Annotated in this window: 66 protein-coding genes and 1 riboswitch (1 of these 67 cut by a window edge); of the genes, 36 read left to right on the forward strand and 30 right to left on the reverse strand. The window is 36.9% G+C overall.

Translation table 11 applies throughout. The annotated features are described in order from the left end of the window. Positions 1-69 precede the first annotated feature (69 nt). Positions 70-507: a hypothetical protein gene (locus M3183_RS12375; RefSeq protein WP_251470053.1), complete on the forward strand. Its 438-nt coding sequence runs from the start codon at positions 70-72 to the stop codon at positions 505-507. Positions 508-535: 28 nt separating this feature from the next. Here M3183_RS12375 and M3183_RS12380 read toward each other — a convergent pair whose 3' ends face one another. After that, positions 536-778: a YkuS family protein gene (locus M3183_RS12380; protein WP_251470055.1), complete on the reverse strand. Its 243-nt coding sequence runs from the start codon at positions 776-778 to the stop codon at positions 536-538. Positions 779-880: 102 nt separating this feature from the next. On the opposite strand from M3183_RS12380, the gene M3183_RS12385 reads away from it, so the two are divergent. Beyond that, a complete protein-coding gene (locus M3183_RS12385) occupies positions 881-1,021 on the forward strand; it encodes a YuzL family protein (protein WP_251470057.1) in 141 nt (46 codons plus the stop codon). A gap of 43 nt (positions 1,022-1,064) precedes the next feature. Here M3183_RS12385 and M3183_RS12390 read toward each other — a convergent pair whose 3' ends face one another. Then, a complete protein-coding gene (locus tag M3183_RS12390) occupies positions 1,065-2,684 on the reverse strand; it encodes an ABC-F family ATP-binding cassette domain-containing protein (protein ID WP_251470058.1) in 1,620 nt (539 codons plus the stop codon). 311 nt (positions 2,685-2,995) lie between these two features. Between M3183_RS12390 and M3183_RS27105 the strand changes: the two genes are divergently transcribed. Continuing rightward, entirely contained in the window at positions 2,996-3,130 is a 135-nt protein-coding gene (locus tag M3183_RS27105; RefSeq protein ID WP_285879564.1) for a hypothetical protein, read from the forward strand. Positions 3,131-3,265: 135 nt separating this feature from the next. On the opposite strand, the gene M3183_RS12395 is transcribed toward M3183_RS27105, so the two are convergent. Further along, positions 3,266-3,871: an SCO family protein gene (locus M3183_RS12395; RefSeq protein ID WP_311315370.1), complete on the reverse strand. Its 606-nt coding sequence runs from the start codon at positions 3,869-3,871 to the stop codon at positions 3,266-3,268. A gap of 499 nt (positions 3,872-4,370) precedes the next feature. On the opposite strand from M3183_RS12395, the gene M3183_RS12400 reads away from it, so the two are divergent. The 7 genes from M3183_RS12400 (at position 4,371) to narI (ending at position 12,040) form a co-directional block, all read left to right on the forward strand. Next, the gene (locus tag M3183_RS12400; protein ID WP_251470061.1) at positions 4,371-4,796 is read left to right on the forward strand and encodes a hemerythrin domain-containing protein; all 426 of its coding nucleotides are present in this window, start codon (positions 4,371-4,373) and stop codon (positions 4,794-4,796) included. Between the two features lie 38 nt (positions 4,797-4,834). Next, on the forward strand, positions 4,835-5,146 hold the full coding sequence (locus M3183_RS12405) for a hypothetical protein (RefSeq protein WP_251470064.1): 312 nt from the start codon (positions 4,835-4,837) through the stop codon (positions 5,144-5,146). 35 nt (positions 5,147-5,181) lie between these two features. Beyond that, on the forward strand, positions 5,182-5,478 hold the full coding sequence (locus tag M3183_RS12410; protein WP_251470065.1) for a hypothetical protein: 297 nt from the start codon (positions 5,182-5,184) through the stop codon (positions 5,476-5,478). Continuing rightward, positions 5,459-9,139, forward strand: a complete 3,681-nt coding sequence (locus M3183_RS12415; RefSeq protein WP_251470067.1) for a nitrate reductase subunit alpha — start codon at positions 5,459-5,461, stop codon at positions 9,137-9,139. Before M3183_RS12410 ends, M3183_RS12415 begins: the two co-directional genes overlap by 20 nt. Then, positions 9,129-10,631, forward strand: a complete 1,503-nt coding sequence (gene narH / locus M3183_RS12420; RefSeq protein WP_251470069.1) for a nitrate reductase subunit beta — start codon at positions 9,129-9,131, stop codon at positions 10,629-10,631. The genes M3183_RS12415 and narH overlap by 11 nt, the downstream gene beginning before the upstream one ends. Next, positions 10,628-11,230 carry a nitrate reductase molybdenum cofactor assembly chaperone gene (gene narJ / locus M3183_RS12425; protein ID WP_251470071.1) on the forward strand — a complete coding sequence of 201 codons (603 nt, stop codon included), beginning with the start codon at positions 10,628-10,630 and terminating at the stop codon, positions 11,228-11,230. The genes narH and narJ overlap by 4 nt, the downstream gene beginning before the upstream one ends. Positions 11,231-11,335: 105 nt before the next feature. Next, a complete protein-coding gene (gene narI / locus M3183_RS12430; protein WP_251470073.1) occupies positions 11,336-12,040 on the forward strand; it encodes a respiratory nitrate reductase subunit gamma in 705 nt (234 codons plus the stop codon). A gap of 84 nt (positions 12,041-12,124) precedes the next feature. On the opposite strand, the gene M3183_RS12435 is transcribed toward narI, so the two are convergent. Then, on the reverse strand, positions 12,125-12,262 hold the full coding sequence (locus M3183_RS12435; RefSeq protein WP_251470075.1) for a hypothetical protein: 138 nt from the start codon (positions 12,260-12,262) through the stop codon (positions 12,125-12,127). A gap of 36 nt (positions 12,263-12,298) precedes the next feature. Here M3183_RS12435 and M3183_RS12440 point away from each other — a divergent pair, with 36 nt between their 5' ends. After that, positions 12,299-12,520, forward strand: a complete 222-nt coding sequence (locus tag M3183_RS12440; RefSeq protein WP_464513950.1) for a cold-inducible protein YdjO-related protein — start codon at positions 12,299-12,301, stop codon at positions 12,518-12,520. Between the two features lie 81 nt (positions 12,521-12,601). On the opposite strand, the gene M3183_RS12445 is transcribed toward M3183_RS12440, so the two are convergent. From M3183_RS12445 to yhfH (M3183_RS12470), 6 genes are all read right to left on the reverse strand, one after another. Further along, positions 12,602-12,772 carry a hypothetical protein gene (locus M3183_RS12445; protein WP_251470081.1) on the reverse strand — a complete coding sequence of 57 codons (171 nt, stop codon included), beginning with the start codon at positions 12,770-12,772 and terminating at the stop codon, positions 12,602-12,604. A 104-nt stretch (positions 12,773-12,876) separates the two neighbouring features. Then, a complete protein-coding gene (gene yhfH, locus M3183_RS12450) occupies positions 12,877-13,011 on the reverse strand; it encodes a protein YhfH (RefSeq protein ID WP_251470082.1) in 135 nt (44 codons plus the stop codon). A 78-nt stretch (positions 13,012-13,089) separates the two neighbouring features. Then, positions 13,090-13,224, reverse strand: a complete 135-nt coding sequence (gene yhfH, locus M3183_RS12455; protein ID WP_251470084.1) for a protein YhfH — start codon at positions 13,222-13,224, stop codon at positions 13,090-13,092. 78 nt (positions 13,225-13,302) lie between these two features. Next, on the reverse strand, positions 13,303-13,437 hold the full coding sequence (gene yhfH, locus M3183_RS12460; RefSeq protein ID WP_251470086.1) for a protein YhfH: 135 nt from the start codon (positions 13,435-13,437) through the stop codon (positions 13,303-13,305). Between the two features lie 78 nt (positions 13,438-13,515). Continuing rightward, on the reverse strand, positions 13,516-13,650 hold the full coding sequence (gene yhfH / locus M3183_RS12465) for a protein YhfH (RefSeq protein ID WP_251470088.1): 135 nt from the start codon (positions 13,648-13,650) through the stop codon (positions 13,516-13,518). Positions 13,651-13,726: 76 nt separating this feature from the next. After that, a complete protein-coding gene (yhfH, locus tag M3183_RS12470; protein ID WP_251470090.1) occupies positions 13,727-13,861 on the reverse strand; it encodes a protein YhfH in 135 nt (44 codons plus the stop codon). A 271-nt stretch (positions 13,862-14,132) separates the two neighbouring features. Here yhfH (M3183_RS12470) and M3183_RS12475 point away from each other — a divergent pair, with 271 nt between their 5' ends. Beyond that, positions 14,133-16,289: a PAS domain S-box protein gene (locus M3183_RS12475; protein ID WP_251470093.1), complete on the forward strand. Its 2,157-nt coding sequence runs from the start codon at positions 14,133-14,135 to the stop codon at positions 16,287-16,289. A 20-nt stretch (positions 16,290-16,309) separates the two neighbouring features. Further along, a complete protein-coding gene (locus M3183_RS12480; protein WP_251470095.1) occupies positions 16,310-16,555 on the forward strand; it encodes a molybdopterin dinucleotide binding domain-containing protein in 246 nt (81 codons plus the stop codon). Between the two features lie 57 nt (positions 16,556-16,612). Here the strand turns inward: M3183_RS12480 and M3183_RS12485 are convergent, their stop codons facing one another. The 3 genes from M3183_RS12485 to M3183_RS12495 form a co-directional block, all read right to left on the reverse strand. Further along, positions 16,613-17,914 carry an MFS transporter gene (locus M3183_RS12485; RefSeq protein WP_251470097.1) on the reverse strand — a complete coding sequence of 434 codons (1,302 nt, stop codon included), beginning with the start codon at positions 17,912-17,914 and terminating at the stop codon, positions 16,613-16,615. 197 nt (positions 17,915-18,111) lie between these two features. Next, positions 18,112-19,614: a nitrate/nitrite transporter gene (locus tag M3183_RS12490; protein ID WP_251470099.1), complete on the reverse strand. Its 1,503-nt coding sequence runs from the start codon at positions 19,612-19,614 to the stop codon at positions 18,112-18,114. A gap of 321 nt (positions 19,615-19,935) precedes the next feature. Further along, entirely contained in the window at positions 19,936-20,100 is a 165-nt protein-coding gene (locus tag M3183_RS12495; protein ID WP_251470101.1) for a hypothetical protein, read from the reverse strand. 801 nt (positions 20,101-20,901) lie between these two features. Between M3183_RS12495 and M3183_RS12500 the strand changes: the two genes are divergently transcribed. Both M3183_RS12500 and M3183_RS12505 read left to right on the forward strand, forming a co-directional pair. Then, positions 20,902-21,555: a potassium channel family protein gene (locus tag M3183_RS12500; RefSeq protein ID WP_251470104.1), complete on the forward strand. Its 654-nt coding sequence runs from the start codon at positions 20,902-20,904 to the stop codon at positions 21,553-21,555. 48 nt (positions 21,556-21,603) lie between these two features. After that, complete coding sequence (locus M3183_RS12505; protein WP_251470106.1) at positions 21,604-21,765, forward strand: hypothetical protein; 162 nt, start codon at positions 21,604-21,606, stop codon at positions 21,763-21,765. A 26-nt stretch (positions 21,766-21,791) separates the two neighbouring features. On the opposite strand, the gene M3183_RS12510 is transcribed toward M3183_RS12505, so the two are convergent. Both M3183_RS12510 and M3183_RS12515 read right to left on the reverse strand, forming a co-directional pair. After that, positions 21,792-21,971 carry an H-type small acid-soluble spore protein gene (locus tag M3183_RS12510; protein ID WP_251470107.1) on the reverse strand — a complete coding sequence of 60 codons (180 nt, stop codon included), beginning with the start codon at positions 21,969-21,971 and terminating at the stop codon, positions 21,792-21,794. Positions 21,972-22,076: 105 nt separating this feature from the next. Next, positions 22,077-22,256: a hypothetical protein gene (locus M3183_RS12515; RefSeq protein WP_251470109.1), complete on the reverse strand. Its 180-nt coding sequence runs from the start codon at positions 22,254-22,256 to the stop codon at positions 22,077-22,079. Positions 22,257-22,745: 489 nt separating this feature from the next. Here M3183_RS12515 and ltaS point away from each other — a divergent pair, with 489 nt between their 5' ends. After that, a complete protein-coding gene (ltaS, locus tag M3183_RS12520; protein WP_251470111.1) occupies positions 22,746-24,707 on the forward strand; it encodes a lipoteichoic acid synthase in 1,962 nt (653 codons plus the stop codon). 106 nt (positions 24,708-24,813) lie between these two features. Next, complete coding sequence (locus tag M3183_RS12525) at positions 24,814-25,710, forward strand: thermonuclease family protein (RefSeq protein WP_251470113.1); 897 nt, start codon at positions 24,814-24,816, stop codon at positions 25,708-25,710. A 118-nt stretch (positions 25,711-25,828) separates the two neighbouring features. Here M3183_RS12525 and M3183_RS12530 read toward each other — a convergent pair whose 3' ends face one another. The 3 genes from M3183_RS12530 to M3183_RS12540 all read right to left on the reverse strand — a co-directional run bounded on the left by M3183_RS12530 (position 25,829) and on the right by M3183_RS12540 (position 28,106). Then, a complete protein-coding gene (locus tag M3183_RS12530) occupies positions 25,829-25,924 on the reverse strand; it encodes a YjcZ family sporulation protein (protein ID WP_251470115.1) in 96 nt (31 codons plus the stop codon). A 177-nt stretch (positions 25,925-26,101) separates the two neighbouring features. Beyond that, entirely contained in the window at positions 26,102-27,568 is a 1,467-nt protein-coding gene (locus M3183_RS12535) for a cbb3-type cytochrome c oxidase subunit I (protein ID WP_251470117.1), read from the reverse strand. A 1-nt stretch (position 27,569) separates the two neighbouring features. Beyond that, on the reverse strand, positions 27,570-28,106 hold the full coding sequence (locus M3183_RS12540; RefSeq protein WP_251470119.1) for a cupredoxin domain-containing protein: 537 nt from the start codon (positions 28,104-28,106) through the stop codon (positions 27,570-27,572). Between the two features lie 241 nt (positions 28,107-28,347). Between M3183_RS12540 and M3183_RS27110 the strand changes: the two genes are divergently transcribed. The 6 genes from M3183_RS27110 (at position 28,348) to M3183_RS12565 (ending at position 33,854) form a co-directional block, all read left to right on the forward strand. Continuing rightward, a complete protein-coding gene (locus tag M3183_RS27110; RefSeq protein ID WP_285879621.1) occupies positions 28,348-28,476 on the forward strand; it encodes a hypothetical protein in 129 nt (42 codons plus the stop codon). Between the two features lie 213 nt (positions 28,477-28,689). Beyond that, positions 28,690-29,694, forward strand: coding sequence for an ABC transporter substrate-binding protein (locus M3183_RS12545; RefSeq protein ID WP_251470121.1), 1,005 nt, complete (start codon positions 28,690-28,692; stop codon positions 29,692-29,694). A 129-nt stretch (positions 29,695-29,823) separates the two neighbouring features. Continuing rightward, the gene (locus M3183_RS12550) at positions 29,824-30,852 is read left to right on the forward strand and encodes an ABC transporter permease (RefSeq protein WP_251470123.1); all 1,029 of its coding nucleotides are present in this window, start codon (positions 29,824-29,826) and stop codon (positions 30,850-30,852) included. Beyond that, positions 30,827-31,621 carry an ABC transporter ATP-binding protein gene (locus tag M3183_RS12555; RefSeq protein WP_251470125.1) on the forward strand — a complete coding sequence of 265 codons (795 nt, stop codon included), beginning with the start codon at positions 30,827-30,829 and terminating at the stop codon, positions 31,619-31,621. Before M3183_RS12550 ends, M3183_RS12555 begins: the two co-directional genes overlap by 26 nt. Before the next feature lie 105 nt (positions 31,622-31,726). Then, positions 31,727-32,341, forward strand: coding sequence for an NUDIX hydrolase (locus M3183_RS12560; RefSeq protein ID WP_251470127.1), 615 nt, complete (start codon positions 31,727-31,729; stop codon positions 32,339-32,341). A gap of 151 nt (positions 32,342-32,492) precedes the next feature. Then, positions 32,493-33,854, forward strand: a complete 1,362-nt coding sequence (locus M3183_RS12565) for an aspartate kinase (protein WP_251470129.1) — start codon at positions 32,493-32,495, stop codon at positions 33,852-33,854. A gap of 49 nt (positions 33,855-33,903) precedes the next feature. Here the strand turns inward: M3183_RS12565 and M3183_RS12570 are convergent, their stop codons facing one another. Next, positions 33,904-34,491 (reverse strand): DUF2238 domain-containing protein, encoded by a 588-nt coding sequence (locus M3183_RS12570; RefSeq protein WP_251470130.1) that lies wholly within the window; start codon positions 34,489-34,491, stop codon positions 33,904-33,906. 13 nt (positions 34,492-34,504) lie between these two features. Beyond that, the gene (locus tag M3183_RS12575; RefSeq protein ID WP_251470131.1) at positions 34,505-35,071 is read right to left on the reverse strand and encodes a DUF2238 domain-containing protein; all 567 of its coding nucleotides are present in this window, start codon (positions 35,069-35,071) and stop codon (positions 34,505-34,507) included. Between the two features lie 131 nt (positions 35,072-35,202). On the opposite strand from M3183_RS12575, the gene M3183_RS12580 reads away from it, so the two are divergent. From M3183_RS12580 to M3183_RS12590, 3 genes are all read left to right on the forward strand, one after another. Then, positions 35,203-36,453 (forward strand): DHH family phosphoesterase, encoded by a 1,251-nt coding sequence (locus M3183_RS12580; protein ID WP_251470133.1) that lies wholly within the window; start codon positions 35,203-35,205, stop codon positions 36,451-36,453. A 301-nt stretch (positions 36,454-36,754) separates the two neighbouring features. Next, entirely contained in the window at positions 36,755-37,762 is a 1,008-nt protein-coding gene (locus M3183_RS12585; RefSeq protein WP_251470136.1) for an acyltransferase family protein, read from the forward strand. A 284-nt stretch (positions 37,763-38,046) separates the two neighbouring features. Continuing rightward, positions 38,047-38,502 (forward strand): GreA/GreB family elongation factor, encoded by a 456-nt coding sequence (locus tag M3183_RS12590; protein ID WP_251470138.1) that lies wholly within the window; start codon positions 38,047-38,049, stop codon positions 38,500-38,502. Between the two features lie 91 nt (positions 38,503-38,593). Here M3183_RS12590 and M3183_RS12595 read toward each other — a convergent pair whose 3' ends face one another. Further along, positions 38,594-39,118: a MerR family transcriptional regulator gene (locus tag M3183_RS12595; RefSeq protein ID WP_251470141.1), complete on the reverse strand. Its 525-nt coding sequence runs from the start codon at positions 39,116-39,118 to the stop codon at positions 38,594-38,596. 99 nt (positions 39,119-39,217) lie between these two features. Then, positions 39,218-40,183 carry a MerR family transcriptional regulator gene (locus tag M3183_RS12600; RefSeq protein ID WP_251470143.1) on the reverse strand — a complete coding sequence of 322 codons (966 nt, stop codon included), beginning with the start codon at positions 40,181-40,183 and terminating at the stop codon, positions 39,218-39,220. A gap of 237 nt (positions 40,184-40,420) precedes the next feature. On the opposite strand from M3183_RS12600, the gene M3183_RS12605 reads away from it, so the two are divergent. The 4 genes from M3183_RS12605 to M3183_RS12620 all read left to right on the forward strand — a co-directional run bounded on the left by M3183_RS12605 (position 40,421) and on the right by M3183_RS12620 (position 44,141). Beyond that, the gene (locus M3183_RS12605) at positions 40,421-41,254 is read left to right on the forward strand and encodes a GRP family sugar transporter (RefSeq protein WP_251470146.1); all 834 of its coding nucleotides are present in this window, start codon (positions 40,421-40,423) and stop codon (positions 41,252-41,254) included. 93 nt (positions 41,255-41,347) lie between these two features. Then, positions 41,348-41,704: a hypothetical protein gene (locus M3183_RS12610; RefSeq protein WP_251470148.1), complete on the forward strand. Its 357-nt coding sequence runs from the start codon at positions 41,348-41,350 to the stop codon at positions 41,702-41,704. A gap of 319 nt (positions 41,705-42,023) precedes the next feature. Beyond that, positions 42,024-43,529 (forward strand): aminotransferase class V-fold PLP-dependent enzyme, encoded by a 1,506-nt coding sequence (locus M3183_RS12615; protein WP_251470150.1) that lies wholly within the window; start codon positions 42,024-42,026, stop codon positions 43,527-43,529. 123 nt (positions 43,530-43,652) lie between these two features. Continuing rightward, entirely contained in the window at positions 43,653-44,141 is a 489-nt protein-coding gene (locus M3183_RS12620) for a L,D-transpeptidase family protein (protein ID WP_251470152.1), read from the forward strand. Between the two features lie 56 nt (positions 44,142-44,197). Here M3183_RS12620 and M3183_RS12625 read toward each other — a convergent pair whose 3' ends face one another. After that, positions 44,198-44,731, reverse strand: coding sequence for a YceI family protein (locus tag M3183_RS12625; RefSeq protein WP_251470154.1), 534 nt, complete (start codon positions 44,729-44,731; stop codon positions 44,198-44,200). Positions 44,732-45,112: 381 nt separating this feature from the next. Here M3183_RS12625 and helD point away from each other — a divergent pair, with 381 nt between their 5' ends. Continuing rightward, positions 45,113-47,446: an RNA polymerase recycling motor HelD gene (gene helD, locus M3183_RS12630; protein WP_251470155.1), complete on the forward strand. Its 2,334-nt coding sequence runs from the start codon at positions 45,113-45,115 to the stop codon at positions 47,444-47,446. Positions 47,447-47,508: 62 nt separating this feature from the next. On the opposite strand, the gene M3183_RS12635 is transcribed toward helD, so the two are convergent. Both M3183_RS12635 and M3183_RS12640 read right to left on the reverse strand, forming a co-directional pair. Next, positions 47,509-47,643 carry a BA3454 family stress response protein gene (locus M3183_RS12635; RefSeq protein WP_251470157.1) on the reverse strand — a complete coding sequence of 45 codons (135 nt, stop codon included), beginning with the start codon at positions 47,641-47,643 and terminating at the stop codon, positions 47,509-47,511. 218 nt (positions 47,644-47,861) lie between these two features. Continuing rightward, positions 47,862-48,092, reverse strand: a complete 231-nt coding sequence (locus M3183_RS12640) for a hypothetical protein (protein ID WP_251470160.1) — start codon at positions 48,090-48,092, stop codon at positions 47,862-47,864. A 269-nt stretch (positions 48,093-48,361) separates the two neighbouring features. Here M3183_RS12640 and asnS point away from each other — a divergent pair, with 269 nt between their 5' ends. Next, positions 48,362-49,753: an asparagine--tRNA ligase gene (asnS, locus tag M3183_RS12645; protein WP_251470196.1), complete on the forward strand. Its 1,392-nt coding sequence runs from the start codon at positions 48,362-48,364 to the stop codon at positions 49,751-49,753. Positions 49,754-49,801: 48 nt separating this feature from the next. Here the strand turns inward: asnS and M3183_RS12650 are convergent, their stop codons facing one another. Continuing rightward, positions 49,802-51,280 carry an amino acid permease gene (locus tag M3183_RS12650; protein ID WP_251470162.1) on the reverse strand — a complete coding sequence of 493 codons (1,479 nt, stop codon included), beginning with the start codon at positions 51,278-51,280 and terminating at the stop codon, positions 49,802-49,804. 100 nt (positions 51,281-51,380) lie between these two features. Next, positions 51,381-51,570: riboswitch (Lysine riboswitch) on the reverse strand. Between the two features lie 133 nt (positions 51,571-51,703). After that, positions 51,704-52,318: a PH domain-containing protein gene (locus tag M3183_RS12655; RefSeq protein ID WP_251470164.1), complete on the reverse strand. Its 615-nt coding sequence runs from the start codon at positions 52,316-52,318 to the stop codon at positions 51,704-51,706. A 187-nt stretch (positions 52,319-52,505) separates the two neighbouring features. Here M3183_RS12655 and M3183_RS12660 point away from each other — a divergent pair, with 187 nt between their 5' ends. Beyond that, complete coding sequence (locus M3183_RS12660; protein WP_251470166.1) at positions 52,506-53,474, forward strand: DMT family transporter; 969 nt, start codon at positions 52,506-52,508, stop codon at positions 53,472-53,474. Between the two features lie 36 nt (positions 53,475-53,510). Here the strand turns inward: M3183_RS12660 and M3183_RS12665 are convergent, their stop codons facing one another. The 3 genes from M3183_RS12665 to M3183_RS12675 all read right to left on the reverse strand — a co-directional run bounded on the left by M3183_RS12665 (position 53,511) and on the right by M3183_RS12675 (position 54,862). After that, positions 53,511-54,371 (reverse strand): DUF421 domain-containing protein, encoded by an 861-nt coding sequence (locus M3183_RS12665; RefSeq protein ID WP_251470168.1) that lies wholly within the window; start codon positions 54,369-54,371, stop codon positions 53,511-53,513. Positions 54,372-54,384: 13 nt separating this feature from the next. Then, positions 54,385-54,591 carry a DUF1657 domain-containing protein gene (locus M3183_RS12670; RefSeq protein WP_251470170.1) on the reverse strand — a complete coding sequence of 69 codons (207 nt, stop codon included), beginning with the start codon at positions 54,589-54,591 and terminating at the stop codon, positions 54,385-54,387. Between the two features lie 67 nt (positions 54,592-54,658). Then, positions 54,659-54,862 (reverse strand): DUF1657 domain-containing protein, encoded by a 204-nt coding sequence (locus M3183_RS12675; protein WP_251470173.1) that lies wholly within the window; start codon positions 54,860-54,862, stop codon positions 54,659-54,661. A 166-nt stretch (positions 54,863-55,028) separates the two neighbouring features. On the opposite strand from M3183_RS12675, the gene M3183_RS12680 reads away from it, so the two are divergent. The 3 genes from M3183_RS12680 to M3183_RS12690 all read left to right on the forward strand — a co-directional run. Next, positions 55,029-55,634, forward strand: a complete 606-nt coding sequence (locus M3183_RS12680; RefSeq protein ID WP_251470174.1) for a cation diffusion facilitator family transporter — start codon at positions 55,029-55,031, stop codon at positions 55,632-55,634. Positions 55,635-55,748: 114 nt separating this feature from the next. Further along, positions 55,749-55,904 (forward strand): hypothetical protein, encoded by a 156-nt coding sequence (locus tag M3183_RS12685; RefSeq protein WP_251470177.1) that lies wholly within the window; start codon positions 55,749-55,751, stop codon positions 55,902-55,904. A 176-nt stretch (positions 55,905-56,080) separates the two neighbouring features. Further along, positions 56,081-56,892, forward strand: the 5' portion of a protein-coding gene (locus M3183_RS12690; protein WP_251470198.1) for a YitT family protein. The gene runs 58 nt beyond the window's last position; the window shows 812 of its 870 coding nt (coding positions 1-812); the start codon lies at positions 56,081-56,083; its stop codon lies off the right edge, out of view.

Consider the following 56,892-nt stretch of genomic DNA (forward strand, 5'->3'; position numbering starts at 1 on the left):
TTGTACATGTTCATAACAATTCACCATATACATGTAAGTAAGGGTTGATTAAAGGAGCGTCAAAATGCTATGTCATTAAAAAACTTTTTCATTTTATTCCGTAAAAATGAAACTGAAAATGAAATAAGAAAAAAATTGTCCATATTAGAATTGAATATAAAGGAACTGGAGGAGGCCCTCCATGGACTTAAAAATCAAAATCAAAATCAAAATGAACCTGAACAGGACGCAAAAACAAAGGATGCTCCTATAATTATCGAAAAAATCAATATTGAAAAGATTATATTAGATAAATACGAATTAAATAATAATTTTGGTCAGCTCGGTATCAAAGAACTTAAAGGTAAATTAAATATTGGAGCAACATATGGAAGTGAATTCACACCAAAGATGGATGAAGAAGACATAGAGAAACAAGAAAAGGAAAAAAGGGAAAAAAAGGAAGAGAGTCCAGCTGAAGATAGACAAGGACCAAAAATTAATTTTAAGTCTAATAAAAAAGACTAAAGAAATCCTTTAGTCTTTAAAAGAATATTTATTGAAGTCTGCTTTCAACTTCACGGCAAACTTCATCAGCGGACATTCCATTTGCATCAATAACCGATGCTTTCGTAACGGTATCTTGCATTCCCATCACATTGGAATCTAGTCCTGTGACAACGCAGCAATCACAATTTTTCGCGTCATTTTCCTGTTTTAGTTCCACCACATCATAACCCTTTTCACGTAAAGCCTGCTGAACATTTGTAAGAGATTGTTCTACTCCAATCTTTGCCATACAAAACACCTCCTCTAAAAATTATGATGCCTAAGTACAATGAAAATATTCAGGAATATTGTTTTTAATATTATCAAAAGATATAGTGGGAGGTGTTTGTGAATGGGTAAACGAAGTAAACGAAAGGCCGATCCATCTACTATTGGCCTTGGTTCCCAGCAGGTTGAAGGCCAGGGGACCACAAATATGGAAACAGGTGCAAGAGAAGCATCGTCCTCCAGAAGAAAACAGAAGAGATATTAAGGTTAAAATGAAAAGGGCACCATTCGAAAAGGTGCCCGTAAGATTATTTATACATATCTGCAACTTGTTTTTGTAGTTCGGTATTTTCCAGGTATTCATCATAGCTCATTTGTTTGTCGATGAAACCATTTGGTGTAATCTCAAAAATGCGGTTTGCAATCGTTTGGATAAATTGATGGTCGTGCGATGCAAACAGCATGGATCCTTTAAAATTAATCAAACCATTATTGAGGGCAGTAATGGACTCCAGATCTAAATGGTTTGTCGGTTCGTCAAGCAGCAGGACATTAGCCCCGCTCAACATCATTTTTGAGAGCATACAGCGAACTTTTTCTCCGCCGGATAAGACACTTGCTTTCTTTAATACCTCTTCTCCGGAGAAAAGCATTCTTCCTAAGAACCCGCGTAAAAAGCTTTCGCTTTGGTCATTAGGGGAAAATTGGCGGAGCCAGTCTACAAGATTTAACTCACTATTTTCAAAATACTCGGAGTTATCCTTTGGAAAATAGGCCTGTGAAGTGGTAATTCCCCATTTAAAGCTGCCGCTATCAGGCTCCAGCTCACCCATTAAAATTTTGAAAAGGGTAGTCTTGGCAATTTCATTTGTCCCAACCAAGGCAATCTTGTCTCCCTTGTTCATAAAAAAGCTGATATTGTCAAGTATTTTTACACCGTCAATCGTTTTACTTAACCCTTCTACCCGCAATAAATCATTTCCAATTTCACGTTCAGGTGTAAAACCTACATATGGGTAGCGGCGGGAAGACGGTTTAATGTCATCAAGTGAAATTTTATCCAATAGTTTCTTTCTTGAAGTTGCCTGTTTTGATTTTGATGCGTTTGCGCTGAATCTGGCAATGAAGTTTTGAAGCTCTTTCATTTTTTCTTCTTTCTTTTTATTTGCGTCTTGTGCCATTTTAAGCGCTAACTGGCTGGACTCATACCAAAAATCATAGTTGCCGACATAGATTTGAATTTTACCAAAATCCAGATCAGCAATATGTGTACAAACCTTATTGAGAAAATGACGGTCGTGGGATACAACAATTACCGTATTTTCAAAGTTAATTAAAAACTCCTCCAGCCATTGAATGGCTTTAATGTCCAAATGGTTAGTCGGTTCATCGAGAAGCAGTACATCAGGTCTTCCAAATAAAGCCTGTGCGAGCAGCACTTTTACCTTTTCTGAGCCAGTTAATTCGGCCATTGCTTTATCATGAAGCTCCTCTTCAATCCCAAGTCCTTTTAATAGAATGGCAGCTTCTGATTCTGCTTCCCAGCCGTTCAGCTCTGCAAACTCACCTTCCAGTTCCGCAGCTCTCATTCCATCTTCATCAGTGAAATTTTCTTTCATATAAATCGCATCTTTTTCCTGCATGACCTGATACAATCTTGCATGACCCATTATAACAGTCTTCAATACTGGAAATTCTTCATATTCAAAATGGTTCTGTTTTAAAACAGCCATCCGTTCATTGGGGTCAAGCTGTATTGTACCTGTTTGGGGCTCAATTTCACCAGATAAAATTTTGATAAAGGTTGATTTACCAGCACCATTTGCCCCAATTAGACCATAGCAATTTCCTGGTGTAAATTTAATATTCACATCTTCAAAAAGCTTACGATCTCCATATCTTAAACTAACATTACTTACGGTAATCATGTTAAATATCCTCCAAAAGACATATTGTTGTTCATTATACCATTAAAAAGGGGGAAGGGCGAATATTTCAAAATAGGCACAGTCAGATAATGTGAAACTTAAATCAGAGGTTTCTTTCAACCCCTGCAGATTGTTGTCCCATTGTGCTGAACCTAATATGTTGCTGCATGCATCGATAAAGAGTCAGTCCAAACCTGATTGGGGTAGGCTTAAAACGGGATAAATTTTCAAAAAAATTTTCAGGTTTTCACACTTTATTCATATTTTTGTTGTAGAATGAATGATAGCAGGATTTGAAGAAGGTGAAGAGTGTGGCTAAAAAGCAGCTTACTGAACTTGTTAACAAATTAAAAGAAGCAGGAATAAAAGCAAGTTTAACGAAACCAAAATCTAATTACCATTTATCTTTACAACAGCTTAAAAATTATCCTTCATCTGTGAATTAATAAGAGAATAGGTATAAAAAGCGATTAATCCTAGTGACTAACCGCTTTTTTTATATTGTCCAGCTTCAGTACCTGGCCATTTTCAGCCTCGAATAAGTTGTGCTTGTTCTGAAGACGTTTACGCTTTCTTATTACTTAATCAATCTTATTTATTATTTTCTGGTAGACATCCTCTTGATTAAAATCTTTCCCCATTGGAAACTTGGCAACGAATTTATTGTCTTTATCTACTAAATAGGTAAAAGTTGTATGGATGAACTGTCCGTTGCCAGGGTCTTTATATTGAAATTGCAAGGCATTTGCAATTTTTTCGATGTTTTTCTGATCGTTTTTTATATCTTCCTTTTTACCTGTTAAAAACACCCAATGATCCTCATTTTCTATTCCAAACCCATCCATGTAGTTATTTAAAACCTTAGGTGTGTCACGATAGGGATCAATTGTGATGGTGATAAATTCTATGTCTTTTCCAAAAACTCCTTTTTGTTCAAGTTTTTGCTTTAAGCCAGCCATTTTTTGTGTAGTTGTCGGACATACGTTTGGGCAATGGGTATAAATAAATTCTACAAGTTTTAACTTGGTTTTATCTTTTCCAAACGTATATTGTTTACCATTTTGATTGATTAACGTTACATTAGACGGAATAGCGGCATTTGCATCACGAATTAGGAAGAATGAGATTCCAGCTGCGATTCCAATGAATATCGTTAAACCGCATATTAAATAGATCTTTTTCATCATGATACCTCCTCGTATATTAAGATAAAGAAGTTTATTGGAAAATGATATGGATAAATTGTGAACAAGGTTAACAATAGGTATTTTAATTTTTTAAATATCAGAATGGTTTAAATCCCGGAGTAACTATATTGCCGCCCAAACTAATTTTGAGCGGTTTAGAAAGAAATGAGCAAAATAGTGTAATTATTTGCTCTATTTCGATAACCTATTATTGGGAATGAATTCGAATGGGGGTAGATAATAAAGGCAGCTGGCGATTTAAATTTAATTGACGAGCAGGAGTCAATTGAGGTAGTGATAGAAAGAATTCAGCATCGAAAATTAACAAAGAAAAAAATTATCCAGCGGTTTTTTAGTTATATGGAGGATAGCCCATATTTTAAAGATAATTATCACTAAATTACGTTATTTGGTTTATGGAAACTGTTTGAGGGTAAGTCTTATGATAAAGCATACAAATATTACAACTACTTTAGTTGTAATAGAAAGGAGAATTAAAATGTCTGGACCAAGTTTAAAGAAAGTCGACGCTCATTCATCCATTCATGAGGCTGCATTAAATGAGGCAAAGGAATTAAGAAGTCTACTGCAAAGATGCCTTGAAGATGGAGAAAAAAATAAGGCAGTACAGGTTGCAGAAGTAATAATTGAACATTGGGAATCCAGGACCCTAAAACATGCAGAGGCTGAAGAAGAAGGGTTATATAAAGAATTGGCCGAAGAAAACCCAGGATTAGAAACTCTCGTTACCCAATTGACCCGTGACCATGATTTAATGCGTCGTATAGTAAAGAAAATAAAGATGGACTTAGAAATACAGAAAGTCAATAAGCAGATGATTACGTTATTGGATTGTCTTGTGATTATAGATGAAATACATAATGAAGATGAGATGAATAAACTTCTAGGAAATAACGAAACATAAAAAAGGCAAAAATAGGGAGTAATGGCAGGTGAAATAAAATGAGTGATAATCGTGAAATCGAGGGGAAATTATTAAGGTTTGCAGCACCGAAACTTTATAAAACAATGGTTGATACATTTTCAGCCCTCAACCTTCATCCACATGATGTTCAGGGAACTGTTTTAACGGACGAATCCGGCCTTGAAGTTCATTTGAAGTTTACTTCTGATTTCTCACAGTCTATTTCTACATATGTAAGTTTGGAACAGGCTGAAAACCCTGATGAAGAAGTAACTCGTTTTTTCGAGGAAGCAGCAGAGAAATGCAAAGCCCAATTAATATCAGACTATTATAAAATGATGAAACTATGACAATGGTAATAGGGTTATAAAGGAGTTGAGAAAGTTTGTTTTCATTCGAATCAGATACCATGCTGGTTGAAGACAGGGAAGACTTAATTGCCGTATTAAGGATGAGATTTGGAGATGTTTCTGGGGAGTTAATTGAGCAAATTTACCAGATCGATGATATGAATACCCTGCAGCGTCTAATATTAGCGGCGGCTAATTCGGCAAATTGGAATATTTTTATGAATGAATTTCAGTCGGCAGAAGATTCATTTCGTCTATTGGGGGAGGATTTTAACCCATTAGGAGATTTCCTGAAAGGAAGGGATACGATAAATGGAGAAGAAAAAGAATAATCTGCTTCATTCACTTCGGCACCTTGTCCGTGGTGAGAGGATTAACGATGGATGGACAGAGGAAAATCCCCGGCCGAGAGATTGGGAATCGGTATACCGAAACAGATGGGCTCATGATAAAGTAGTCCGTTCGACACACGGCGTAAATTGTACAGGATCTTGCAGCTGGAAGATTCATGTAAAGGACGGCATTATTACGTGGGAGACCCAGCAGACCGATTATCCATCAACAGGTGATAATTTCCCAGATTATGAGCCGCGCGGGTGTCCACGTGGTGCCAGCTTTTCCTGGTATACATACAGTCCTACAAGGGTAAAGCATCCATATGTTCGTGGTGATCTTTACGCATTATGGCAAGAAGAGCTTCAGAATGCAGGGAACCCGATTCAAGCATGGGAAAATATTGTTTCCGATCCTCAAAAACGAGAAAAGTATGTTTCCTCTAGAGGGAAAGGGGGCTTTGTCCGTGGAACATGGAAAGATATTTGTCAAATGATCGCGGCAGCTTCTATTTATACAATCAAAAAGTATGGACCTGACCGAATTGCCGGATTTAGTCCAATCCCGGCAATGTCGATGGTCAGTTATGCGGGAGGAACAAGATTTTTATCCTTAATCGGGGGAACCATTTTAAGTTTTTATGATTGGTATGCAGATCTACCGCCGGCCTCGCCGCAGGTTTGGGGGGATCAAACGGATGTGCCCGAGAGCGGAGATTGGTATAACTCCAAATATTTTATTATTTGGGGTACCAATATTCCACAGACTCGAACACCGGATGCACACTTTATGGTGGAATCCAGGTACAACGGTACAAAGGTCGTGGGCGTAAGTCCGGACTATGCTGAATATGATAAGTTTGCGGATATGTGGCTTCCTGCAAAAGCAGGAACAGACGGAGCGCTTGCAATGGCCATGACTCATGTCATCTTAAAGGAATTTTATGTTGATAAAAAGACACCCTACTTTGTTGAGTATGTTAAACAATATACAGATTTACCTTATCTTGTCATCCTGGATAAGAAAAAGGGGGCTTTCCGCTCTGACCGTTTCCTGAGGGCATCTGATTTTTCAGATGAACAAAAGCAAGGTGAATGGAAAACAGTTGTTTGGGATGAGAACTCAAAAGGTCTGGCAATCCCGAATGGGAGTCAAGGGTTCAGGTGGGACGGAAGCGGCCAATGGAATTTGGACTTGACTGCCGAAGATGGCTCTGAGATCAACCCTATGTTAAGTTTTCTGAATGAAAAAGATGATGTGGCAATGGTGGAATTTCCTTATTTTGCAGAAAAAGCCGGCGGGAAAATTTTCCGGGCCGTACCTGTAAAATACTTAAAAGATAAAGCGGGAAATGAATTAACGGTTACAACTGTATTCGATTTACTGTTAGCCCATACAGGGGTAGGCAGAGGATTAAACGGAGAATACCCAGCTGATTTTAATGATTCTGAAAAACCTTATACACCTGCATGGCAGGAAAGTATTACAGGTGTGAAAAAAGAACATGTTATTCAAGTTGCAAGGGAATTTGCTGAAAATGCTGCTTTGACCAAAGGAAAGTCCATGATTGCAATGGGCGGCGGCACAAACCACTGGTTCCATAGTGACCAAATTTATCGCGCAATTTTGAACCTTGTGTTATTGACAGGATCACAAGGAGTGAATGGCGGAGGCTGGGCACATTATGTTGGACAGGAAAAAGTCCGGCCGTTAGAAGGGTTTTCGCAAATTGCCTTTGCAAATGACTGGGTCAAAGCACCTCGGTTTATGAACGGGACCTCGTTTTTCTATTTTGTAACCGAGCAATTTCGGTATGAATATGATTTTGACGATTCACAAACCGATTGGGGAAGTCAATATGCGAAAATGCATCCTGCTGATTTTAATGCCTTATCAGCTCGACTCGGCTGGCTGCCCAGCTTTCCGCAAATGTCTCAGAATTCCCTGGATGTCTTGAAAGAAGCTCGTTCGAGGAATAATGACGATCAATCTGTTGTCGCAGATATTGCTAAACAATTGACAGAAGGAAAGCTGGATTTTGCGATTGAAAATCCAAATGATCCGAGAAATTTCCCGCGTGTATTTTTCAATTGGCGTTCGAATCTGCTCGGAGACAGCGGGAAGGGGCATGAGTATTTTGTAAAGCACTTAATCGGTGGAACCGACTCGGTGCTATCAGAGGCTGAAACCTCATGGCAGCCGGAGACGGTGAAGATTTCTGAAAAACCGCCTGAGGGTAAGACTGACTTATTTGTTAGTATGGATTTCCGAATGACAAGTTCTGGCCTATTCTCTGATATAATTTTGCCGGCAGCGACATGGTATGAAAAATATGATATCTCCAGCACGGATCTTCATCCATTTGTCCATCCGTTTAATGCAGCCATCAGTCCTCCATGGGAAACAAGAAGTGACTGGGATGCATTTAGGGAAATAGCGAAGACTTTTTCTGAACTGGCCAAGGATCATCTGCCTGCACAGGAGGATCTTGTAATGTCCCCGCTGGCGCATGACACGGTAAATGAGATTGCCCAGCCATTTGGGAAAGTTAAGGATTGGCGAAAAGGCGAAGTAGAAGGAATTCCAGGTAAAACAATGCCGAACTTCAATATCGTTCATCGTGATTATCCACATGTATATGATATGTGGATTACGGTCGGACCCAATATTAAAAAAGGCTACGGGACAAAAGGTGTACAAATTCCTGGAGATAAAGTGTATCAGCAATTACAAGACCGATTAGGACCTTCAAAGCATGAGGGAATTGGTAAAGGACAGCCTGATTTATATTCTGATAAAAAGGCAATCAATGCCATTCTCCTTATGTCAGGTGCAACAAATGGAAAACGGGCTGTTGAAGGCTGGAAGTCCATGGAAGAGAAGACAGGTAAAAAATTAGGACATATTTCAGAAGGAAGGGAAGAAGAGGATTATACATTAGATGCTTTAACAGTGCAGCCGCGGCAGGCAATTTCAACTCCAGTCTGGAGCGGGCTTGAAAATGATAACCGCCGATACTCGCCTTTTACAGTAAATAAGGAATTTCATATTCCATGGCATACACTTACTGGAAGGCAAAGTTTTTATCTGGATCATGAGGTAATGCTTGATTTTGGAGAGGGGCTCCCGATCTATATTCCGCCAATCAACAAAGGACCGTTTATTAAGTCTGAAAAAGAAGTAGAAAATGGTGGGAAATCAATTACCTTAAGGTACATGACGCCTCATCAGAAATGGGGGATTCATACGATGTTTACCGATACAACCAATATGGTTCAGCTGTTCCGCGGATGGCAGGTTGTATGGATGAACGAGAAAGATGCTGCTTCAATTGGAATTAAGGATAATGATTGGATTGAGGTTTATAACCGGAATGGAGTTGTTACAGCCAGGGCTGTACTTACGTACCGTATGCCGCCTGGTGCCGTTTATATGCATCATGCACAAGACCGGACAATGGGGGTTCCGGGAAATACGATAAATAAAGTCCGCGGAGGAACACATAACAGTGTAACGAGAATATATCCTAAAGCCACTCATATGATAGGCGGTTATTCTCAATTAAGCTATGGATTTAATTATTATGGGCCGACAGGCAGCCAACGTGACACATTAGCAATTATCCGGCCGATGAAGGAGGTTGATTGGCTTGAGAATTAAAGCACAAGTTGCCATGGTCATGCATCTTGATAAATGTATTGGCTGTCATACTTGCTCAGTAACCTGTAAGAATGTATGGACCAACCGGCCTGGTACGGAATACGTTTGGTTTAATAACGTTGAGACCCGCCCTGGTCCAGGATACCCGAAAGAATGGGAAAATACCGACCGTTATAAAGGCGGGTGGGTCCTGCGGAATGGACAGCTTCATTTAAGAGCAGGCGGTCCGCTGTCAAAGCTTGCCAATATATTTTATAATCCGAACATGGCCGATCTGGACGATTTTTATGAACCTTGGACATATGATTTTCAAAATCTCCATAAAAGGGGAAAAGGTGACAGCTTGCCTGTTGCCCGCCCTAAGTCGATGATTACAGGACAGTACATGGACAAACCAGAATGGGGACCTAACTGGGATGATGATCTTGCAGGCGGTAGTGAAACAGTGCCGATGGACCCGAATGTCCGTAAGCTGCAGGAGCACATTGCAATGGAATATGAAAAAACGTTCATGATGTATTTACCAAGAATATGTGAACATTGCTTGAATCCCTCTTGTGTTGCATCTTGCCCTTCCGGTGCTTTATACAAACGGGAAGAAGATGGGATTGTTCTTGTAGACCAGGATGCCTGCCGCGGCTGGCGTTTCTGTATGAATGGCTGTCCTTACCATAAGGTGTACTACAATTGGAATACCCATAAAGCGGAAAAATGCAATTTTTGCTATCCGCGCACGGAGGCGGGCCTGCCAACCATTTGTTCCGAAACCTGTGTTGGGCGAATCCGTTATATCGGAGTCGTTTTGTATGATGCTGACCGTGTAAAGGATGCAGCTTCAGTTAAAGACCCAAAAGAATTGTATGAGGCTCAGCTTTCCGTCTTTTTAGATCCCTTTGATCCTGAGGTTATTGAGAAAGCTGAAGAACAGGGAATAAATCATAGCTGGATCCAAAGCGCTCAAGAATCTCCAATTTATAAGATGGCGCTGAAATGGAAAATTGCACTGCCGCTTCACCCTGAATATCGGACATTACCGATGGTATGGTATGTACCGCCGCTTAGTCCGATTATGAATCATATTACAAATGAACATGAATTAAGTGCAGACGGTTATATTCCTGCTGTCGATCAAATGAGGATTCCAATGGAGTATTTAGCTTCCATTTTAGCAGCAGATGATACAAAAGTCATTCGCAGGGTCTTATTAAAAATGGCAGCAATGCGCGTTCATATGCGATCAAAAACCGTGGGTGGTTTTGACGAAATGAAATTAAATAAATTGATTAAGGAAGCAGAGACCTCAGCAGAGGAACTCGAGGATATGGCACGGCTTCTCGGTGTAGCGAAATATAATGAACGTTTTGTGATCCCAACCGGCCGTCGTGAAATGAAGGAAGATTTACATTATAAGCAGGGTGCTTGCAGCATTGAAGATTTGGCACCACCAGAGGGAATGGCGACTTATCCGTTTGAAAGAAGTGATGCACAATGAGTGATGAGGAAAAAATTATTTTGATTGTGCTGTCCCGGATTTTGGATTATCCAGACAATCGAATGAATGAGGAACGTTCATTAGTAGAACAAAGTATCCGTGAATCAATTTCATCTGAAGAGAAAAAAGAGCACATTTTAAAAAGTATTAATCCTCTTTACGAACTAAAAATCGAAGAGCTGCAAGAAATTTATGTGGCGGCTTTTGACTATAAGGATACGGCTAATTTATATTTAACCGCACATGAGCTGGGGGACAGTAAAAAGCGCGGAGCAGCCCTGATTAAACTGCAAAAGCTGATTGTCGAGAGTGGTTTTGAATATGAAGGGAAGGAATTGGCCGATTATATTCCGATGTTACTGGAGCTATTGGCATTCGCGCCGGAACTGGAAAGTATAGCCCTTCTTTCAAGGAGGCTTGCTTATGCCATTCATCGGATTCATAATGGGCTTCCAGAAAACAGCCCATACTATCATGCCGTTGGGCTCTTAACCACTTATGTCTTCGAGGCACCGTGCAAGGAAGAAATCACTTTACTGGAATATCAGCGGGAGCAGGCAGACCAAGATGAGCTTCCATATCCATTGATGTATCAGTAAAGATGATTGGCAGCTGCCGATTTATAGATTAAGAAAGAAATGCAGGAATAGGGGAAGTTGAAGCTAGGCTGGCAGATCATTTCATGAAGGAGGCTGGAGTTAGATTTGGAGGAACTTTTTTGGTGGATTATTTTCCCTTATATTTGTGGTACGGTTTTAATTGTGGCGACCTTTTACCGCTTTGTTTTTCGTGGTAAAAGCTGGACAGCTCCATCGACAGAGATATTTAGCAGGAAGTGGCTGCGTATAGCTTCTGTTGTGTTCCATTATGGGATTATCTTTGCCTTTATTGGACATGTGATGGGGATGCTTATTCCAAAGGGATTTTATGATTCAATAGGAGTTGATGAGCATACTTATCATGTCTTTGCGATTGCAGGCGGCGGTGTTGCTGGATTGATGGTTGTATTTGGATTGGTTGTCATGTTAATTCGGAAATTCTCATTGCCAAGGGTCCGCACCCATACCTCATTTGGGGATTATTTTACAATTGTCCTATTGCTATTAGTTGCAGGGATGGGAACCTATATGACACTCATTTATAATACAACAGTGGTTTCTTATGAATATCGGGTTTCAATTGGGCCTTGGTTTAGAAGTTTATTTACTTTTAATCCGCTATCTGAGCTGATGCTGGGGGTGCCAACCCTATTTAAAGTTCATGTCATTCTTGCCTTTTTATTGTTTGCGGCAATCCCGTTTACAAGACTTGTTCACATGTTTAGTTTTCCGCTTAGATATCCAACCAGGGCACCGCAGCAGTACCGCTCAAGGGACAGATATAACAAGAATCGAGATAATACTCAATAAATTGTAACTTCGATAGTATTTGTATTTGCTTAAACTCAGCTATATGGTTAATATACGGTATTATAATAGGGAGGAATTTCCTCCCTATTTCTTCTTTTGCTCATAATATTGTGCTAAAACCTGCTTGATTTCATTGTAGCTGAGCCCGGACTCACTATTTAATCTCTTAACTTCATCAATATTAGTCCCGACAATTGCATATTGGATTTTATTTGAAGACATAGCTTTTACCTCCTAATTTGAAAAATAAAACATATATTGGTTGGACATACTAAGAAAAAGGAGGCGGTACCCATTTTTTACGGTAGAAAAGCAAAAGAAGAAGAAATGGAAACAGTTCTGGAAGATACCGAAGTTTTCGCTTGTATTGTTGATTCTTGTATAGGCTGGATGAGAAAGGATTTTGCAGCAGATGACTTACTTTGCCCAATGTGCGGCAGTGAAATGATGCCAGAAATTCGTGTTCTGCCAAAAATTTAATGGAAGTCAAAAGACTGTCGTAACGATTGACCAGACAGTCTTTTATGTTTTTCAAAATGTTTTAATTCCTTATAAAATTCCTTATAAATTTTCATTTTGCTGGCGAATTTCATCACCTGTAATAATGATATTAGCCTCTTCAAGGTATTTATGTTCATCCACTGAATCGCCAGGGATATTCTTGGAACCTGTATTAATTGACATTTGCTGCTTTTCAGGAGCAGTTGTAAGATAATCCTCCTTGTTTGCCACATAAATCATCTCCTTATGTAAAGGTTTTACCGGCAAGGAATCGTTTATGCCTGCCTATTCCTTCCCTAATGAAAAAAAATCTCCAGTTTTTCTGGAGATTTTGGTTACTCGTCTTTTTTGGATAAACAATGATCACATTCCAAAATGTAGCATTCAGCCTGCTCTTCCATTTGCTGACCACATTCAGGGCATTGTTTCTTTGGAAGGCTACGGAAAAATTCAACAGGACTCATTAACATAATTAAAAACCTCTCCTTTAATAATACAGTTCAAGTATTATGGTTTTGTTATAAAACAGGTAATGCGAAAAAATATCTTTAATCTACTTTTTTGGAAAGACAATGATCACATTCCATGATGTAACATTCAGCTTGCTCTTCAATGGGCTGACCGCATTCAGGGCACTCTTTCTTTGGAAGGCTACGGAAAAATTCAACAGGACTCATTAACATAATTAAAAACCTCCCCTTTAATAATACAGTTCAAGTATTTTAGTTTTGTTATAAAACAGATAATGCAAAAAAATATCTTTAATCTACTTTTTTGGAAAGACAATGATCACATTCCATGATGTAACATTCAGCTTGCTCTTCGATGGGCTGACCGCATTCAGGGCACTCTTTCTTTGGAAGATTGCGGAAAAATTCAACAGGACTTATTAACATTTTTAATCCCCTCCACTTTAATAGTACAATTTATGATTTGCACTCTTGTTATAATACAGTTTTTGTAAAAAAATCTAATTATTCATCTCTTTTGGATAAACAATGATCACACTCCATGATGTAGCACTCAGCTTGCTCTTCGATGGGCTGACCGCATTCAGGGCACTCCTTCTTTGGAAGATTGCGAAAAAATTCAACAGGACTCATTAACATTGTAATCCCCTCACTTTATCGGTACAATTTATGATTTGCACTCTTGTTATAATACAGTTTTTGTAAAAAAATCTAATTATTCTTCTTTTTTTGATAAACAACGATCACATTCCATGATGTAGCACTCAGCTTGTTCTTCCATGTGCTGACCACATTCAGGACATTCCTTTTTAGGAAGATTGCGAAAAAATTCAACAGGACTCATTAACATTTCGAACCGCTCCTTTATTAATACAGATATTTTATATAACCTTTGTTATAGTACAGTATAAACTAAAAAAAATAAAATGTGTAGGACTTTTTTAAAAAATTTTCAGTTTTTTTGAAAATAATGCAATTGTCCTAAATACCTATTTTTTAGTTAAAGTACGGCAAAGATAATAGTGCGAATAAACATTTATACAATTCAACACTTCCATAAAAGAATTCTTTCCATTAAAATCGTAGTAGAAAAGGAATATGTCTGGGGGAGATACAGGTTAATGGATACCATTTTTGATTCATTTCATCCATTTTTCTTCATTATCGCAATTGGTTTGACGATAATGGCTTCATATACAGCGTTAGATATGTATATATTAATTAGAACTTCTGAACAAAACAAAAGACTATTATTTTTGAGTGCAGCTTTATCTATGGGGATTGGTATTTGGGTTACGAATTTTATGGGTTTCATTGCGACAGATGCAGTACTGTTTGCCAATTATCATATTTCCTTAATGTTCTTGTCTATTTTAATAGGCATTGCTTTTTCAGGAATGGCCTTTATACCTTTTTATGGAAGGGTTGTTCACTTTTATCATTTAGTTATTGGCAGTCTGTTTTTAACCATGGCCGTGATTTCTATCCATATAATTGGAATCTATGCAATGAATGTAACGGTTCACTATAATGTTCCATTATTTTTGTTTTCAAGTGTATTGATTTTTGCTTCATTTTTGTTTTCTTTGTGGATTCTATATTCATCAAGCCTTTCAAAAGAAAATCAAGCCTGGCTAAAGCCGGCCAGTGCTTTGATCATGTCCGGTGCAATTGCCGAAGGACATATTTTGTTAAAAAAAGCAATGGTAATGGTTACTACGAATCAAGGAGCAGGCGGGACGTTATCGGAAAGCCCTTTTTTTATTTATTTAGTATTAATAGTGTCAGTTTTAATTATGGGCGGACTTTTAGTATCAAGTACATTAATAAGTAAGCAATTGGCGGCATCAGATACAAACTTAAAAGATATCAAAGCTGCTCTTGATGCATCGAGTATTGTTGCTATTACGGACCGGCATGGGATTATTCAATATGTTAATGATAAATTTGAAGAAATCTCAAAATATAAAAAGGAAGAAATTATTGGTAAGACACACCGGATATTAAATTCAGGTCATCACCCTAAAGAATTTTTTGAAAACCTCTGGCAGACAATACAAGCAGGAAAGATTTGGCGGGGGGAAATTCGAAATAAGGCAAAGGACGGAGTAATGTATTGGGTGGATACGACTATTGTTCCATTTTTAAATAAAAAGGGAAAACCCGTTCAATATATTGCGATTCGTTCAGATATAACGCAGCGGAAAAATGCAGAAAAAAATTTGATTGAGTCCACAAAGGAAATAAAGGATATTACCTTTGCACTCAATCAGGCTTCAATTGTAGCCATTACTGATGAGAAGGGCAGGATTACTTCCGTTAATGAGAAGTTCTGTGAAATCTCTAAGTACACTGAAGAAGAACTTTTAGGGAAAGACCATCGAATTTTGAATTCAGGCTATCATTCAAAGGAGTTTTTTAAGGATCTTTGGCGGACGATTGGGCAGGGAAATGTGTGGCATGGTGAAATTTGTAACCGGGCGAAAGATCATTCCATCTATTGGGTGGATACAACGATTGTTCCGTTTTTTAATTCGAAGGGAAAACCTTATCAATATCTCTCTATTCGTACAGATATAACCGAAAGGAAGAAAACCGAAGAGGTTCTTCACCGCCAGGATAAACTCGCAGCAGTAGGACAATTAGCTGCAGGAGTGGCACACGAAATCCGTAACCCTCTGACATCGATGAAGGGGTATACAGAATTTCTGCGATTAGATGAAAAGGACCCTGAACGCTTGGAATTTTTAAATATTATTCTAGATGAGATTGAACGCGTGAATAATATTGTCGAAGATTTTATGGTGCTGGCAAAACCAAAAGCAGTGGAGCTCGAAGAAAAGAATATTGTTCCAGTCATTAAAAATGTTGTCTCCCTGCTCGGTTTTGAAGCAAGGAAAAAGAATGTCAGACTGCACTTTGACTGCAGCCAGGAAGTCATCCAAATTGAATGTGATGAAAATCGTTTAAAACAAGTTTTTTTGAATTTTATTAAAAATGGAATGGAAGCAATGCCAAATGGCGGAGACCTCTATGTTAAAACGATGTTCCATGACAATAACGTACAAATTTCGATTCAGGATTCCGGCATCGGTATCCCTAAGGAGAAATTAAAGAAATTAGGAGAACCGTTTTTTACAACAAAAAAACAAGGGAACGGATTAGGTTTAATGATGAGCTTTAAAATAATTGAAAGCCATAATGGCAAGGTATTTGTTGAAAGTGAATTAAATAAAGGAACAACCTTTAATATCCTATTACCAGCAAAAACCGCTTAAAAACGAGACAAATATTCGGGATGAGGCATACCAATTTAGATGCGCATAAGTTAGGGATTGTGGATGGGGAAGTTGTTCAGGTCCGATCCCGCAGGGGAGATCTAAAGGTCAAAGCCAAGTTAACGGAACAGGTTTTGCCAGGTCTAGTGTTTATGAGCTTCCATTGGCATGAAACTCCGACCAATGTATTAACCTTAAATGAATATGACCCGATTTCCGGAACGGCAGAATATAAAGCATGTGCTGTTGCTATCGAACGGGTTTGAATAAAAATGAAAAGACGCAGTTTCGACGGCTGCGTCTTTTTCTAGCTAACCCCCGGATTAGCCGGCTTGTTTGGCAATGACTTTGGCCGCAGTTGATTTTCTTTGATAATAGTACCAGTTTAAAGTAAAGGAAATGATATAAAAACCAATAAAGAAGTAGAATGCTGTAACATAAGATCCGGTAGCCTTAATAGACCAGCCAAAAAGCTTCGGAATTAAGAATGAGCCGTAAGCAGCAAATGCCGCGGTAAAGCCGATAACCGGCGCCGCTTCTTTTGGGACAAAAATGTTCGGAATCATTTGGAATGTCGAACCAGATCCAATTCCTGATGCCAAGAATAAAATTAAGAATGAAACTAAGAAGCCGGCAAATTGTTTTGCATTTAAGGAATAGATAACCCCTAGAGTACCAATAGACATGATCACAAATACATACGCTGTTACCCTCGCACCGCCAAACTTATCAGAAATCCACCCGCCGACTGGCCTAGCTCCTGCAGCAACTAATGCTCCCAAGAAGGCAAGCTGAATATATTCAGGGAATTGTGATTTTAAAAGCAGCGGGAATGCTGCTGAATAACCGATAAATGAGCCGAATGTACCGATATAAAGAATGGTCATAATCCAAGTATGTTTTCGTTTCACAATAACAAATTGATCTGCAGCCGACTGTTTTGCACCTGGTACATTATCCATTTTGAATAAGGCCAGAAGGGAAACAATAACAATTGGAATCACCCAAACAAAAGCAGCGTTTTGAATCCAGATTTCTTTTCCGTTTGATAAAGTTTGACTTCCACCGACAAAAGCAAATGTACCTGAAGTGATAACCAATGGTGTTATAAATTGAACAACTGAAACCCCCATATTACCTAATCCGCCATTAATTCCAAGTGCAGTACCTTTTTCTTTCTTTGGAAAGAAAAAACTGATATTGGCACTGGAGGAAGAGAAATTTCCTCCGCCCAAGCCGCAAAGCGCTGCTAATATAAGCATTACCGTAAACGGAGTTTCAGGTTTTTGGACGGCAAAGCCAATTCCAATAGCGGGTATTGCTAAAACTGCAGTTGAGATGACAGTCCAGGTTTTCCCGCCCATTGTGCCGGCAGCAAAAGTATATACAAACCGAAGTGTTGCCCCAACAAGCCCTGGAATAGCAGCAAGTGTAAATAGCTGTTCTTCGGTATAGTGAAAGCCAATATCATTAAGTCTAATGGCGACCACCGACCAAATTTGCCAAACAATAAAGGCAAGCATTAATGATGGGACGGAGATCCATAAATTTCTTGCAGCATGTTTTTTTCCTTCAGCCTTCCAGAACCTTTCATCCTCTGGATTCCAATACGTAATCCGCGCCATTTTTTCTCCTCCAATATTTAAGGTTTAAATTTTATTATAATTAAAGTTAACGATGCTAATATAAACCAGATGGTCAACTTAAAATTGTGATGAACGTCACAAAATTGGTGAAGGATATGTGAACAAACGCCGTTTGACGTAAAGTTGTCAAAATTAAAAGAGATCCTCACGAATGAAGATCTCTTTGACAAATTAGATTACAATTTTGGTTTATCATTTTCTGCTTTAAACATTCCAACGTAACTCTTTGTTTCCCCTGCATCATCTTTAATGGCAGTTATAGTCAGCCATTCTTTATAAATTTCATTATTTTTTTGTTTGTTCCAAATGGTGCCTTCCCAAAATCCTTCTTTCTTTAAGCGGGCCCACATTTCTTCGTAAAATTTGTTATCATGTTCTCCAGATTGAAGAACACTAGGGGTTTTGCCAATCACATCCTCTTCTGAATAACCAGTGATTTTTGTGAATGCTGGGTTTATTTTTTGAATAATGCCATTCGGGTCTGTGAGCATGATACCTTCTGGTGCATGATTTACGATTTTGGATGAAATTTCAAGCTTATCGAGATAGTAAAGCCAAACAACCAAAACTAAAGTGGCTAATGAAAACTCAGAAAGAGACATAAATCCAATGGCATAATGTCCGGTCCAATTAAATAGGATTGTTAAGATAATCGGAGGGAAGAAACCTCCCAATCCGCCCATTGCAGAAACAACCCCGTTGACAATACCGGCTTGGTGTGAAAAATATAATGGCACAAGCTTGAAAACAGCACCATTGCCAATTCCAGCAAAGAAAGCTACTAACAAACAGCCAAATGAGTAAATTGGCAGTGATGGAGTAAACGACAGCAGAAATCCTGCAAATGTCAAACTAAAAAAAACGGCCATTAAAATTAAAAATGGATTAATTTTGTCACCGAGCCATCCGCCCACAGGTCTAAAAATTGTCGCCAAGGCAATAAAACCTGCTGTGCGAAGGCCGGCATCAACTTTGCTTAAATCAAAATGATTCACTAAAAAGGAAGGTAAATAAATGGTAAAAGCAACAAAAGAACCAAAGGTAATAAAATAACATAAACTTAGGAACCAAAGTTTAGGATTCCGATAAACTTGTTTAAGGCTTAAAATAAAAGAATTGTTTACCTTTTGTTCCTTTCGATCACCGAAAATAAAATTGATAACCGAAAAAACTAAAACAATTATTAAAAAAATTTGAACAGTTATTCTCCATCCATACATATTTGCTAATACAGGAGCAGAGAAAGATGTAATGGCTGTTCCGATATTTCCGGCGCCATAAATACCATTAACAAACCCATGTTTTTCTTTTGGATAATACTTAGGCAGCGAGGTTACACCAATTGAAAAGACAGCACCGCCTATTCCTAGCATAAAACCCCCTAATATAAGCATAAAAAACGAATTTGCAAAACTGATAATCGCAATAGGTATTAGTAATAGAATAAAACTAATAACAAATAATATCCTTGCCCCGTAACGATTAGCCCAAAATCCAATAGGTACTCTAAGCAGGGAACCGAGGATGACAGGCACTGCTGTTGCCCAAGATATTTGTGTTTCTGAAAGATGAATGTCTTCTTTAATATAGGTCATTAGTGATGAAATAATGACCCATACCATAAATCCTACTACAAGGCTTGTCGTCTGAACGATGAGCTGTCTAGATCCTTGTTTCATTATAATCCCCCTTCGTTCTCATTGAAAATTTCCAATATTTACACATTATTTTAAAGAAACTTTAGCTAAATGGGAAATTTTCTCTGTGTATTATAGAATAAGTTTCAGTAATAAACTGTGAGGTACGGCACATATAAAAGTAATTTTAATGTTTATTATTATTATTCTCCTATAAAGTATGTAATTAATAATTAAACAAGTCATTGGAAAAGGTAAAAGATAAAGCCTAAATGCCTCGACCAAATAAGAATTGATCTTATGCATTCTAAAAAAAGTGAATCTTGATCCGCCTAAAAATACTTGTTAGTGGTTTTGCCATCATCATTTTAATCGGTACATTGTAATGACACTGCTAATTTCAACAATGGATGGTGATCGTTTGTCATTTTTAAATGCTCTATTTGAAGCCGCATCGTAACGTGAGTTACCGAGCCGGCGGTTGTCAATACAGGAAACACATTTACCTGCTTTGTGCAAAGTTATCATTTTATCGTTAACCCAAATTGACGGAATAGGATTTATGAGAGCAGCAGCGCTTTTTACTTGGGAAATGAATTTCTTTAAAAGAAAGTATTCTACTGACCGAATCATTAAATAACGTGTCCATTACGCAGTAGTCAGGCTTGCTAAACGAATTTTAATCTTTACTGCAGTTATTAAAGGTATAGGTACTATATTATAATCGATAAGATTTTCTTTTGAATGCAGATTGAACAAGCAATATATTTTGGAATATTTCACTCTATTTCTAATTTGAATCACGCAGGATTTGAAATATGGGGGGGGTCCTATTTAGCATAACACTATTATTAATCATTTTTCTAATATTTATTGGTGCTTCTCCTGGCCCTGCAGGGGGGGAAATACAACCCTAGACATTTAATTTTTACATTAAGCGAAGCCATGTAGTTACAAATTAGTAGTAAGGAAGATGTGATATCTTATCGTCAAAGAATGGCCCATGAAACAATTTATAAAGCTTTGACAGTTATCTTAAATGGTTAAATTAGTTACGATTATATTGCATATTTTAACGAATAAGGAGCATTGAAAGGATTTCTTGTTGTCTAATTTGAGGCAGAGTCAGCCTTTACAACACTCGGACTTTCTATGGGGTTAACTCTAGAACGATCTTCTATTGGGAAGGGATTTATATTTACCATGTTTGCCGGAAGGGTTGGTCCCATAACGATCGCATATGGGGAACCATTTGGAAAATACTGCTGCTTTCCAATATACAAAAGGAAAAATCATAATAGGGTAGTACAAATCAAGGAGGAAACTTAAGTGGCCAATCAATTTGCGGTTATTGGTTTAGGAAGATTTGGATTGAATCTCGCGCAAAAATTATTTGAATCTGGCCAGGATGTGCTGGGGCTGGATGTAAATGAAGAAAGAGTGGAAGAGGCACAAGGATATGTTACACATGCTTTAATAGCTGATTCAACAGATGAAGAAGCGATGAAATCTGTTGGGATTCGTAACTTTGATACTGTTATTGTTGCAATTGGAAACGATATTCAAGCCAGTATCTTAAGTGTATTACTTTTAAAAGAATTGGGAGTCCAAAAGGTAATCGCTAAGGCCATAAATAAACTTCATGGGAAAGTTCTTGATAAAGTTGGTGCCGATTGGGTGGTGTTTCCGGAAAAAGATATGGGATTACGTGTAGCCCATCAGCTTCTATCCCCAAATGTTTTAAATTTTATTGAATTATCGAATGATTATAGTATAGAAGAAGTGAAGATTCCTGAAAAAATGATTGATAAAACCTTAAGGGAAATCGATTTTAGAGCAAAATTTAACATCAGTGTCATTGCTATTCGCCATAATCATGATATTTTTATTTCTCCTTCACCAGATAAACTTCTGGATGAAGGTGATGTGCTTGTAGTAATTGGGAAAAATCGAGATCTTGAGCGCTTTGCTAAATTACATTAAATAAATTTAATTATAGTTGGACAACCTTATAAGAAAGGAGGGATAATCATGCCAAGAGGAAAAGAACTGGAACAATTGCCTATGTCTCATATATTGCCAGGTGCAGGGGAAGACCCGGATACATACAATAGGAAAGTTCTTGGCTCAATTGTCCAGAATGTGCAGCCGGAGCCAGGTGAGATTGATAAGGAAAATGAAGACATGGTATAGGCAGGAAATACTCCTGCCTTTACTATTTATTGCTCCATCAGTTCATTAATTTCTACAATAGTTCTTTCTTCAAGCGGTCCGCGTAAATGTACGGTTGCCGTTTGGCCGTCTTCATTTAATTTATCTATCCAAACAGAGGCACCATTGTATTTGACCTCGATATCGGCAGAAGACGATAAGATTTGTTTTAGTCTATTCGTGTCCATTATTCAATCACCCCTTAAGAAAATAATTACTTTATTCTGTGTAAATTAGGTTTTTTCTATACGCATTTATAATTTGCAACCGCTTTCTTCTATTATATTAGCACACTAAGGAAATTCTATATGGTTGCCATTGACTGTCCCAGATTCGTCAATAATGGTAAGGCTGTCCAAATATTGGTCTAGTTCGATTTGCAATTCTTCCGGTGCACCTGGTTTTAAATGCCAGTTCCCAGGTTCATCAACGAAATAGGGACTTTTTGTGAAGTCTGGCTTAATTCGCGGCATTCCAATCACCTCTTATCTTTAAATTAGATTGTATATATGGTTGCCGTCAAAATTATTTTTATACTGTTCGAATGGAAAGATAAGGCTAAAATCATATTGCATAGTTTATGCTCTCGATATATGATAATTAGAAATGATTTTAAGCTCACATAAATAATGCTCAATAAAAAGCAAATTTTTTCAAAGAACAAATAAAAAAGTGAAACCAAATATAGTTAACTACCGTCCTATATAATTGAGACCTAAAAATAGTCATGTCCAACAATGAACAAACATAAAAATGAAATGGATACGAGTTAACAGAAACAGGTCCAAGCTTTGATCAATCTATGGCGTGTGTCGAAACCTCATGAAAAATGCAGAAAAATTTAACGACAAAATTAAGAATAATTGGCATGAATTATGTTTTTCATTTAAAAGAAAATATGGTATAGTAATGAGGTTCGTTTACCGAAGCGTAATTTGGTAAGTGAGGGGAGAAGTTTTAAAATGAATAAATTAAGACTATCTGAAAAATTTAACAATAGTCATCTTACATTCTTTACAATTGCTGTTGTATTATTCTGGATTAAAACATACGCAGCATATCAAATTGAATTTAATCTTGGAATTGATAATAGCCTTCAAAAATTTTTATTGTTTCTTAACCCATTGAGCTCAGCTCTTTTCTTTTTTGGGCTGGCAATGTTATTTAAGAAGCGAATGAAACTGGTTTTGATTATTACAAACTTTGTTTTATCATTCTGGCTGTATGCAAATATTGCTTATTATCGCTTCTTTAATGATTTTATTACAGTCCCTGTTTTAATGCAGACTAAAACAAATGCCGGACAATTAGGTGATAGTGCACTGTCTTTAATGTCACCTTGGGACATTTTTTATTTTACAGATTTTTTTATTTTAATTGCGTTAGCTTTGACTGTATTTAAAAACATTACGGTAACGAACAGAAAATCCTTTAAAATTGTTCTGTTATTTTCAATTACAACGTTTTTATTTAACCTTGGATTAGCGGAAAAGGATCGTCCACAATTATTGACTCGTTCCTTTGACCGTAACTATCTAGTGAAATATCTTGGTGCATATAATTTTACAATATATGATGTCATTCAAAATGTTAAATCATCCAGTCAGCGTGCCTTAGCAGATTCAAGTGACATTACTGATGTGGAGAACTATCGAAAAGCCAACTATGCTGAACCAAATCCAAAATATTTTGGTAAGGCAAAAGGGATGAATGTCATTTACGTATCTATGGAGTCTCTGCAGAGCTTCATGATTGATTATAAGATGCCTGATGGTCAGGAAGTTACTCCATTTTTAAATTCATTAACACATGATAAGAATACATTCTATTATAAGAATTTTTACCATCAAACTGGTCAGGGGAAAACTTCTGATGCGGAGTTTTTAATGGAGAATTCATTGTATCCGATGTCTCAAGGGGCTGTTTTTGTGAATAAAGCACAAAACACCTATCAAGCCATGCCTGCAATTTTAAAAGGGCAAGGATATGCTTCTGCTGTATTTCATGGTAACTATAAGACATTCTGGAATAGAAATGTGATTTATAAAGCATTTGGATATGATCAGTTTTTTGATGCTGAATACTATAACATGACAGAAGAAAATACGAAAAACTACGGCTTAAAGGATAAACCTTTCTTTAAAGAGTCAATGCCAATGTTAACAAGCTTAAAGCAGCCGTTCTATACGAAGTTTATTACATTATCCAACCATTTCCCATTTGCAATGGATTCTGGTGATACAAATTTCCCTGCAGGGGATTATGGTGATACGGTAGTAAACCAATATTTCCAATCTGCCCATTACATGGACCAGGCGTTGGAACAATTCTTTAATGATTTGAAGGCTTCCGGATTATATGATCATACCATTGTAGTATTGTACGGTGATCATTATGGTATTTCGGAAAACCATAATGATGCTATGGCAAAAGTACTTGGTGTTGATGAAATTACACCAGTTATAAATGCAAAATTACAGCGTGTACCATTATTTATCCATGTTCCTGGAGTTAAAGGTGGAATTCAGTCTGAAGTAGGCGGAGAAGTTGACGTTCGCCCAACAATCCTTCATTTGCTGGGAATTGACACAAAAGACTATATGGAATTTGGATCAGACTTATTATCTAAAAATCACCGCAGCTGGGCATTGTTCCGAAATGGTGACTTTATATCATCCGATGTTATTCAAGTAAAAGGTAAGTGTTATTCTGCTGAAACAGAAGAACTATTAGAAAACGCTGATGCTTGTAAAGATATATCGGATAATGTAAATACTGAATTACAAATGTCTGATGAAGTGGTATATAAAGATCTTCTTCGTTTTTATAAACCAGAAGGATTTACACCAATAAATCCGAATGATTATGATTATTTAGGACCAAATTCAAAAAAAGACACAAAAACAACTGAAAACGAGCAATAGGTCAAGAGAGAGGAATTCTTCTCTCTTTTTTTGTCCAGCTTAACAAAGGACTGATTATTTTTGATAAAATAGTTGATATATCATTAATTTACAAGAAGGTTAACCTATGCAAAAGATGTTAAAACAGCCACTTTTCATTTTAATTATAGTCTTATCGTTTATTTTATCTGCCTGCACGGGGAATGGGGAAGTTCAGCATAGTGCTAATACGGAAAAAGGATCTAAGGCAGCACCAGCTGCTGCTCAGCCAAAGGCAGAAGAGGCTCAACAAACAACAACAATAAATGAAGCCGATAATGTTCAGACAAGTAATAAAAGGTTACTTCCAGGTGTAATCGTGAAAAATATTGATGGAGATACCGTTGAAATAAAAATGGATAATCGGGTGGAAAAAATCAGAATGCTTTGTATTGATACCCCGGAAACACATCATCCAAGGCTTGGTGTTCAACCTTTTGGACCAGAAGCATCTGAATACACAAAAAAAATACTACCAGTTGGTAAAAAGGTAGAAATTGAAACGGGAATTGGAGATGGCCGTGATAAATATGGTCGTTTGCTTGCCTATATCTACGTTGATGGAAAAATGTTTAACGAAATGTTGTTAGAAAAAGGACTTGCCCGTGTTGCCTATATTTATGCGCCGAATACAAAATATGTAGATGAATTCTACTCCATTCAAAAGAAAGCACAGAAAAAGGGTACAGGAATATGGTCAATTGAAAATTATGTACAGGAAGATGGTTATCATGCTTCAGAAGCAAAGAATAATCAACAAACAAAGGGCCATTCAACTAATAATAAAGGGAACACATTTCAAAATAACCCTAATGACGATCAAGAATCAAATGTAGAATGTAAAGGGAAAATTAAAGGAAATGCAAATTCTCATATCTACCATGTACCAAGCGGGGACTATTATGATTCCACAAAGGATAATATCATATGGTTTTGCACTGAAAAAGAAGCACAAGATGCAGGTTATAGGAAATCAAAGAGATAAATAGTAATGAAGAGAGGCTGGGAGGAGTTCCAGCCTCTCCTTTTTAGATGAACCGGAATTGCGAGGAACACAACCCCGGTAAATAGGAGGAATAGTAGTTTAGACATTTCCTAAAAACCTAGTAGAAACCTCCGTAGGAAGAACCTACAATGATTAAAAGGATGAACAGAACGACAATTAACACAAAACCCATGTTTCCGCCACCGTAGCTCATTATGCTGCACCTCCTTTAATATTCTAATACACATTATGTGAAAGCACGTCCAATGGATTGGACAAACTACCTGAAGTAAAACAATTTTTTCAAAAAAAGGCTATTCTAGAATAGTGTTTAGTTGAATTGAAGGTAAAAAAATCCAGCCATTATAAAAATGGCTGGATTCCTTAATACTTATGATGCGGATTTAAGAGACTGCTCTTGATCTTTTTTTCCTACAGTTCTTAATCCCATGATATATCGGATTGTAAAAATAACTGCAGAAACTATAACAAGTATACCACAAACAGCTCCTACCTGGTCTGAAGCTGTCCATTCAGGCAAATGTTCGGCCCAGCGGCGGGGAACACTGATTTTTCCTGCATAGAGGAATGAGCCTGCGATGCCGGAAAAGAATAGAAAATAGACTGCAATGGCCAGTTTGTCAACACTATTTTGTTTTTGTGTACCTTCAGTTTTATTGAAATAATACATGAAACCAAAAATCATTGCGATCACGCCCATTCCCATATAAGTATGGAAATGACCTGGCACCCATTTTGTATTATGCATAACATGATTGACAACAATGGTTGCATCAATAATTGCTGGAACGGCACCAGCAACCCAGCCAAACATCGCTAGATACATCATGCTTGAAGCAAAGTCCCATTTGACAGCTGAACGGAATACAATCATTAACGCTCCATAAGCGGTCACTACCATAACAGGAAGGCCGTTTGCGTAGGAAAATATTTGGCCGATGATTAGCATCCATTCAGGAACGGCAAAGTCCATTAATAAATGGTGTGTGTAAATCATAAGTGTAAAAAGTGTTGAAAAGTTCCACGCTATTAGGAATGCTTTATTGGATTTCCATGGGCGTCCCGTGTATTCTGATAAAATTTCATAAACTGCGATAACAGCCATATAAATCGTGCAGTTAGCAAAGATGTGCCCAAATGCATATGTTAAATGCTTGGCCATCATTGGATCAAAGGTTAGATTTGGATTAAGGATATTGAGAATGGATTCTACTAAGGCTGTTGCCCCTGCTAGTATACCGACAGAGTTTGCAATAATGACCATTGTCGAAGCAACAACCGCAGAAGGCGGTCCATAGCCTTTCTTTCCTCTAAAAATATAATCCCATCCAAGTGATTTGCCTAATCCGCCATATTCCTTTATTAATCTGGCAGCGATATAGAAGTACATAATTAAATAGCCGATACCTAAGATTAACAAACCAAATAAAAATAGCAACGCACCAGTAGATCCATAGATCTTTGCCGAAGCAGATGGCAGCGGATAAAGGAATGTCCAGCCATCAGAGAATTTAAAGACGAATATCCCAGTAAGGATCATAACAACCCCAATTAAAGTAAGAATCAAATTGGTAAAAAAGATCTTTGGATTTAAATGAATATATTTGGATAAAAAGTACCACATGATGGCGCTTCCGCCTAATGAAGCAATTCCAATCATCCCGGTACCGTGTATCGTCATAACTTGATAGAATAATTGTGGCGGTATTTTAATAATATTCCCTTGATTTAATAACATCATGACACCAAATATCATCATTAAAACCAGAACAACCGAGGTAACGGTTAAGGCAATGGCGACGCCTCTTTTAATAGAATTACGAGCTTTCGTTTCCATTTTATTTACCTCCTTTTGGTTTAACAACAATATCTTTAATCATGACATGATGTCCGGTGCTGCAATACTCCAGACACATAATTTTATAGGTGCCCGGCTTATCAAACGTAACGGAAACGACGTTTGTATATTCAGGCATTGCCTGTGTCTGTGCAATAAGCTTCAGGTTTGGATCGTAAAGGCCAAATCCGTGAGTGACATCTTTACTAGTGACGCGAAACGCTACCGGTTCCCCAACCGTAAAGTTTTCATCACTTAAGTCCCATGCAAACTGATACCCTTTTACATCCACTACTTTTACATTTGATTGTGCTTTCGCATGCTGCTCGTGGTATGGAAGTCTGCTTAAAGATACAGCTGAGCCAAAACCCATAATGGCAACTAATGCTAGAAAATAAAACTTGCGAATTTTGTAGCCTTTTTCTTGAATTGGACCATACTCCCGTAATTTTCTAGATTCCCCATAGACGAATGAAAATGCTAGTCCGATGAGGAAAATGAAGAACACTGATGTGTACCATGCAATTGATTGGTACATTTTTTCCCCTCCCAATATATGAATTAATCAAACAAGAAGTCCCCCAACTACTTGTTTGTTTCCACCTATCATTTTAAACGGCAAATTGTGAAAGAATAGTGAACTAAATCATACCTATAAAGTGAAATCTAATACGTTCAAAAAATTTTCAGCTGCATTTTAGAAATGACCCTCATGATTTTATGTTTAGAACCGAAACCTATAGTAAAGGAAGAAATTATTTACTCGGGAGGTTAGATAAATGGGTACAATGATTATTGATATCGACACATTACTAGAGGCAACATTAGATCTAACGACTGAGAATAACAGTTTTAAGATGAAAAATGTTGAGATTGATAAATTACTTGATAATACACAAGATTGGTAAAATATTGCTTCCTCCACTACAGTTTTAATATACTTTTCCAAACCTTCCAATATATAATGGAAGGTTCTTTTTTTGTTTTTACGGAAAAACGCTTTAAAGCGCGAAAAATATTTTGACTTTTCTATTGCTTTTGAACTAAAAAAATACTAGAATAATTTTTAATTAGAGAATTTTTAGATAAGTGTTAGGATCTGAAGGAGAGGAAACTATTTTATGAAAAAAGCAGTAAAGGGACTTTCGATAGCACTCGCTGGAATGCTGTTATTAGCCGGGTGCGGCAGCAATGATGCTGCAAAGGATTCAAATCAAAGCGGTGCAGAAAAGGGTAAGGAATATAAAGTAGGGATCACCCAGTTTGCCCCGCATCCATCTTTAGATGCAGCAACAGAAGGTTTTAAAAAAGCTTTAAAAGACAAAGGGATTAAAGTAAGTTTTGATGAACAAAATGCACAGGCAGACCAAAATAATACCCAAACAATCGCAAATAACTTTGTTGGGGATAAAGTAGACCTTATTTTTGCAAATGCAACTCCTAGTGCAATAGCAGCACTAAATGCGACAAAGGACATTCCAATTGTTTTCACCTCAGTAACAGACCCTGTTGGTGCAGGTTTAGTGGAAGCCTTTGATAAGCCTGGTAAAAATATTACAGGTACTACAGATAATCATCCTGACGCGACGAAAAAAACGATCCATTTTATCACGGATGAAGTAAAAGCTAAAAATGTTGGTGTCATCTATAATGCTGGAGAACAAAATTCAGTAGTACAGGTTAAAGATGTTAAGAAATTAGTAGAAGAAAAAGGTGCAAAGCTTGTTGAAGTATCCGTTGGTAATACATCCGAAGTTAAACAGGCTGCTGAGTCGCTTGTGGGCCGTGTTGATGCGATATATGTTCCAACAGATAATACAGTTGTAACCGCACTTGATGCTGTCATTGCCGTTGCGAAAAGCAAAAAGATTCCATTATTTGTCGGCGAACTTGATTCAATGAAAAAAGGTGCAGTGGCTGCCAGTGGATTCGACTATTTTGATATTGGCTATCAATCAGGAGAAATGGCAGCAGACATTCTAACAGGCAAGAAAAAGCCATCTGAAATTCCTGTTGAGCTTCCAAAAAGCCTAAAGCTTGTTATTAATAAAAAAGCCGCAGAAGAACAAGGTTTGGCTATAAAAGAAGAATGGAAAAGTCTTGGCGAGTTTTATGAAGGGAAATAATATCAATAAGCTTTCGGGAGCTGTGTAAATGAAAGATTAGTTCCTTGAATAAAAAAATTATAGTATACAAGATGGCATAATGCCTTCTTTCCGCTTAGGCCAAAAAGACTAAAAGAAAGGGTGATCTATTTGTTTACTGCAATATTTGGATCATTTGAAGCTGGTATCATCTATGCGATTATGGCTCTGGGCGTCTATCTTTCCTTTCGAATTCTGGATTTTCCTGATTTAACGGTAGACGGCAGTTTTGTAACCGGCGGCGCGGTTGCCTCAGTAATGATTATGGGGGGCGTTAATCCTTATTTAGCAACGATGTCAGCATTGTTCGCAGGATTTCTGGCTGGATGTATGACAGGGTTATTGCATACTTTTGGAAAAATTAATAATTTATTATCTGGTATTTTAATGATGATTGCCCTTTATTCAATTAACTTACGAATTATGGGGCGACCAAACATTTCCATGTTAAATACAGAAACTGCTTTTTCAAAAATACAAGATTTATTTGAGAAAACAGGAATTGATGCCTCATTAAATAAACTTTTAACCATGATCGGCTTAGGGGATAGTCTTCCGGAAACATGGGGAATTCTTATAATCATGATTTTGGTTACATTTGTTATTAAATTTCTTACTGATTGGTTTTTACAGACAGAAGTCGGTCTTGCTATAAGAGCAACAGGAGATAATAACCGGATGATTCGGAGTTTCTCGGCAAACACAAATCTTCTTACGGTCTTAGGGCTTGGAATTTCAAATGCCCTGGTTGCTTTCTCGGGAGCATTAATTGCACAGCAAGGCGGATTCTCAGATGTTGGTATGGGGATTGGAATGATTGTGATAGGGCTTGCCTCTGTTATTATCGGAGAAGCACTTTTCGGTACCAAAACGATTGTCAGAACAACCTTTGCTGTGATTGGCGGTTCCATTATTTATCGTATTGTTGTATCTTTAGCGCTCCGAATTGAATTCCTTGATCCGGGAGATATGAAGCTCATTACAGCATTAATTGTCATTATTGCCCTGACTATGCCGAAAATATTAGAACAATCGAAAGAGAAAAAACGGAAGGCCCGCAAAAAGGCAGAAATGCTGAACATAATCAAAGCTGCGGAAAGGAGTGGGGAAAATCATGCTGCAATTAAATCAGATTCATAAAATATTTAATGAAGGTTCTCCAGATGAGAAAATTGCAATTGATCAGATAAACCTTTCCCTTGAAGCAGGAGATTTTGTTACAGTAATTGGCAGTAATGGAGCAGGAAAATCGACCTTAATGAATATCATCTCCGGAGGATTATTCCCAGATGTTGGTGAAGTTTCTATTGATGGGAAAGATGTTACGAACATGACAGAATATAAGCGTTCAAAAATGATTGGACGCGTCTTTCAGGATCCGATGGCAGGTACAGCACCCAGCATGACAATTGAAGAAAATCTGGCCATGGCTTATTCAAGAAATAAGACACGTACTTTAAGGCGGGGGGTCACCAATAAAAGGCGAAGTTATTTCCGCGAAGTACTGGAAACCCTGCACCTTGGTTTAGAGAATCGTCTAAGTGCTAAGGTAGGTCTTTTGTCAGGGGGAGAGCGGCAGGCACTTTCACTGTTGATGGCAACCTTTACAGAACCCTCCATTCTACTATTAGATGAACATACAGCTGCTTTGGACCCATCCAGGGCAGAGCTGATTACTAACATCACAAGGGAAATCGTGGACCGTTACAAACTAACAACTTTAATGGTAACACATAATATGCAGCAAGCTATCGACCTTGGAAACCGGCTGATAATGATGGATAAAGGGCAGATTATTCTTCAGGTAAATGAGGAACAAAAGAAACTGCTTACCATTGAGGGACTATTAGAAGAATTTAAACGAATTCGCGGTGCCCAGATGGATAGCGATCGTGCTGTTCTTTCATAAAAAAAAATCCAGCTTCCGATGCTGGATTTTTTTTTGAATCGATTCACACTTGAAAACATGATAAGGTTATATTAATGAAAAATGGGTTTAGTGAGGGGTGATAGAATGGAATTGGAAACGATTTTTTCAAAATTAAAACAGCATACACCGTCCATCCTAGGCGCCGGTAAGTTTTCAATATATGCCGTCATGGTGCCGCTTATTCAAAAAGAAGATGGGATACATGTGTTATTTGAGGTCAGATCGCTGACATTAAGGAGACAGCCAGGAGAAATTTGTTTTCCAGGGGGAAAAGTGGACCCGATTGATGAAGACGAAAGGGCTGCAGCCATTCGAGAAACAACCGAAGAGCTTGGATTAGAAGCAGAAGATATTTCTGGAGTATACCCGTTGGACTTTATGGTTTCTCCTTTTGGCATGCTCGTGTATCCGTTTGTAGGGCTTATCAGTGAACAGGATAAAATTAATTACAACACGGAAGAGGTTGGTGAAATTTTTAGTGTTCCATTGTCATTTTTTATGAACCATGAACCTGAAATACATTTTGTTGAAATGAATGTTGTCCCAAAAGAAAACTTTCCATTTGATTTAATTGTCGGAGGCAAAAATTATAAGTGGCGGACAAGGGGCATGGAAGAATACTTTTATGTATATGGTGACAAAGCAATCTGGGGGCTTACTGCACGAATTCTTGCCCATTTTATTGAGCTGATTCGATAGAATTTGAAAGATTAATTTTTGGATTTATCAGGATATCCTTTTCTATGTCCTCCCTAAAAATACATTTGTACGCCTGCAGTGGAAAAAAAGACTTGATTATTTTCATAATTATAATAAAATTAAATTTATATTTTGGTTAGGAGATGTAATCATGAAGGTTGTTAAGTTTGGTGGATCGTCTTTAGCATCAGGAAAACAATTGGAAAAGGTATTTAATATAGTAATTTCAGATCCTGAAAGAAAAGTGGTTGTTGTATCAGCTCCAGGGAAGCGTTATCCGAAAGATACAAAAGTAACTGACTTATTGATAGAATGTGCTGAAATGTGTTTGGAACAAAGAGAGCCTAAAGAACAGTTTCATACATTAATCGAAAGATATGCAGCAATAGCTGATGAAATTGGCCTTTCAGGTGAGATAATCAGTGAAATAAGAGAAGATTTGACAAAAAGGCTAGGTGCAGATAAAAGCAATCCAGAACGATATATGGATTTATTAAAAGCCTTTGGCGAGGATAATAATGCTAAATTGGTTGCAGCTTTTTTTCGCCATAAGGGGATTGAGGCTTCCTATGTTGATCCGAAGGAAGCTGGTCTTTTTGTATCAGACGAGCCCGGGAATGCTCAAGTTCTTTCAGAGTCTTATGAGAGATTGTATGCTCTTCATGAACGTCCAGGTATTCTTGTGTTCCCTGGCTTCTTTGGATATAGCAAAGAAGGGGATGTATACACGTTCTCTCGGAGCGGCTCAGATATTACCGGTGCAATTCTTGCCAATGCTTTGAAAGCAGACCTATATGAAAATTTTACCGATGTTGATGCAGTTTATGCGGTGAATCCGAATTTAATTGAAACACCAAAAGAAATTAAGGAATTAACTTTTCGGGAAATGCGAGAGCTTTCCTATGCTGGTTTTTCTGTCCTTCATGATGAAGCACTTGTACCTGCATTTCGAGCAGGGATACCTGTCCATATAAAAAATACAAACAATCCAAATGCTCATGGAACAAGGATTGTTGCTGATAGGGATAATACAAATGGACCTGTAATTGGTGTTGCTAGTGATGAGGGATTTTGCAGCGTCTATGTGAGTAAATACTTAATGAATAGAGAAATTGGCTTCGGCCGAAAATTGTTACACATTTTGGAAGACTTTGGACTCTCATATGAACATACTCCTTCAGGAATTGATGATTTATCTGTCATTTTACGGGAAAATCAATTAAATCCTGAAAAGGAGACGGCAATTATTGACCGTATTAAAACGGAATTGCATGCGGATGAAGTAAAATTTGAGCATAGTCTTGCCTTGATCATGGTTGTTGGTGAAGGAATGCGCCATAATATAGGAACGATGGCAAGAGCTTCTAAAGCCCTTGCAAAGGCAAAGGTTAATATTGAAATGATTAATCAAGGGTCGTCAGAAGTAAGCATGATGTTTGGCGTAAAAGAAATTGATGAAGTAAAAGCCGTAAAAGCTATTTATGATGAGTTTTTCGCGGCTGTCCCAGTTTAATAAAAATTGGAAACAAAGCAGGCCTTAAACAATGGGGGCCTGCTTTTTGTTACTGGGGGTTCCTATGTTTTTTTAATTTGATTTTGGTTCTGATCCCGCTGTAAATGGCAATGACCAGCCCTCCACCTGTGTCTGCAATTAAATCAGTCATAGTGTCCTTATTACCGCCGCCCTGTAAACTCATCCCTAAAAATTGGTCGCAGCTGAATTCGTAAATCTCCCACAAAACTCCGCCTAGTGCCGCAAACGAAAATGTAAACAAAAATACAAACCAAGCGGAAATAGCATCTCCAGCATGACGAAATATCAACCTCTCATATAAGGCAATCCCAGTAAAGGAGATAATTCCGCCGCTAATAAAATGAACGAATGTATCCCACCAGCCAAGCCCATACCATCCTTGTATAGATCCAAGATATTGGGAGCCGATTAAAAAAATCAGATAGGATACAACAATTGGAAGATTAAATTGCAGTTTGGTAAACAACGCTAATAAAAGCGGTATTGCACCACACACGATTCCGCCAATGGCAACCGTTGATTTAAATGATGCTGCATGATTATAATAGTAGACTGCTAAGATAGCCATAAAAATTACGTAAGCTCCGCTGAATAAGATGACAAGTTTTCGATTCATGGTTTCCCCTCCATCATATGGTCCTCTTTCGAAACAAAGAATAAATGGCGGTCACAATTCCACCCGCGCATCCCCATATTAGATCCAGCATTGTATCTGTGTTGCCGCCTCTTTGCATTGTATGTGTGAAAGTTACATCACCAATGAACTCATAAATTTCCCAAAGGACACTCGCTAGCACCGCAAGTGATAATACAAAAATAAATAGAACCCATTTAGAGACGTCTATTCGAAAATTTTGGGGTATTAGCCTTTTATAAAGAGTAAGACCAATAAAACCAATATAGATTCCTTTATAGAAATGCAAGGTCGAATCCCACCACTTGTGATGGAGATAAAAACTTGAAATGGAACCAAGATATAATGTACAAAATAGAAAAAAATAATAACCGATTATAATGGGAATATTAAATGGAATCTCTTTCAATTTTAATAACAGCAGGGGCAAAGCACTTACCAAGATCCCGCCAACAGCAACCTGCCATCTTGAAGAATCATGCTTGTATAAATAATATACAAATAATGCAGCCATAAAGATGATAAACAGTACACTAAGCCAGAGAATAAGCTTGGATTTCATAAGAGCACCCCGCACTTAAAGAAGTTAGTATCAATTATACCCAAATTTGTATCTTTCTAATGGTTTTACAATCTGCATCATAAAAAGGTATAGTAATATCGAATAAAGAAATTGAAATGGTGGTTATGTATATGGTTAAAATTTTTACAGACATTGATTTAGATGGTCTTGGATGTGGTGTAGTTGCCAAAATTGCATTTGGAGAGGAGGCAAGAGTGTTTTATTGTTCCTATCGAAACCTTAATCAAAGGGTAGACTCCTTTATTTCTAATCCCGAGAATGATAAGGAATATACATATATTACAGATTTAGCTGTAAATTCGGATGTAGAGAAAAAATTAGCTGAAAGACATCAGCGCGGAAAACATATTCAAATGATTGATCATCATGTAACCGCTCTGCATTTTAATGACTATCCATGGGGCAGTGTTAAGCCAGAATATGAAAATGGGAAAAAAACATGTGCTACATCGTTATTTTATGATTTTTTGATTGAACACGGAATGATGGAACGAAATCAGTCGCTTGAGGAATTTATTGATTTAGTCCGCCAGTATGATACATGGGAATGGGATGAAAATAATAATTTGGCAGCAAAACAATTAAATGATCTTTTTTATATTATGAACAGGGATCAATTTGAAGAAGAAATGATTAAAAGGATTAAGGAAAATTCTGGTCCCTTTTCATTTACCGAAACGGAAACCATTATTCTAGAAATTGAAGAGAAAAAAATTCAACGTTATATACAATCAAAAAACAGACAGATTGTTCAATCATTTGTGGGGAATTTATGTATCGGAATTGTTCATGCTGAACAGCATTTATCTGAACTTGGAAATGCTTTAAATAATTTGAATCCACATTTAGATATGATTGCTTTGTTAAATGTAGGCAGTAAGAAAATTGGTTTTCGAACAATACACGATGAAATCAATGTGGCGGAGTTTGCCAAAAAGTACGGGGGAGGCGGACATCCAAAAGCATCTGGGGCAGAATTGTCAAAAGATGCCTTTGAGACTTTTGTTGTAAAAGTGTATGATACACCTCCACTTAAACCGGATGCAGACCGGAATGAGTTTAATGTTCCTGAATCCCCATTTGTAACAAGTTTTAAAAACCACAAGGATGAAATTTCTTTTATTCTTCCAGAGGGAAACGGAAATTTTGCTATAATTCATAAAGGAAAAAGGGTTGGACAAAATTTCCCTGGATTTAAAGAGGCCGAACGGTATTTAAAGCGCAATTATGCTTCCTGGCTTCGTTATGATCAAGAATTCCTTGGTCAGTTGGCATCCCTTTTTCATATTTCTTTAGAAGAATTAAAGGAAAATTATGCTGAAATGATTAGTAATCGTTTAGTGGATATAATTGAGAAATAAGAAAGAGCTTTGCGGAAGTAATGGATTTTTTCCATGCATTCGTAAAGCTCTTTTCAAGTTGATGAAAAAGTAGTATTTTCTTCATGGGAGAATATAATTATTATTGTAAAATTGTAAACGAGCTGCAATTTAAAAGTTATTTCACTAACATCCATCTGTAATACTTAAAGAGTAAAATGATAAAAAGGGTGATTATAGCTTAAAGATTAAAGAGTGCGCTGCATTTGCATGAATTGTAGAAAAAGTTACATCACAATATTCAAATACCTTTTGATCGAATCCATTTATAGGGGTGATGAGAATGGCTTCTCAATCAAAAAGGAGCAAGTATTTTGATAACGCCAAATTTGCTTTAATTTTTCTCGTTGTTTTTGGCCATGTGATAAGCCCGCTTAAAGAAAAAGACGGTGTTTTGTTCACGTTATACAGCTTTATTTATCTCTTTCATATGCCAGCTTTCATTTTTATTTCTGGGTATTTTTCAAAGGGATATAGAAAAGATGGGTATCTCCAAAAAAGTATTAAGAAAATATTGCTGCCCTATATAATCTTTCAATTGCTGTATTCGGTTTTTTATTTTGTCTCAGGTAAAGAAGGAACATTCCATTTTAATCTTTTCCAGCCACACTGGACTTTGTGGTTTTTAATTAGTTTGTTTTGCTGGAATTGCATGCTCTATCTGTTTGCTCGGTTAAAATGGAAGGGGGCAATTTTAAGTATAGCACTTGGAATTATCGTTGGTTATTTCAGTGAGATTGGCAGCTATTTAAGTTTATCAAGAACATTTGTATTTTTTCCTTATTTTCTGATAGGCTTTTTGTTAAATCGTGATCAGTTAATGACAATCATTAAGAATAGATTTTCGCTTCCAGCGGGAATAGGTATCATTACAGCTGTCTTTATTTATTTCAGTTTTGGGTTTCCAGAAGACGCTGTTCCCTGGCTGTTAGGGGATCGTTCCTATTCAGCAATGGGGATGGAACAAATAGGGGCAGGTATCTACAGGGGAGTCCAGTATCTGGTTACCATTGCTGTCCTATTTTCCTTTTTAACAATCATTCCATCCATTCATCTGAAACTAACAAAGATTGGAGAGAGAACCCTTTATATTTATTTATTCCATGGGTTTATTGTTAAATCAGTACCTGCATTGTTTCCGGACAAAAGTTTATCCGTGATTTCTGACCATTATTTAATTCTTGTTTGTTTTTCCTTTATCGTTTGTTTGTTTTTAGGAAGTTATTTGGTAAAAAAATATACAAAGCCAATTGTAGAACCCAATTTATCCTACAATTTAGGGGGAAATTAGTTCTGTTGAAAAAGCGATTCCGAACAGGAATCGCTTTTTGATTTTATGGTATTTGGAAATGGGAGATTTTTCTGTATGTATATGGTAATATTATAATATATCTTCCAATATTTTAAGGATTTACTTTTCCTTTCGGGCATACCGGAGAATTGGCTTTTTTAGATGAAGTCAATTCTCCGGTATGCATTTGGAAGGTTCATTTTTTTTTTACTAAGGAGGAATTATGATGAAAACATTAATGAAATTTTGCAGAGGGTTTGATCATAGTAAAGGGGCTGTCTACTATGAACCATAGTAAAGAGTTTTTTACCAATCAATTAGTCTTTATTGAGGAGAATATTAAAGACTTAACAAATCTTTATGTTTCATCGACTCCAATCCAGGAAAGATTAAAACACTTTTTTAATCTCTATGTTCTGGAAGTGGAGGATTTATTAAAACAAAATCGAAAGAACCTCTATATTTCGTTATTTCCGAAAGTTTATGTTGGTACAAAGGTTACGGTCCTTTATGATGAGGAAGAAGACACAGAAGATTATGTTATTTGTTTTCCAGAGCAGTCAGAACCTGATATTGGGCATATTTCCTTTTTATCACCCGTAGGAAGACAGCTTCTTCTTAAAGAAATAGGGGAAAAAATTTCACTTACTATCCCAACAGGGGAATTGCATGTAACGATTAAAGAGATTTCTTATGTTGGTGATACATTTGAATTTGTAAAAAGAACAAAAGAAGCATAGCGTGGTGAAAGCGTCTAAATAATTTTGTCATAAAATGACCGAACGTTATTTGTACGATCGGTCATTTTATTTATCTAATTTTCTCATTTGGTTACCTAAAGCCAAATAATGAGCTGACAAAGTTTTTCTTTTTTCTCTTTACTTTGCCCTCATCTAATCCGACCCCTTTTTCTACTGTTTGGACAGGTTTTAGCGTGGATATTTCTTCCTGAAGTAACTTAATTTTATTGTTAAGCTCGGTTATTTGATTTTGCATTTCTTCAATTTCTCTCCTATGCTGAAGAAGTTGGTAAGAGGTAACAGAATCTGCCTTTTCATGCAGAGTTAGTTCAATTTCCTTGATTTTCGTCAATAACAATTCAATTTTCTGATCTTGATCCCCATGCTTGATTGCCCCTTTTCTCGGTTCTCTTTTCTTAGGAAGCGGGGCAATCTCCTGAAGCATTACCCCATTTTGAAGCTGTTCCTGGATATCTTTTAATAACTGAATATCCTCATCCTTAAAATAATAGTGTCCCCGTTCATTTCTTTCCATTGGAAGACCAAGCTGCTTAACCCAGCGTTGAATAGTGCTTGAAGAAACTCCTAATAATTTGGCTGCTTCAGTTGTATTCACAACAAATCCCTCCATTAAATTAATTACCTTATTCAACAAATGACAGAAGGAAAGGCAGTACTATGGCGTATGATTGATTCTCCATTTAGCTGTTAGGATTCAAGACCAAAATTTCCACCACTTTTTTTCTTTGGCTGAGGCAACTTCTCTAAAATTGGTTAACATTTGCTGGAAAGCTGCTTCCCTTTGTCTGATTTCCTTGACGTATTGCTGGCGTTCTTCGACAAAGAATTCTCTATCAAGGGCAATAGCCTCTGTCAGCCCCGATAATTCACTGTTGGTGTAATCAATGGTGTGGGCAAGGTCATTAGTAGTTTCAGTTAATTGTTTAGACAAAGCTGCTAATTCATCAGAGGTTTCAATTGATACATCTTTAATACTGTTGGAAAGGTAATGAATTTTATCAGCAGTTAATTCGGAAGCCCTTTCCACGGTTTTTGAAAGCCCCTCTATTTCTTCTTTCGTTGAAGCTGTAGATTTGTAGATTGAATCTGACAGTGCCTTAACCGTGGTTAAGGTACCTTTAGAAATTTCCTTCTTTACCTCTTCGATAATTTCTTTTCGGACTACGGTGCGGATTTCCTCTTTAACCTCATTAATAAAATTATTTTTAAATGTATCGACTGCTTCGTATAGCAGACTGGCATCGATATTGTGATCTTCTTTTACAGAAACTGGTGTGATTGAATCTGCGGCAACAACTTCAAAAGCGGTCTCATCCGGTTCAGCAATTTCGGCTTTATTGGAAGTTTTCAGGTGTTCTGCTGTATTTGGAATGCCTGTTGTATTTGAACCATCAAGCCACTCCGCAGCTTCTGCTGAAGTGCCGCTTTCAGGTGTAAGCTTTTTTTGTAAATTATAGCGAATCATCTCCTTGCTTAATTTTTGCGAAACCATTTCTTTAATTTCTAGCAGCTGTTCTATTTCTCTATCAGTATAGATTCGTGCACCCTGCTTCGAGCGTGGAATCTGTATTAACTCATTTAATTCTTTCTCCCATTGCCGTATAATTCCAGGAGCTGTATTTATTTTTTTTGCCACTTCTTTTAATGTATAAGTTTTCATCAAAATCCATCCCTTTCTATCTATCTAGGAAAAAATTTGTCTATGTCTAGTTATTCACCATTTGGTATCCTATTTTCCTGCTGCTTGACAAAAGCTATCAAAACAAGACTAAAGGAGTGAAATACCAACATATTTTGCAAAATCTTCATCTAATGCAAAAAATATTGAAAATAGGATTGAGATTTGTAGAAATCGGGTTTATATTTGGAATGGAATATATGAAAGGGAAGGATCAGCATGTGGATTGCAGCAGCATTTTTAACAATGGTTTGCTTTGGAGCAAATAATACTATATTTAAATGGAGTACAGGTAACGGGTATTCAAAAGTCCATATTCAGTTTTATTTTTATCTTACAGCATTTCTATTAACGATAGCTTTTGGCATGGTTAAAGGGGTTCATATTGGAGTGACTGCTGTTCTTTTAGGAGCTGTCATTGGTATATTAAATGCGAATGGAAATATTCAAATGTCAAAGGCATTTGAAAAAGGGCCTGCAAGTTTGACATCGCCAATCATAGGGACGAATGTAATACTTCCAATCTTAACGGCAGGGATTATTTTTCATGAGCATATTACAGCACTACAGTGGATAGGAATTATTTTTATGTTAGGCTCAGCCATAACGATACAATATTCACCCGCATCCAAGCAAATTATTAACTATCAGCCTTGGATTTTCCGGGTAATGCTCTCCATTATGTCCTTTGGTTTATTAGGGATTTTAATGAAGACATCATCATTTTTGCATATTGGTTCACTTGAAATTCTTATTGCCATGTATGGCGGCGGGTGTTTTTATTTAGCTGTCTGCAGTTTTGCAATGAAAGAAAAATGGCTGAAATCAGAGATAAATGTAGGTACCATTGTGGGCTTAATCAGCTTTTTTGGATATAGCAGTTATTTTTATGCCCTTCAAGCTGGGACTGCAAGTATTGTTTTTCCTATTGTCAGTTTAAATTGCCTTGTTGTGGTTCTTTCTGGACTATTATTTTTCAAGGAGAAATTAAAAAGATACCAGCTGGTTGGAGTCATTACTGCATTATTGGGGATTATTTTTACTAAATTATAATTCTATGAAAAAACATTGTAAACTACGCGAAACCTCCATGTAAACATCGAGCGTTATAATAGAAGAATACTAATGACAGCGGCGGGGGTTTATATGGAAGAAACAGTTGATACAGTTGCGAAATCCTATCTTCAGAAATCGTTGGAAGAGTGGAAAGATGATATATTAAAAGTTTTGGATGAAATTGAAAAAGAATACGAGGAAGTTGCACAGGATTTAAAGGTTTATTCATATAAATATGGGATTACGAAACAGGTAATTCAATCAACAGTTAATGAAGAAATCATTGATAAGATTCGTGAAATGTATCATAAACCATTTGAAGAAAACTACAATCATTTAAAGGAATACATACGTGATTTGGAAGAAAAAAAGCGAGTCTTTCAAATGTTTATCCAAAAAATTGAAGAAGTGACTAAAAAGGAAACGGCTAAAATTACAACATATTAATAAAAGCAAAAAGCGCCTTCGGAACAAGGACAACTTATTCCGAAAGTGATCTTTCTAATTGGATTTCCTTAGCGGTCAGCCCTGGCAGGGGAATGTTTTTCGGCTCTAAAAGCTGTTTTGATTTTTAGGCCCGAAGGTTATTTGACCTCAAGGAGATAGTGCTGGAGAAGGGAAATTCTTCTCAAAGTCATATATTGATAAATAAAAAACGCTCAGTTTGAGCGTTTTTTTATGCTGTTTTTTTACCGGTAATTTTACCACTGTTAGTTTTTTTGCATATATTGATTAGCAGAGCAAAGCAGTGGAGGAGGCAGCGGACATGATAACTGCGAATCTTGGAAGTAAAACTTATCGGATTCCGGAAAACCTAGAGCAATATTTTCAGCTATTTCGATCACAGATTATCGGTGTAAATCAAGGATTTGATTCACCCTATGGAAAGAGAAAAATCCTGTATGGTGACTGGACAGCAAGCGGTCGTCTTTATCGGCCGATAGAACAAAAAATTTCTGAAGTATTTGGCCCCTACATGGCAAATACTCACACTGAATCAAATATCACTAGTTTAATGATGACCGGAATGTATAAGCAGTCAAAGGAGATTATTAAGGAACATGTGAATGCTGATCCTTATGATGTGATAATCTTTGATGGTTTTGGGATGACAGCAGTTATTAATAAATTTCAGCGGATACTGGGGTTAAGAGTAAATGAAAACTTAAAATCGAGATTGAAAATTTCCAAACAGGAGAGACCCATCGTTTTTCTAACACATATTGAGCATCATTCAAACCAAACATCATGGCTGGAAACTATTGCTGATGTTGAAATCATTAAACCAGATAAAAATGGCTGTGTAGACATCAGCCATTTAGAACACTTATTAATTCAGTATAAAGACCGGAAAATGAAAATTGGCTCTTTTTCAGCCTGTTCAAACGTAACGGGAATTGAGACACCTTATCATCAGCTTGCTAAAATGATGCATCAGCATGGAGGCATCTGTTTTGTAGATTTCTCCGCTTCTGCACCATATGTAAAAATGAATATGCACCCGAAAGACCCTTTAGAAAAGCTGGATGCAATCTTTTTTTCCCCACATAAGTTTTTAGGAGGACCAGGTACAAGTGGTGTTTTGGTATTCGATTCAAGATTGTATGCAAACAAAGTTCCAGACCATCCCGGCGGCGGTACGGTTACCTGGACAAATCCTTGGGGAGAACATGAATATTATAAGGATATTGAATTACGGGAGGACGGCGGGACACCTGGGATTCTTCAAGCAATTCGGACCGCACTATGTGTGAAATTAAAAGAGCGGATGGGGATTGACAATATTTTAAAAAGAGAAAAGGAACAGTTAGACTTGTTGTTTCCGCTTTTGGAAGACATACCAGGAATTCAAATATTGGAAGGTCACCTAAAGAACAGAATTGGCATCATTTCGTTTAATATTAAGGATATCCATTATAATTTAATTGTCAGGCTGTTAAATGACCGCTACGGTATTCAAGTAAGGGGCGGCTGTGCGTGTGCCGGAACATATGGCCATTATTTGTTAGGAATTGATAAGAAGTCCTCTAAAAAGATTGCAGAAAAAATTAATCATGGTGATTATTCAACCAAACCAGGATTTGTTCGTTATTCCCTTCATCCAATTATGACGAATAAAGAGATTGTATTATTTGCAAATGCACTTAAAGAAATTGCACTTAATATAGATGAATGGAAAAAGGATTATAAATATGATGCCGCCAGCAATGATTATTTTTATATTGATTTTATCAGAGAAGACTTGACCCCATTATTTAGAATGGAACATTAGGTTCAACGGAGAGCAGCATTAATAATGCAAGCAGCAGGAAAAGGGGAGCGGTGTATTAATGTAAGCTGCATATTAACCTTTAAATGGCCATAGCATATGCTAGTGAAAAAGGTGTGACCCCTTATGATTCATATCGTAAAGCCTGGTGAGACACTTTCCTCGATTTCTCATGATTACCGCATTAGTCTTAACCGGCTTCATGCGGCAAATCCAGGAATAGGTCATCTATATGCAGGACAGAAAATACAAATTCCGGGGCTGCCTGAGCCTAGTTCAATTCCATATACTATTCAAGTTTCTATAGGTAAAAAAAGACTGACACTTTTCCAAAATGGAAAGCTGGTTAAGATTTTTCCAATTGCTGTTGGGAAGATGCTGACAAGGACTCCAACAGGGGAATTTGTGATTGTCAATCGGCAGTTGAATCCTGGAGGTCCTTTCGGAGTTATGTGGATGTCTCTGTCTAAACAGGGTTATGGCATACACGGTACGAATGACCCGAGTTCAATTGGAAAGGCAGTTTCCCATGGCTGTATTCGTATGTACAATCGTGATGTACTTAAGCTTGCTGAAATGGTGCCAAATGGTACTAAGGTAATGATTATACCGTAAAATCTAAAAACGGAAGCTGACTATGATTTATCAGCTTCCGTTTTTTTATTACTATACTATTCAGCTTTAGCAGCTTGAATTTGTAGGTTGATTTTCACTTTATCGCCAACTAGTACGCCGCCAGTTTCTAAGGCAGCATTCCATACTAAACCATAATCAGAGCGGTTTAAAGAACCTTCGGCACTAAATCCCACTTTTTCATTTCCCCATGGATCTTTTCCTGAACCTTCAAATGTCACTTTGAAAGTTTCTTGTTTTGTCACTCCACGAAGTGTTAAATCACCAGTTACATCATATTCGCCTTCATCTGTTTTAACAATATTTGCTGCCTTAAATGTCATATTTGGGTGATTCTCAACATCAAAGAAATCAGCTGATACTAAGTGAGCATCACGATCTTTGTTACGTGTATCAACACTTCCAGTTTCAATCGTAAAGGCAATATTTGCTGTTGTTAAATCAGTTGGATCTGCTTCAATATCTGCAGAAAAGCTTTCGAAAGAACCTTTCACGTTTGCAATCATCATGTGACGAACAGAAAAATCTACGCTAGAGTGTGCGGAATCAATGGCCCATTTTGTTTTTGTCATCTTAAATCTCCTCCAATTTTATTTCGAAAATATTTATCTTGAATTTAAAATAACTTAATTCAAGGTAAATTATATGATTGAATTTCGATATTGTCAATTGATTTTTTATCAATCTATAAAAAATTTTAAAAATTTTTTTATTTGGAATCTAGTTTTTAAACAAAAGCAGAAGGGAATGTAAGCTGGAAAAAAGCTCATAATAAAAAAACGCCAACAATGGGCGTTTTTTACAGAAAGTATTGAAAATAACAAAGAGGCATGTTAAAATAACTTTTGGTATAAAATTTATATGTTATATATATAAATATCCTATAATAACATTAACATATTTTTTTGTGGTTGTCAACGGAATGAACCGAATCAAATTATGGGAGTGGTTGCATGAGTAAATTGCAAAAGAAGGACTGGCAAAAGGAGCAGGAAAGGGTCCATTCTGTTGTGGATATAATTGACTGGAAAATGAATCGGCTTTTGAAGAATACCGGTAAAGTAAATACGGATGTTCTTGAACTAAGGAAAAACTTTTGGGAAGATGTAACCGTCAACTTAGATGAACCGGATGATGTTATCGAAACTGCCGCGAGTATAAAACAGCAGGCTGAACTTCTTTCGGAACGGGAACGAACCCATAAACAATTGGACCGGCAGCTAAACACGCTTGAACGATTAAAATACTCTCCTTATTTTGGCCGAATTGATTTCTTGGAAGATGGGGAGACCATTACAGACAGTGTATACTTGGGGATTGCATCTCTAATGGATCAAACGGATGAGAATTTTTTGATTTACGATTGGCGGGCTCCAATATCAAGTCTTTATTATGATTACCCGCCTGGGCCGGCTCTTTATCAAACAGCAGAGGGACCTATTTCAGGTGAAATGAAATTGAAACGACAGTTTATTATAAGGACAGCTGAAATTAAAGGCATGTTTGATACAGGAATAACAATCGGAGATGAAATGCTGCAAGAGGTGCTTGGGAACAATGCAAGCACACAAATGAAAAGTATTGTTGCCACGATTCAGAAGGAACAAAATGCTATTATTAGAAATGAAAAAAGTAAATTTCTGATTGTACAAGGGGTTGCCGGGAGCGGTAAAACTTCTGCAGCTTTGCAGCGTGTTGCCTTTTTACTATATCGCCATCGAGGAACCATTAGTTCTGAAAATATCATGTTGTTTTCACCTAATCCATTATTTAATAGCTATGTCTCTTCTGTACTGCCAGAGCTCGGAGAAGAGAATATGCAGCAGTCCACCTTCCAAGAATATTTATATCAACGAATTGGCCGATATTTTACCGTTGAAGACCCATTTGTCCAAATGGAGTATTTATTAAATGAAGAAAGCAATCCGGATTATCAAACAAGACTGAATGGAATTCGATTTAAAGCAAGTCTCGATTTTAAAAAAATCATGGACGAATATGGAAATAGTTTATCAACCAAAGGATTAATTTTTCGTGACCTGACATTTCGAGGAGACATTTTAATTACTAAAAGAGACATTCACAAATACTTTTATGGATTAGAGCCAAGCAATAGTATCCCTAATCGTATTCAGATGGTAAAAGAATGGCTTGTTAGAGAACTAAAATCTGCAATGAAAAGGGAGCGCTCAAGGAACTGGGTGGAGGAGAAAATCCAATTTCTTGAAAAAGAAGACTATATGGAGGCTTTTAAACATCTGCAGAAGAAACAAAGATTTTCGGATAATACATTTGACGATTTTGACCGTGAACAAAGATTGCTTTCAGAAATGGTGGTAAAAAGAGAGTTTAAGCCATTATTTGCAATTGTGAAAAGTTTGAAGTTTATTGACATACCGCGTGTTTATTTACAGCTGTTTAGTGATGAAATAAGTTTGACGGATCAAATTCCTTATGATTGGGAGTATATTAGCAAATTAACAGCTGAGAAAATAAACCAAAGGGTAATACCGTATGAAGATGCAGCACCTTACGTTTATCTACAAGATTTAATCGAAGGTCGTAAGGCCGGCACAGCTATTCGTCACATATTTATTGACGAGGCTCAAGATTATACGCCATTTCAGTTTGCATATATTCAAAGACTATTTCCCTACAGTAAAATGACATTGCTTGGTGATTTTAATCAAGCTATATATTCGGGAGTAACTGAAGCGCAAACTGTTTTAAATCAAATTACAGCGGAAAATGGTGAGGCTGCCACCTTTGATCTAACAAGAACATACCGGTCAACCAAGGAGATTGTTGAATTTACACGGGCGTTAATTCCAGGGGGAGATAAGATTGAACCGTTTAACCGCAATGGTAATAAGCCAGTGGTCAGCTTAACAAATGAAAAGCGGATGCTGGATTGTTTAATTGAAAAAATAACTCGTCTGCAAACAGATGGACATCGGACCATTGCCGTAATTTGCCGTACTGATGATGAAAGCAAACGAGCTTATGGGAAATTAAAGGAAAAGATCTCCCTTCATTTAATTGAAAAAGGTACCATTCTCTATGAAAAAGGAATCAATGTAATTCCTTCTTATTTAGCGAAAGGAATTGAGTTCGATGCAGTAATTTTGTATGATATTGCTCAATATGCAAGAGAAAGTGAACGGAAATTATTTTATACAGTATGTACTAGGGCCATGCATGAGCTTCATATGATGTCTTCGGAAGGATTAAATCCGCTTATGGAACAGGTTCCGCAGGATACTTATATCATTGAGGAAATACAATAAAACAAAATAAAAGCTGTATGTTCATACTGACATACAGCTTTATTACGTTCTTTTTATAGTTATTATCTTTTCCATTGTTTTTCGACTTGTTCTAATGCGAGACGCATAATTTCTTCTTCAGTTGTATTTCGGTCGGCAATGACATTTGTTAAGTAGCTTTTTCCTTCGAAATTAATGGTTACTTCGATTTGCATCATAGTTAATCACCTTTCTTTATAAAAGAAGTTTTTTTGCATAATGGAATCTTATCGATTAGGATTTGGTCAAACCATTAAGGATAAAAAATTAACTGAGAGAGAATTTGGATTGGTGTTACAAAGAAGTTAAAAAGAGGGTTTATATATTATACTAAAATATACCCTGTATTAGAAGTGAAACCTCTGTGTCTGAAGAAAAAAACTTCCAAAGCGGAAGTTTAGACCTCGATAGTCATAAATTCTTCAACAAACTGCTGTACTTGGATTTTACTAATTTCATTTTTTTTCAGCAATGTTTCCGCAATGACAACATGCGCACGTATGGAGTTGTTTCGCTTTAAATCACGAATTGAAATATCACCATTTAGTAATTGAATTGCCATTTCTTTGATGAGCGGATTCTTTGAAGATTCGTAAAGAAGATAGGCAATACATGTAATTTTATCCACACTACCACTCCTCATGATCTTGAATCACTTTCTTTTAGTATTCGACCGAATGGTCATAAACTCCTGCATGTTTTCTGAAAATTTATAAAAATAATGCACCAAACTGCGATTTTGTTGAATATTGCTTATTTGTTTTGATTTTTATATAATATGGAAGGGATAAAAGACAAACTGTAAAACATAATATACCTTTCGTCCCAATGAGGGATGAGAGGTTTTTTGTTTAACTTTTGTCTTTATACATAGGAGATTTAGGAGTGAAACAAGTAATGAAACAAACCTTAATCAAAGACTTATATCGTCATACAGAAGATTATATCGATCAAAAGGTACAAATTTCTGGATGGATTCGGACAATTCGAGAATCTAAAACATTTGGCTTTATTGAAATAAATGATGGAAGTTTTTTTAAAGGTGTTCAAATTGTTTTTGATGACCAGTTAGAAAATTTTAAAGAAATCTCAAAACTGCCAATCAGTTCATCCTTATTAGTTGAAGGTGACTTCATTCATACTCCACAGGCAAAGCAGCCTTTTGAGATTAAAGCCACAAATATTGTGATTGAGGGAACTTCGAATGCAGATTATCCTTTACAAAAGAAAAGACATACTTTTGAGTATTTAAGGACGATTGCCCATTTACGCCCTAGAACAAATACGTTTGCTGCTGTATTCCGGGTTCGGTCATTAGCATCCTATGCTATTCATAAGTTTTTCCAGGATAATGGATTTGTTTACGTCCATTCACCAATAATTACAGGAAGTGATACCGAGGGGGCAGGTGAAATGTTCAGGGTTACCACGCTGGATATGGAGAATCTGCCGAAAAATGAAGAAGGAAAAACAGATAATTCAAAGGATTTCTTTGGCCGGGAAACAAATTTAACAGTCAGCGGTCAGCTTTCTGCTGAAGCCTTTGCCTTGGCTTTTCGGAATGTTTATACATTTGGTCCGACATTTAGAGCAGAAAATTCCAATACGGCAAGACATGCAGCGGAATTTTGGATGATTGAACCAGAAATCTCTTTTGCAGAACTGCCAGACATTATGGATCTTGCTGAAGACATGGTGAAATATGTTATTGGCTACGTATTAGAGAATGCCCCTGAAGAAATGAACTTCTTTAACAGCTTTGTTGAAAAAGGACTGCTGGATCGATTAAACAATGCTCATTCTGCTGAATTTAGCCATGTAACTTATACAGAAGCAGTGGAGCTTCTGAAAAAATCTAATGAGAAATTTACCTATCCAGTTGAATGGGGTGCAGATTTACAGACAGAACATGAGCGATATTTATGTGAGAAAGTATTTAAGAAACCAGTATTTGTGACGGATTATCCAAAGGAAATCAAAGCATTCTATATGAGATTAAATGATGATGGGAAAACTGTTGCTGCAACTGACTTGCTTGTTCCAGGAATCGGTGAATTGATTGGAGGCAGCCAGAGAGAAGAACGTGAAAATGTTCTTGCGGCGAAAATTAAGGAACTTGGTATGACTGAAGATGATTATTGGTGGTATCTGGATTTGAGGAAATACGGGGCCACAAAGCACGCTGGCTTTGGACTTGGATTTGAACGTTTAATCATGTATCTAACTGGTATGACCAACATTAGAGATGTCATTCCATTCCCAAGAACTCCAGGGAATGCTGAATTTTAATATGAAAAAAACAACACGCATTGCTGTGCGTGTTGTTTTTTTAGGGGTTTAAACTTCTAAATCGCATTTATTCAATGGAACAATTTTCGTTTTTTTGATCATTTTATGTCCAATCCAAAGGATTAAGAAAAGTGGTAATCCAATATAGGATACTAATACTCCATTCCAATCAATTTTCACTCCAGTAAAGGCTGAGTAATTCTGTCCTAGTACAACAATGGCACAAATTGTAAAAGCAAAAAGAGGTCCAAATGGGAACAATTTTGCTTTATATGGCAATATGCTAAGATCTTTTCCTTGTGTTGTAAATGCCCTCCGGAAACGATAATGACAAACAGCAATTCCAAGCCAAGCTATAAAACCTGACATCCCTGATGCATTCAATAGCCACACATAAACGGTGCCGTCACCGAAAAACGAAGCTAGGAAGGCAAGTGTTCCAACCAAGGTAGTCACGATTAAAGCATTAACCGGTACCCCATTCTTATTTAGTTTACCAAGAAATTTAGGTGCTTTTCCTTCACGTGCCAAGTCCCAAAGCATCCTTGTTGATGCATACATACCGGAATTTCCTGCAGATAACACAGCTGTTAGAATGACAGCATTCATTAAAGACGCAGCAAAAGCGATTCCAGCCTTTTGAAAAACGAGTGTGAAAGGACTTACTGAGATATCTCCGTTGGCTAGGTTTTCATTTGTATAAGGAATCAAAAGTCCAATGACTAAGATAGCTAATACATAGAATAATAGAATCCGCCAAAACACTGATTTTACTGCACGCGGAATAGACTTGCTAGGATCCTCCGTTTCACCTGCAGCTACACCTAAAAGCTCTGTCCCCTGAAAAGAGAAACCTGCAGCCATGAAAATTCCAAGCATTGCCATAAATCCGCCGTGGAACGGGGCATCACCGATGGAAAAGTTTTTAAAACCAACCGCTTCTCCTCCCATAATCCCAAATATCATCAAAGTGCCGGTAATAATGAAGATGATTACCGTTACTACTTTAATTAAAGAAAACCAGTATTCTGCTTCCCCAAACCCTTTAACGGAAAGGTAATTTAGAAGGAACATTAATACTAAAAAGATGCCGCTCCATATATAAGAAGGTGAATGCGGAAACCAAAACTTCATAATCATTGTAACAGCAGAGAGTTCAGCAGCAATGGTAATGGCCCAGTTATACCAATAGTTCCAGCCAAGTGCAAAGCCTAAGGATGGATCTACAAATTTTGTAGCATAGGTACTGAAACTGCCGGCTACCGGCATGTACGCTGCCATTTCAGCTAAGCCTTGCATTAAGAAATACACCATAATCCCAATGATGATATAGGAAAGAATGGCCCCGCCAGGACCGGCACCATGAATGGCACCACCGCTGGCTAAAAATAATCCAGTACCAATTGTGCCGCCCAGAGAAATCATCGTTAGGTGGCGTGACTTTAAGCTCCGCCTTAGACCGGTTGTATCCTTATTCGGCGGTATCGAATTGTAGTCATTATTTTTTAGCGCGTTTGAAGATTGCATAACGAAGACTCCTTTTTATTTTGATAGGAAGGAGTTTGGAATAAAAAAATGCCACTGACGCAGATTCAGGTGGCATTGTCGATATCCCGCATCATACCTTCCGAAAGATAGCTCAACACGTGAAGATGGTAAGTCTAGACGTGACAGTTCTGTTCCTGTTCGGAGACAGCCCCAGCATACTTTTCAAGAGAAAAAAGCATGCTTCGGCAGTTTTTCCTTTCAAATGGAGTCTGGGATGTCTCTAAATCTCGTCCATTTTACTAATAAAAACCGCGACCTCTACCCCATCGGTTGATGAGGATTTTTATTGAATTATTATATTTATATAATATAATTCACAGTGATTAAAAGTCAATGGAAATTATATTCCAATCATTTATGTACTATGATAACCCCAAGGTTTGGGGTTATCTTGTGAAAAAATTAATTGTTTATATATTTTTCAAATACAAACCCGAAATCTTTCACACAATATTGTTTTTTGCTGTCTTCAAGCCATTGGAAAGCAGCCTGATTAAGCATTTTGAATTGAACAACTAAATTGCTGTCCTGACTAGATACACGTCCAAGAGTTGTTGAAGCAAGTTCAAGACTTTGCTTGGCAAACTGCAGGGAGATTTCATTTTCATGAGTGATTTCTGAAATTTTGATTAGTGCTTTATATAGATCCTTTATCTCTTCAATATGCTTTTTATGAACGTCAATAGAAAAAGGATGGGAACCGATTTTAAATTTTATTTCAACATCAAGGTCGACAGTTCCGGCTGTTTCAAGGTGGACATCGGAAATTTTGTTTGTTGAATAGCTGTATCGATAGAGCATTCTTTTTTTACTGGTTGCACTTGTGCCGTCAAGATGAATCAGAGCATTATTTGTAAAGCAGTATTCATCAGATTTAGATTTAATTAAAAAATAAATTTTTTCATTATCTTCATGCATTACATAATCATCGGCATCAACTTTATCATAATCTGCTGGTTTAATCACTGAGCCAATATCACTTAAGCCCAGCATATCTGCCGCAACTTTTCCAAACATTTTATCTACCTCACTTTGTATAAATTTCACCTTTCAATATACGTGCAGTTTTACCGAAAGATTCATATTCATTATAAATGATAATGTGATTGTCTTGTTAACAGGTAAAATAGAAATCTGATATACTAAGAACGTTACTCACCTATAGTTTTTACATTTTTCTGAGTACTTTTTTGGAGGAAAAATAATGCGGCCCATAATCATTGGTGTTTTTGCAGCATTCTTTTTTGCGGCAACATTTATTTTAAACAGATCTATGGATCTTGCAGGCGGAAGCTGGATTTGGAGTGCTTCTTTACGGTATGTTTTTATGCTTCCTTTTCTTATTGTCATTGTATTAGTTCGAAAAAATCTCCGGCCATTGTTTACAGAAATGAAAAAACGACCTGCTGCCTGGCTACTATGGAGCACTATTGGATTTGGTCTATTCTATGCTCCTCTTTGTTTCGCAGCTGGATACGCACCCGGCTGGCTGATTGCGGCAACATGGCAGATGACCATTATTTGTGGTTCGCTTCTTTCTCCATTATTCTATGTGACTGTAATGACAGAACATGGGCCAAAACAAGTAAAGGGGAAAATCCCTTTTAAAGGGCTTTTAATGTCACTAATTATTTTACTTGGAATCATTTTGATGCAAGTGCAGCAAACTACAGAGCTTTCGATTATTGCAATTTTATTAGGAATATTACCCGTAATTATCGCTTCATTTGCTTATCCGCTCGGAAACCGAAGAATGATGGATGTATGCGAGGGAAGGTTAGACGTATTTCAGCGGGTTTTAGGAATGACTTTAGCAAGTCTGCCTTTTTGGATCATTTTATCCATATATGGTTTGGTTACTGTAGGACCGCCAAGCACCAGCCAAACGGTTCAATCGAGTTTGGTAGCTATTTCCTCAGGTGTTATTGCAACGATATTATTTTTTCAAGCCACTGACCTTGTAAGAGGGAATATGCAAAAATTAGCGGCTGTTGAGGCAACACAGTCCATGGAAGTATTATTTGCTTTATTAGGCGAATTAATGCTGCTCCATTCTCCTGCACCAAAAGCTTTATCATGGATTGGAGTTGTTTTAGTAATGGGCGGTATGATTCTGCATAGTTATGTCTCCAATAAAAAAGGAGCCCCAATAGGCAAAAAAGAAAGTGCTTGACTTTAAAAAAATCCTTATCAATCGATAAGGATTTTTTTACCCATTAAGATAGGGAGTGAGTTTATCGATTTGTTCTTGCAGCACTTCAGCATTTTTCTTGTACATCGCTTTTGTTTTTTCACACTCTGTTGAAAGCGAAAAAATCTCTAAATCAGCCTGTGTCTTTTTCAATGATGCAAGTAATAATGGACGCTGCTGCGGCTGTGGAACTTGGATTTTGTCATCATAGAGATCAAGGGTCAATTCTCCATAGGAATCCACTTGGCCCAAAAAGACATTATCAAGAGTGGCATTCATTTTCTCTAGTTCTGTATAAAGCCACCCTCTGCTTTTTCCGCTCCACCTTAATGCGTCATCAAGTATTTTCCCATCCATAATGATCGTATATGGTTCTTTCTCGCTAGGCATTTTCATTTGCAAATCTTTTGGTGTTAATGGACGGTTTTCTTTTTTTAACAACACGCTTAGTTTTCCTTGAGGTTCTAAGACTGCGAATTCAACATCAGCAAGTTTAAAAACATTTTTTTCTCTAAGCAGGGACAATACATTATCAATCGTGTATTTTTCCTTTTTTAAATTTTCCTCTAATAGTTTCCCGTCCTTTATAATAACGGTTCCGCTGTCTTCCATAATATCACGGAACTTTTTACTTTTTAATGAAAAATAGTCTGATAAAAATGTAACAAGACCAAAAATAAGTACAGCTAATGTGCCTTGGAGATAATTTTTTTCCAAGCCTGTTACGACCTCACCAGCTATACTTCCAATGGTTATTCCAGAAACATATTCAAAGAAGGTAAGCTGAGAAATTTGTTTCTTACCGACAAGCTTTGTGATAAGGAATAAAAATAAAATAAAACTAACAGACCGAAGCAGTATTTCTATGTACCCATTCATCTATTTCACCTCATTAAGAGCCTTTATATTGTGGTTCTTGGCGCTCTAGTTCTAAGACACGATATTGCAGGTCTTTTTTAACTGTTTCGATCTTCATTGCGGCCTCATGAAAAACGGCTTGTGCTTCCCTATCTAATGAATTTAATGCTAAGGTAGATAATTGTGATTCAATTCCAGTAATTGTAACAAGGCATTGTTTAACATTTGAAGCAACTGTCATATTCCAGCCACCTTTCTTGAAAAGTTATGACATGAAAAATGGGTTGGCAAAATAGCCAACCATTTTGTTATTGATTATATTGTGGTTCTTCAGTTGTAATCTCTTGGAGGCGTGGTTCTACATTGTCAATAATGCTTTGAGTCTCCTGTGCAGCTTGTTGATAAAGCTGTTTTGCAGTTTTATTTTCTGTTTGAAGTGCAAATGTTTCAAATGAGGCCTGAGCACTTTTCAAACCAGCTATTGTTTGTTTTACTTGTGTACCAACAGTCATGATTGTTCCTTCTTTCATAATGAAATGATGTTACAAAGATAGTATGTGACGCCTTTTATTGCTTATGTATAGTAATGAAGTGTAAATGGATGAAAAACTTACCACATAATTTACAAAAAATGTTAAAATTATAGGGACAATTGTTATTGGGGGAGGGGAAATAGGTTTGCTCTTAATCAGGAAAAAGGATTCCACAGAAAAGAATTCCGTTATGCTTGCGGCTTACACTATTATTTTATATATAAGCAGTTTGTTCGTTCCGTTTGTCATTGTTGCATCGTTCCAAAGTTTAGTTTACTTTTCACGATCGCATTGGTTTTTTACTACACCACTATCTGCATATATTACATTCATGGCAGGTATGTTGTTTATTGCCATGATATTAACTATTTATCTTTTTCTAAAGCAAAAATGGGAAGGGACAAAATTAAAAATAATTACAAGCTTACTTGTGCTAATAAGTTTTCCAGTATTTTTTTTAAGTTTAACAAATTATTATTATCTAGATGATAAAGGTGTTCATTACAATTCATTAATAAGCCTAAATGAAGAAGAATACAGCTGGGATAGTGTAAATACTGTCCACATTGTGTACAAAAACCATCAAGGTATAGTGAGTAATTATCAGTATCATTTTGAAATGAAGAGCGGAGAAATAATCAAATTACCATATGATGATAAGCTTTCAGAAAATATTCGGCAGGTGGAAGAAAAAATAAAACAGTATAACATCACAGTGAAAGATAACTTTGATAATCCAATTATGAATTAATGAACTAGGCCTTTCAAGTCAGTATATGTCATTCTATAAAAAGGCTTTCGCCGGTTAACTGAATAGTAATAAAGGATTATTGAGAAAATATTTATAGAAGGGAGCTGACAAGTTATGCATAATCGCTTAAAAAAGCAAAACCCGACACTTGCGCCTGGGATGGATGACCAGGAAGAATTGGACCAAAGTGCAACACCTGAAGAAATTGAAAATGGAGAATATACTAGTGTTATCACACTTTCTTATGATGAAGTAGATCCAAGCAGGTAACCATAACGCCGCCCAAACTAATTTGGGTGGTTTTTTTAAAAAAAATGAGCAAAATTGTGTGAAAACTGGATTTATTTAGATATCCTATTATTAGGAATAAAAGTGAAAGGGGATAGATAATGCAGGAAACTCACGATTTAAATTTAATTGACAAGCAGGAGGCAATTGAGGTGGTGATGGAAAGAATTCAGCACCGCAAATTAACAAAGAAAAAAATTATTCAAAGGTTTTTTTTAATTACTATTGGTGCAAGTTTAATGGGGGTCGGCCTTGAAATATTCCTTGTACCAAATAATGTAATCGATGGTGGAATCACTGGTATTTCGATTATGCTTTCATATGTTACCAGTTGGAAATTAGGATTATTTTTATTTCTTCTCAATATCCCATTTTTCTTTTTAGGCTACAAACAAATTGGAAAAACCTTCGCTATCTCCACTCTTTATGGAATTATTGTATTATCCATTGCAACAACAGTACTTCATCCGGTTCCTGCCTTTACACAGGATATTCTTCTCGCATCTGTTTTTGGAGGAATTATACTTGGTATTGGAGTAGGGATGGTCATTCGCTACGGCGGTTCTTTAGATGGAACTGAAATCTTAGCGATATTGTTCAATAACAAACTCCCATTCTCAGTTGGGGAAATTATTATGTTTTTCAATTTATTTATTTTAGGAAGTGCAGGTTTTGTTTTCAGCTGGGATCGTGCGATGTATTCATTAATCGCATATTTTGTCGCTTACAAAACAATTGATATTACTATTACCGGACTTGATGAATCTAAATCTGTTTGGATAATTAGTGATAAGGCAATGGAAATTGGGGATGCCATTATGAACAGGCTGGGCCGCGGTGTAACATTTTTAAATGGAGAAGGTGCTTATTCAGGTGACCAGAAAAAGGTAATTTTCTGCGTAATCAACCGTTTGGAAGAAGCAAAATTAAAGGATATTGTTACAGATAATGACGAAAATGCCTTTTTAGC

The sequence above is a fragment of the Neobacillus mesonae genome (assembly GCF_023715155.1).
Taxonomy (GTDB): domain Bacteria; phylum Bacillota; class Bacilli; order Bacillales; family Cytobacillaceae; genus Neobacillus; species Neobacillus mesonae_A.

Coding starts and splice junctions, on each gene's coding strand:
- M3183_RS12375 (WP_251470053.1), top strand. CDS start 70: ATGTCATTAAAAAACTTTTTCATTTTATTCCGTAAAAATGAAACTGAA.
- M3183_RS12380 (WP_251470055.1), bottom strand. CDS start 778: ATGGCAAAGATTGGAGTAGAACAATCTCTTACAAATGTTCAGCAGGCT.
- M3183_RS12385 (WP_251470057.1), top strand. CDS start 881: ATGGGTAAACGAAGTAAACGAAAGGCCGATCCATCTACTATTGGCCTT.
- M3183_RS12390 (WP_251470058.1), bottom strand. CDS start 2,684: ATGATTACCGTAAGTAATGTTAGTTTAAGATATGGAGATCGTAAGCTT.
- M3183_RS12395 (WP_311315370.1), bottom strand. CDS start 3,871: ATGATGAAAAAGATCTATTTAATATGCGGTTTAACGATATTCATTGGA.
- M3183_RS12400 (WP_251470061.1), top strand. CDS start 4,371: ATGTCTGGACCAAGTTTAAAGAAAGTCGACGCTCATTCATCCATTCAT.
- M3183_RS12405 (WP_251470064.1), top strand. CDS start 4,835: ATGAGTGATAATCGTGAAATCGAGGGGAAATTATTAAGGTTTGCAGCA.
- M3183_RS12415 (WP_251470067.1), top strand. CDS start 5,459: ATGGAGAAGAAAAAGAATAATCTGCTTCATTCACTTCGGCACCTTGTC.
- narJ (WP_251470071.1), top strand. CDS start 10,628: ATGAGTGATGAGGAAAAAATTATTTTGATTGTGCTGTCCCGGATTTTG.
- M3183_RS12435 (WP_251470075.1), bottom strand. CDS start 12,262: ATGTCTTCAAATAAAATCCAATATGCAATTGTCGGGACTAATATTGAT.
- yhfH (WP_251470082.1), bottom strand. CDS start 13,011: ATGTTAATGAGTCCTGTTGAATTTTTCCGTAGCCTTCCAAAGAAACAA.
- yhfH (WP_251470084.1), bottom strand. CDS start 13,224: ATGTTAATGAGTCCTGTTGAATTTTTCCGTAGCCTTCCAAAGAAAGAG.
- yhfH (WP_251470086.1), bottom strand. CDS start 13,437: ATGTTAATAAGTCCTGTTGAATTTTTCCGCAATCTTCCAAAGAAAGAG.
- yhfH (WP_251470088.1), bottom strand. CDS start 13,650: ATGTTAATGAGTCCTGTTGAATTTTTTCGCAATCTTCCAAAGAAGGAG.
- yhfH (WP_251470090.1), bottom strand. CDS start 13,861: ATGTTAATGAGTCCTGTTGAATTTTTTCGCAATCTTCCTAAAAAGGAA.
- M3183_RS12475 (WP_251470093.1), top strand. CDS start 14,133: ATGGATACCATTTTTGATTCATTTCATCCATTTTTCTTCATTATCGCA.
- M3183_RS12480 (WP_251470095.1), top strand. CDS start 16,310: ATGAGGCATACCAATTTAGATGCGCATAAGTTAGGGATTGTGGATGGG.
- M3183_RS12485 (WP_251470097.1), bottom strand. CDS start 17,914: ATGGCGCGGATTACGTATTGGAATCCAGAGGATGAAAGGTTCTGGAAG.
- M3183_RS12490 (WP_251470099.1), bottom strand. CDS start 19,614: ATGAAACAAGGATCTAGACAGCTCATCGTTCAGACGACAAGCCTTGTA.
- M3183_RS12495 (WP_251470101.1), bottom strand. CDS start 20,100: ATGATAACTTTGCACAAAGCAGGTAAATGTGTTTCCTGTATTGACAAC.
- M3183_RS12505 (WP_251470106.1), top strand. CDS start 21,604: ATGCCAAGAGGAAAAGAACTGGAACAATTGCCTATGTCTCATATATTG.
- M3183_RS12510 (WP_251470107.1), bottom strand. CDS start 21,971: ATGGACACGAATAGACTAAAACAAATCTTATCGTCTTCTGCCGATATC.
- M3183_RS12515 (WP_251470109.1), bottom strand. CDS start 22,256: ATGCCGCGAATTAAGCCAGACTTCACAAAAAGTCCCTATTTCGTTGAT.
- ltaS (WP_251470111.1), top strand. CDS start 22,746: ATGAATAAATTAAGACTATCTGAAAAATTTAACAATAGTCATCTTACA.
- M3183_RS12525 (WP_251470113.1), top strand. CDS start 24,814: ATGCAAAAGATGTTAAAACAGCCACTTTTCATTTTAATTATAGTCTTA.
- M3183_RS12530 (WP_251470115.1), bottom strand. CDS start 25,924: ATGAGCTACGGTGGCGGAAACATGGGTTTTGTGTTAATTGTCGTTCTG.
- M3183_RS12535 (WP_251470117.1), bottom strand. CDS start 27,568: ATGGAAACGAAAGCTCGTAATTCTATTAAAAGAGGCGTCGCCATTGCC.
- M3183_RS12540 (WP_251470119.1), bottom strand. CDS start 28,106: ATGTACCAATCAATTGCATGGTACACATCAGTGTTCTTCATTTTCCTC.
- M3183_RS27110 (WP_285879621.1), top strand. CDS start 28,348: ATGGGTACAATGATTATTGATATCGACACATTACTAGAGGCAACATTA.
- M3183_RS12545 (WP_251470121.1), top strand. CDS start 28,690: ATGAAAAAAGCAGTAAAGGGACTTTCGATAGCACTCGCTGGAATGCTG.
- M3183_RS12555 (WP_251470125.1), top strand. CDS start 30,827: ATGCTGCAATTAAATCAGATTCATAAAATATTTAATGAAGGTTCTCCA.
- M3183_RS12560 (WP_251470127.1), top strand. CDS start 31,727: ATGGAATTGGAAACGATTTTTTCAAAATTAAAACAGCATACACCGTCC.
- M3183_RS12565 (WP_251470129.1), top strand. CDS start 32,493: ATGAAGGTTGTTAAGTTTGGTGGATCGTCTTTAGCATCAGGAAAACAA.
- M3183_RS12570 (WP_251470130.1), bottom strand. CDS start 34,491: ATGAATCGAAAACTTGTCATCTTATTCAGCGGAGCTTACGTAATTTTT.
- M3183_RS12575 (WP_251470131.1), bottom strand. CDS start 35,071: ATGAAATCCAAGCTTATTCTCTGGCTTAGTGTACTGTTTATCATCTTT.
- M3183_RS12580 (WP_251470133.1), top strand. CDS start 35,203: ATGGTTAAAATTTTTACAGACATTGATTTAGATGGTCTTGGATGTGGT.
- M3183_RS12585 (WP_251470136.1), top strand. CDS start 36,755: ATGGCTTCTCAATCAAAAAGGAGCAAGTATTTTGATAACGCCAAATTT.
- M3183_RS12590 (WP_251470138.1), top strand. CDS start 38,047: ATGAACCATAGTAAAGAGTTTTTTACCAATCAATTAGTCTTTATTGAG.
- M3183_RS12600 (WP_251470143.1), bottom strand. CDS start 40,183: ATGAAAACTTATACATTAAAAGAAGTGGCAAAAAAAATAAATACAGCT.
- M3183_RS12605 (WP_251470146.1), top strand. CDS start 40,421: ATGTGGATTGCAGCAGCATTTTTAACAATGGTTTGCTTTGGAGCAAAT.
- M3183_RS12610 (WP_251470148.1), top strand. CDS start 41,348: ATGGAAGAAACAGTTGATACAGTTGCGAAATCCTATCTTCAGAAATCG.
- M3183_RS12615 (WP_251470150.1), top strand. CDS start 42,024: ATGATAACTGCGAATCTTGGAAGTAAAACTTATCGGATTCCGGAAAAC.
- M3183_RS12620 (WP_251470152.1), top strand. CDS start 43,653: ATGATTCATATCGTAAAGCCTGGTGAGACACTTTCCTCGATTTCTCAT.
- M3183_RS12625 (WP_251470154.1), bottom strand. CDS start 44,731: ATGACAAAAACAAAATGGGCCATTGATTCCGCACACTCTAGCGTAGAT.
- helD (WP_251470155.1), top strand. CDS start 45,113: ATGAGTAAATTGCAAAAGAAGGACTGGCAAAAGGAGCAGGAAAGGGTC.
- M3183_RS12635 (WP_251470157.1), bottom strand. CDS start 47,643: ATGATGCAAATCGAAGTAACCATTAATTTCGAAGGAAAAAGCTACTTA.
- asnS (WP_251470196.1), top strand. CDS start 48,362: ATGAAACAAACCTTAATCAAAGACTTATATCGTCATACAGAAGATTAT.
- M3183_RS12650 (WP_251470162.1), bottom strand. CDS start 51,280: ATGCAATCTTCAAACGCGCTAAAAAATAATGACTACAATTCGATACCG.
- M3183_RS12655 (WP_251470164.1), bottom strand. CDS start 52,318: ATGTTTGGAAAAGTTGCGGCAGATATGCTGGGCTTAAGTGATATTGGC.
- M3183_RS12660 (WP_251470166.1), top strand. CDS start 52,506: ATGCGGCCCATAATCATTGGTGTTTTTGCAGCATTCTTTTTTGCGGCA.
- M3183_RS12665 (WP_251470168.1), bottom strand. CDS start 54,371: ATGAATGGGTACATAGAAATACTGCTTCGGTCTGTTAGTTTTATTTTA.
- M3183_RS12670 (WP_251470170.1), bottom strand. CDS start 54,591: ATGACAGTTGCTTCAAATGTTAAACAATGCCTTGTTACAATTACTGGA.
- M3183_RS12675 (WP_251470173.1), bottom strand. CDS start 54,862: ATGACTGTTGGTACACAAGTAAAACAAACAATAGCTGGTTTGAAAAGT.
- M3183_RS12685 (WP_251470177.1), top strand. CDS start 55,749: ATGCATAATCGCTTAAAAAAGCAAAACCCGACACTTGCGCCTGGGATG.